This is a genomic window from [Clostridium] ammoniilyticum, from assembly GCF_025566905.1.
Taxonomy (GTDB): domain Bacteria; phylum Bacillota_I; class Bacilli_A; order Erysipelotrichales; family Coprobacillaceae; genus Faecalibacillus; species Faecalibacillus intestinalis.
This window is the reverse complement of record NZ_JAOQJR010000003.1, coordinates 173,235-230,905: the sequence shown is the minus strand read 5'-3', so window position 1 is coordinate 230,905 and position 57,671 is coordinate 173,235. Positions and strand designations below refer to the sequence as shown.

General features: G+C 28.9%; 57 protein-coding genes, 1 pseudogene and 1 other annotated feature (1 of these 59 only partly in view). Of the genes and pseudogenes, 51 read left to right on the top strand and 7 right to left on the bottom strand.

Features of this window, described 5'->3' with window-relative positions; genetic code table 11:
• From OCV55_RS04705 to dnaJ, 25 genes are all read left to right on the top strand, one after another.
• Positions 1-74, top strand: partial view of an SPOR domain-containing protein gene (locus OCV55_RS04705; RefSeq protein WP_147579954.1) — the final stretch only. It extends 310 nt beyond the left edge of the window; 74 of the gene's 384 nt are visible here — the last part of the coding sequence; its start codon lies beyond the left edge, outside the window; the stop codon is at positions 72-74.
• Positions 75-119: 45 nt separating this feature from the next.
• Entirely contained in the window at positions 120-626 is a 507-nt protein-coding gene (locus tag OCV55_RS04700; RefSeq protein WP_032091597.1) for a biotin transporter BioY, read from the top strand.
• Complete coding sequence (gene radC / locus OCV55_RS04695) at positions 627-1,310, top strand: RadC family protein (protein ID WP_119362975.1); 684 nt, start codon at positions 627-629, stop codon at positions 1,308-1,310.
• A 47-nt stretch (positions 1,311-1,357) separates the two neighbouring features.
• Positions 1,358-2,215: a rod shape-determining protein MreC gene (mreC, locus tag OCV55_RS04690; protein ID WP_032091595.1), complete on the top strand. Its 858-nt coding sequence runs from the start codon at positions 1,358-1,360 to the stop codon at positions 2,213-2,215.
• Positions 2,205-2,729: a hypothetical protein gene (locus tag OCV55_RS04685; protein WP_147579953.1), complete on the top strand. Its 525-nt coding sequence runs from the start codon at positions 2,205-2,207 to the stop codon at positions 2,727-2,729. Before mreC ends, OCV55_RS04685 begins: the two co-directional genes overlap by 11 nt.
• The gene (locus OCV55_RS04680) at positions 2,713-3,288 is read left to right on the top strand and encodes a hypothetical protein (protein ID WP_119362976.1); all 576 of its coding nucleotides are present in this window, start codon (positions 2,713-2,715) and stop codon (positions 3,286-3,288) included. Before OCV55_RS04685 ends, OCV55_RS04680 begins: the two co-directional genes overlap by 17 nt.
• A complete protein-coding gene (gene minD / locus OCV55_RS04675) occupies positions 3,281-4,060 on the top strand; it encodes a septum site-determining protein MinD (protein ID WP_022002228.1) in 780 nt (259 codons plus the stop codon). The genes OCV55_RS04680 and minD overlap by 8 nt, the downstream gene beginning before the upstream one ends.
• A 26-nt stretch (positions 4,061-4,086) precedes the next feature.
• Entirely contained in the window at positions 4,087-4,623 is a 537-nt protein-coding gene (locus tag OCV55_RS04670) for a peptidoglycan DD-metalloendopeptidase family protein (RefSeq protein ID WP_227392222.1), read from the top strand.
• A 1-nt stretch (position 4,624) separates the two neighbouring features.
• Positions 4,625-5,329 carry a site-2 protease family protein gene (locus tag OCV55_RS04665; RefSeq protein WP_147579951.1) on the top strand — a complete coding sequence of 235 codons (705 nt, stop codon included), beginning with the start codon at positions 4,625-4,627 and terminating at the stop codon, positions 5,327-5,329.
• A 41-nt stretch (positions 5,330-5,370) separates the two neighbouring features.
• Positions 5,371-5,441: a sequence feature (ribosomal protein L21 leader region), on the top strand.
• Between the two features lie 16 nt (positions 5,442-5,457).
• Positions 5,458-5,769, top strand: a complete 312-nt coding sequence (rplU, locus tag OCV55_RS04660; protein WP_032091590.1) for a 50S ribosomal protein L21 — start codon at positions 5,458-5,460, stop codon at positions 5,767-5,769.
• The gene (locus OCV55_RS04655) at positions 5,769-6,092 is read left to right on the top strand and encodes a ribosomal-processing cysteine protease Prp (RefSeq protein WP_032091589.1); all 324 of its coding nucleotides are present in this window, start codon (positions 5,769-5,771) and stop codon (positions 6,090-6,092) included. Before rplU ends, OCV55_RS04655 begins: the two co-directional genes overlap by 1 nt.
• A gap of 4 nt (positions 6,093-6,096) precedes the next feature.
• Entirely contained in the window at positions 6,097-6,381 is a 285-nt protein-coding gene (rpmA, locus tag OCV55_RS04650; RefSeq protein WP_022002223.1) for a 50S ribosomal protein L27, read from the top strand.
• Positions 6,382-6,425: 44 nt separating this feature from the next.
• On the top strand, positions 6,426-7,706 hold the full coding sequence (obgE, locus tag OCV55_RS04645; protein WP_032091588.1) for a GTPase ObgE: 1,281 nt from the start codon (positions 6,426-6,428) through the stop codon (positions 7,704-7,706).
• 129 nt (positions 7,707-7,835) lie between these two features.
• The gene (gene ruvA / locus OCV55_RS04640; protein ID WP_022002221.1) at positions 7,836-8,393 is read left to right on the top strand and encodes a Holliday junction branch migration protein RuvA; all 558 of its coding nucleotides are present in this window, start codon (positions 7,836-7,838) and stop codon (positions 8,391-8,393) included.
• Between the two features lie 10 nt (positions 8,394-8,403).
• Positions 8,404-9,393 (top strand): Holliday junction branch migration DNA helicase RuvB, encoded by a 990-nt coding sequence (gene ruvB / locus OCV55_RS04635; RefSeq protein ID WP_022002220.1) that lies wholly within the window; start codon positions 8,404-8,406, stop codon positions 9,391-9,393.
• Positions 9,386-9,844, top strand: a complete 459-nt coding sequence (locus tag OCV55_RS04630; RefSeq protein WP_147579950.1) for a ComEA family DNA-binding protein — start codon at positions 9,386-9,388, stop codon at positions 9,842-9,844. Before ruvB ends, OCV55_RS04630 begins: the two co-directional genes overlap by 8 nt.
• Positions 9,835-11,841 (top strand): ComEC/Rec2 family competence protein, encoded by a 2,007-nt coding sequence (locus OCV55_RS04625; protein ID WP_147579949.1) that lies wholly within the window; start codon positions 9,835-9,837, stop codon positions 11,839-11,841. Before OCV55_RS04630 ends, OCV55_RS04625 begins: the two co-directional genes overlap by 10 nt.
• A gap of 23 nt (positions 11,842-11,864) precedes the next feature.
• Positions 11,865-12,815 carry a DNA polymerase III subunit delta gene (gene holA / locus OCV55_RS04620; RefSeq protein ID WP_147579948.1) on the top strand — a complete coding sequence of 317 codons (951 nt, stop codon included), beginning with the start codon at positions 11,865-11,867 and terminating at the stop codon, positions 12,813-12,815.
• A gap of 8 nt (positions 12,816-12,823) precedes the next feature.
• Positions 12,824-14,035 (top strand): L-serine ammonia-lyase, iron-sulfur-dependent, subunit alpha, encoded by a 1,212-nt coding sequence (locus tag OCV55_RS04615; protein ID WP_032091584.1) that lies wholly within the window; start codon positions 12,824-12,826, stop codon positions 14,033-14,035.
• Positions 14,025-15,113, top strand: a complete 1,089-nt coding sequence (gene hemW / locus OCV55_RS04610) for a radical SAM family heme chaperone HemW (RefSeq protein WP_147579947.1) — start codon at positions 14,025-14,027, stop codon at positions 15,111-15,113. The genes OCV55_RS04615 and hemW overlap by 11 nt, the downstream gene beginning before the upstream one ends.
• A gap of 51 nt (positions 15,114-15,164) precedes the next feature.
• The gene (locus tag OCV55_RS04605) at positions 15,165-16,808 is read left to right on the top strand and encodes an AAA family ATPase (protein ID WP_032091582.1); all 1,644 of its coding nucleotides are present in this window, start codon (positions 15,165-15,167) and stop codon (positions 16,806-16,808) included.
• 139 nt (positions 16,809-16,947) lie between these two features.
• Positions 16,948-17,976: a heat-inducible transcriptional repressor HrcA gene (gene hrcA / locus OCV55_RS04600; RefSeq protein WP_032091581.1), complete on the top strand. Its 1,029-nt coding sequence runs from the start codon at positions 16,948-16,950 to the stop codon at positions 17,974-17,976.
• A 2-nt stretch (positions 17,977-17,978) separates the two neighbouring features.
• Positions 17,979-18,536: a nucleotide exchange factor GrpE gene (gene grpE, locus OCV55_RS04595; RefSeq protein WP_032091580.1), complete on the top strand. Its 558-nt coding sequence runs from the start codon at positions 17,979-17,981 to the stop codon at positions 18,534-18,536.
• Between the two features lie 18 nt (positions 18,537-18,554).
• Positions 18,555-20,372: a molecular chaperone DnaK gene (gene dnaK, locus OCV55_RS04590; protein WP_032091579.1), complete on the top strand. Its 1,818-nt coding sequence runs from the start codon at positions 18,555-18,557 to the stop codon at positions 20,370-20,372.
• A gap of 61 nt (positions 20,373-20,433) precedes the next feature.
• Complete coding sequence (gene dnaJ, locus OCV55_RS04585; protein ID WP_022002211.1) at positions 20,434-21,555, top strand: molecular chaperone DnaJ; 1,122 nt, start codon at positions 20,434-20,436, stop codon at positions 21,553-21,555.
• Positions 21,556-21,639: 84 nt separating this feature from the next.
• Here the strand turns inward: dnaJ and rpmB are convergent, their stop codons facing one another.
• Complete coding sequence (gene rpmB / locus OCV55_RS04580; protein ID WP_022002209.1) at positions 21,640-21,825, bottom strand: 50S ribosomal protein L28; 186 nt, start codon at positions 21,823-21,825, stop codon at positions 21,640-21,642.
• Positions 21,826-22,111: 286 nt separating this feature from the next.
• Between rpmB and OCV55_RS04575 the strand changes: the two genes are divergently transcribed.
• The 7 genes from OCV55_RS04575 (at position 22,112) to galE (ending at position 29,920) form a co-directional block, all read left to right on the top strand.
• Complete coding sequence (locus tag OCV55_RS04575) at positions 22,112-22,468, top strand: Asp23/Gls24 family envelope stress response protein (RefSeq protein ID WP_022002208.1); 357 nt, start codon at positions 22,112-22,114, stop codon at positions 22,466-22,468.
• Positions 22,469-22,480: 12 nt separating this feature from the next.
• Positions 22,481-24,142: a DAK2 domain-containing protein gene (locus OCV55_RS04570; protein ID WP_147579946.1), complete on the top strand. Its 1,662-nt coding sequence runs from the start codon at positions 22,481-22,483 to the stop codon at positions 24,140-24,142.
• A 1,130-nt stretch (positions 24,143-25,272) separates the two neighbouring features.
• Entirely contained in the window at positions 25,273-25,626 is a 354-nt protein-coding gene (locus OCV55_RS04565) for a type 1 periplasmic-binding domain-containing protein (protein ID WP_147579945.1), read from the top strand.
• On the top strand, positions 25,566-25,997 hold the full coding sequence (locus OCV55_RS04560; protein ID WP_147579944.1) for a substrate-binding domain-containing protein: 432 nt from the start codon (positions 25,566-25,568) through the stop codon (positions 25,995-25,997). The genes OCV55_RS04565 and OCV55_RS04560 overlap by 61 nt, the downstream gene beginning before the upstream one ends.
• A gap of 151 nt (positions 25,998-26,148) precedes the next feature.
• Entirely contained in the window at positions 26,149-27,636 is a 1,488-nt protein-coding gene (locus OCV55_RS04555; RefSeq protein WP_147579943.1) for a UDP-glucose--hexose-1-phosphate uridylyltransferase, read from the top strand.
• Complete coding sequence (locus tag OCV55_RS04550; protein WP_147579942.1) at positions 27,636-28,919, top strand: galactokinase; 1,284 nt, start codon at positions 27,636-27,638, stop codon at positions 28,917-28,919. Before OCV55_RS04555 ends, OCV55_RS04550 begins: the two co-directional genes overlap by 1 nt.
• The gene (galE, locus tag OCV55_RS04545) at positions 28,919-29,920 is read left to right on the top strand and encodes a UDP-glucose 4-epimerase GalE (protein WP_147579941.1); all 1,002 of its coding nucleotides are present in this window, start codon (positions 28,919-28,921) and stop codon (positions 29,918-29,920) included. The genes OCV55_RS04550 and galE overlap by 1 nt, the downstream gene beginning before the upstream one ends.
• A gap of 139 nt (positions 29,921-30,059) precedes the next feature.
• Here galE and OCV55_RS04540 read toward each other — a convergent pair whose 3' ends face one another.
• Positions 30,060-31,106 carry a hypothetical protein gene (locus OCV55_RS04540; protein ID WP_147579940.1) on the bottom strand — a complete coding sequence of 349 codons (1,047 nt, stop codon included), beginning with the start codon at positions 31,104-31,106 and terminating at the stop codon, positions 30,060-30,062.
• A 195-nt stretch (positions 31,107-31,301) separates the two neighbouring features.
• Here OCV55_RS04540 and OCV55_RS04535 point away from each other — a divergent pair, with 195 nt between their 5' ends.
• From OCV55_RS04535 to OCV55_RS04505, 7 genes are all read left to right on the top strand, one after another.
• Positions 31,302-31,457 (top strand): hypothetical protein, encoded by a 156-nt coding sequence (locus OCV55_RS04535; protein ID WP_175301565.1) that lies wholly within the window; start codon positions 31,302-31,304, stop codon positions 31,455-31,457.
• Positions 31,458-31,696: 239 nt separating this feature from the next.
• Complete coding sequence (locus OCV55_RS04530; RefSeq protein WP_147579939.1) at positions 31,697-32,428, top strand: hypothetical protein; 732 nt, start codon at positions 31,697-31,699, stop codon at positions 32,426-32,428.
• A gap of 577 nt (positions 32,429-33,005) precedes the next feature.
• Complete coding sequence (gene licT, locus OCV55_RS04525) at positions 33,006-33,848, top strand: BglG family transcription antiterminator LicT (RefSeq protein WP_147579938.1); 843 nt, start codon at positions 33,006-33,008, stop codon at positions 33,846-33,848.
• An 88-nt stretch (positions 33,849-33,936) separates the two neighbouring features.
• Positions 33,937-35,793: a beta-glucoside-specific PTS transporter subunit IIABC gene (locus OCV55_RS04520; RefSeq protein ID WP_147579937.1), complete on the top strand. Its 1,857-nt coding sequence runs from the start codon at positions 33,937-33,939 to the stop codon at positions 35,791-35,793.
• A gap of 11 nt (positions 35,794-35,804) precedes the next feature.
• The gene (locus OCV55_RS04515; protein WP_147579936.1) at positions 35,805-36,632 is read left to right on the top strand and encodes a PHP domain-containing protein; all 828 of its coding nucleotides are present in this window, start codon (positions 35,805-35,807) and stop codon (positions 36,630-36,632) included.
• Positions 36,629-37,381, top strand: a complete 753-nt coding sequence (locus OCV55_RS04510; protein WP_147579935.1) for a tyrosine-protein phosphatase — start codon at positions 36,629-36,631, stop codon at positions 37,379-37,381. Before OCV55_RS04515 ends, OCV55_RS04510 begins: the two co-directional genes overlap by 4 nt.
• Before the next feature lie 15 nt (positions 37,382-37,396).
• Positions 37,397-38,059: an MgtC/SapB family protein gene (locus OCV55_RS04505; RefSeq protein WP_147579934.1), complete on the top strand. Its 663-nt coding sequence runs from the start codon at positions 37,397-37,399 to the stop codon at positions 38,057-38,059.
• Between the two features lie 53 nt (positions 38,060-38,112).
• Here the strand turns inward: OCV55_RS04505 and OCV55_RS04500 are convergent, their stop codons facing one another.
• Entirely contained in the window at positions 38,113-38,925 is an 813-nt protein-coding gene (locus OCV55_RS04500) for a PocR ligand-binding domain-containing protein (RefSeq protein WP_147579933.1), read from the bottom strand.
• Between the two features lie 112 nt (positions 38,926-39,037).
• Between OCV55_RS04500 and OCV55_RS04495 the strand changes: the two genes are divergently transcribed.
• Positions 39,038-39,826 (top strand): CAT RNA binding domain-containing protein, encoded by a 789-nt coding sequence (locus OCV55_RS04495; RefSeq protein ID WP_147579932.1) that lies wholly within the window; start codon positions 39,038-39,040, stop codon positions 39,824-39,826.
• A gap of 221 nt (positions 39,827-40,047) precedes the next feature.
• Here the strand turns inward: OCV55_RS04495 and OCV55_RS14080 are convergent.
• Positions 40,048-40,271 (bottom strand): annotated as a pseudogene (locus tag OCV55_RS14080) (HU family DNA-binding protein); the annotation flags it as partial.
• A gap of 317 nt (positions 40,272-40,588) precedes the next feature.
• On the opposite strand from OCV55_RS14080, the gene OCV55_RS04485 reads away from it, so the two are divergent.
• The 9 genes from OCV55_RS04485 to OCV55_RS04445 all read left to right on the top strand — a co-directional run bounded on the left by OCV55_RS04485 (position 40,589) and on the right by OCV55_RS04445 (position 52,983).
• On the top strand, positions 40,589-43,165 hold the full coding sequence (locus tag OCV55_RS04485; RefSeq protein ID WP_147579931.1) for a PRD domain-containing protein: 2,577 nt from the start codon (positions 40,589-40,591) through the stop codon (positions 43,163-43,165).
• A 2-nt stretch (positions 43,166-43,167) separates the two neighbouring features.
• Positions 43,168-43,473: a PTS lactose/cellobiose transporter subunit IIA gene (locus OCV55_RS04480; protein WP_147579930.1), complete on the top strand. Its 306-nt coding sequence runs from the start codon at positions 43,168-43,170 to the stop codon at positions 43,471-43,473.
• Between the two features lie 14 nt (positions 43,474-43,487).
• Entirely contained in the window at positions 43,488-45,134 is a 1,647-nt protein-coding gene (locus OCV55_RS04475; RefSeq protein ID WP_147579929.1) for a lactose-specific PTS transporter subunit EIIC, read from the top strand.
• Between the two features lie 67 nt (positions 45,135-45,201).
• Entirely contained in the window at positions 45,202-46,602 is a 1,401-nt protein-coding gene (gene lacG / locus OCV55_RS04470; protein ID WP_147579928.1) for a 6-phospho-beta-galactosidase, read from the top strand.
• A gap of 2 nt (positions 46,603-46,604) precedes the next feature.
• On the top strand, positions 46,605-47,255 hold the full coding sequence (locus OCV55_RS04465) for an HAD family hydrolase (RefSeq protein WP_147579927.1): 651 nt from the start codon (positions 46,605-46,607) through the stop codon (positions 47,253-47,255).
• A 265-nt stretch (positions 47,256-47,520) separates the two neighbouring features.
• Positions 47,521-48,180 carry a hypothetical protein gene (locus tag OCV55_RS04460; RefSeq protein WP_147579926.1) on the top strand — a complete coding sequence of 220 codons (660 nt, stop codon included), beginning with the start codon at positions 47,521-47,523 and terminating at the stop codon, positions 48,178-48,180.
• Between the two features lie 266 nt (positions 48,181-48,446).
• Positions 48,447-49,292 (top strand): YdcF family protein, encoded by an 846-nt coding sequence (locus OCV55_RS04455; protein ID WP_147579925.1) that lies wholly within the window; start codon positions 48,447-48,449, stop codon positions 49,290-49,292.
• A 158-nt stretch (positions 49,293-49,450) separates the two neighbouring features.
• Positions 49,451-52,396, top strand: coding sequence for a glycoside hydrolase family 2 TIM barrel-domain containing protein (locus OCV55_RS04450; RefSeq protein WP_147579924.1), 2,946 nt, complete (start codon positions 49,451-49,453; stop codon positions 52,394-52,396).
• Positions 52,396-52,983 carry a histidine phosphatase family protein gene (locus OCV55_RS04445; RefSeq protein ID WP_147579923.1) on the top strand — a complete coding sequence of 196 codons (588 nt, stop codon included), beginning with the start codon at positions 52,396-52,398 and terminating at the stop codon, positions 52,981-52,983. Before OCV55_RS04450 ends, OCV55_RS04445 begins: the two co-directional genes overlap by 1 nt.
• Positions 52,984-53,020: 37 nt before the next feature.
• Here the strand turns inward: OCV55_RS04445 and OCV55_RS04440 are convergent, their stop codons facing one another.
• The 3 genes from OCV55_RS04440 to OCV55_RS04430 form a co-directional block, all read right to left on the bottom strand.
• Positions 53,021-53,800: a MurR/RpiR family transcriptional regulator gene (locus OCV55_RS04440; RefSeq protein ID WP_117793008.1), complete on the bottom strand. Its 780-nt coding sequence runs from the start codon at positions 53,798-53,800 to the stop codon at positions 53,021-53,023.
• Between the two features lie 48 nt (positions 53,801-53,848).
• Positions 53,849-54,436 (bottom strand): RDD family protein, encoded by a 588-nt coding sequence (locus OCV55_RS04435; protein WP_227360266.1) that lies wholly within the window; start codon positions 54,434-54,436, stop codon positions 53,849-53,851.
• 128 nt (positions 54,437-54,564) lie between these two features.
• On the bottom strand, positions 54,565-55,284 hold the full coding sequence (locus OCV55_RS04430; protein ID WP_032091554.1) for a 6-phosphogluconolactonase: 720 nt from the start codon (positions 55,282-55,284) through the stop codon (positions 54,565-54,567).
• A 237-nt stretch (positions 55,285-55,521) separates the two neighbouring features.
• Here OCV55_RS04430 and OCV55_RS04425 point away from each other — a divergent pair, with 237 nt between their 5' ends.
• Entirely contained in the window at positions 55,522-56,892 is a 1,371-nt protein-coding gene (locus OCV55_RS04425) for a PTS sugar transporter subunit IIC (RefSeq protein ID WP_147579922.1), read from the top strand.
• A 148-nt stretch (positions 56,893-57,040) separates the two neighbouring features.
• Positions 57,041-57,442, top strand: a complete 402-nt coding sequence (locus tag OCV55_RS04420; RefSeq protein ID WP_147579921.1) for a hypothetical protein — start codon at positions 57,041-57,043, stop codon at positions 57,440-57,442.
• Positions 57,443-57,671: the final 229 nt, after the last annotated feature.

Below are 57,671 nucleotides of genomic sequence, written 5' to 3'. Positions count from 1 at the left end.
TAGATGATCGTTATCAAGAGAATATTGAAAAAAAAGAATATAATGCAATTTATCAATTTTTAAAAACAAATTGACAAGGAAGTTACTCTTTGATAGTATGCTTTCAGGGGGTGAAAACTTTGAACTTCAAAACAAAAGAAATGTGTTATTGCGCACTTATGGCATGTATGATGGCTATATTTTCGCAAATTAAAATTGATTTACCAGGATATGTACCAATTACATTACAAACCTTTATGGTTTGTTTAATTGCATTGATTGCTCCTTGTAAGGTAGCAGTTAGTGCATGTGTTGTTTATTTGTTGATGGGAGCGGTTGGTTTACCTGTTTTTGCTGGATTTCAAGGTGGTATGGGATCGCTTTTAGGTTATAGTGGGGGATATATCTTTTCGTTTCCAATAATGGTCTATGTTATTTCAAAATTAAAAACAAGAGTTCCTATTGGTTTAGCATGTATTATTGGAAGTGTGATCTGCTATTTTATTGGAACACTGTGGTTTATGTTTGTGACGAAGATGAATTTAAGTGCTTCTTTAATGATGTGTGTTGTTCCTTTTATACCTGGAGATCTTATAAAAATAGTATTAGCCTATTGTTTAAGTAAAAAAATAAAAGTAAAGCTTTAAATGATGTTGAATTGTCCTCGCTTTGAAAGACCAAGAGAAAAAGCAATTTATAATGGGATTGAAACTTTATCGAATCAAGAATTAATTGCAGTAATTTTAAGAACAGGAAATAAAGAAATGTCTGTTTTAAATTTGGCTTCTTTATTATTAGAAGAAATAGGAGGGTTCCAAGCTTTAAAAGATGTAGACTATTATCAATTAACGAAAATCAAAGGTATTAAACAAGCAAAAGCAATTGAATTAATGGCAAGTATAGAACTTGCGAAAAGAATGCAAAAAGAAAATACAAAAAGATTTGTTATTAAAGAACCTCAAGATGGTTATGAATATATTAAACATAAATTGATGTTTGAAAAACAGGAAAAAGTCATTTTACTTTGTTTAAATAGCCGTTTAGAAATCATTCAAGAGAAATTATTATTTATAGGAAGTGGAGATGCTTCTATGTTAGAAACAAAAGAGGTATTTCAACATACACTTAGATGTGGTGCTAATCGAATTATTTTGATACATAATCATCCAAGTGGAAATCCTGCACCATCTGTAGAAGATGAACTAATAACGCAAAAGATTAAAGAAATGGCGGATTGTTTAGAAATAGAGTTCATAGATCATCTAATTGTTGGTAAGCATTGTTTTTATAGTTTTGCTTCAAAAAAAATCTATCAAAATAAAGAAGATTGATTTTTTTTAGTGAACTCTATATAATGAATGATACTAGAGGTGATTATATGAACAATCGTAGAAAAAAAAGAAATAAAAGAATTATTATTGGTTTTTTTGTCGTTGTTATTTTAGTATCAGTTATTGGTTTTTTTGTAGGGAGAAAACAATCCCGTTTAGAAAAGACATTAAGTAATTCTATTTCTATGATTGAATACTATATTATTAAAAAACCTATTTCTTTTGTAAATGATATCTTTAATGAATATAATGATTTAAAGGATGTTTATGATGAAAATAGAATTTTAAAAGAAAAGTTAGATTCTTATGTCAATATTGAATCTGAAAATGAAGTTTTACAATCAGAAATTAAAAAATTAAAGAAATTAACAGAAATGGATTATCTTCCAAATGATTATAAAACGAAGGCAGCTAGTGTACAAATACGTGATCAAACAAATTGGAATGATGAAATTACAATTGATGCTGGAAGTTTAAATAATGTTCAAGAAGGAATGGCAGTTTGTGATTCTAAAGGAATGATCGGTGTTGTTAGTCATGTAACGGAAATTAGTTCTACTGTTTCGTTACTTACAAGTGAAAATCCATCAAATCAAATTCCAGTAATGATTATTAATGGTGATCAAACGATTTATGGATTATTAAAAAATTATGATGTTAATAAGAAAGTTTTAAATATTACTTTACTTTCAGGAATTGATAAATTAGAAAAAAATGCGAAAGTTTATACTTCTGGTTTAGGTGGAGATGGAAAATGTCCTAAAGGAATTTATATTGGTAAAGCAAAAAAACTGGTAACTCAAAGTGATGGAACAACAATGACTTTAACTGTTAAAATGGCTGCGCAGTTTAAAGATTTATCTTATGTAAGTGTAGTAAAGAAGGTCAATGGTAATGAAGAATAAGCTTGTTAGATATTTAATTATCATGTTTATTTTCTTTGTTATCGACAGTATTTTACGTTTTTATTTACCATCTTCAATTTTGAAATTAAATTTGACAATTGTTCCTTATGTTGGTGTGATGATGTTTGATTTATTGACGAATACAATTGATGAAGATCATCGTTATATTTTTGCAGGAATTTGTGGAATTTATTTTAGTGTAATTTATGGAAATTCTATTTTTGTATATGTCTTATTGTTCTTTATGTATTCTTTTTTTGAAAAGCGTTATATGAAAAAAGCTGTTATGACTTATTTTGAGGCGATTGTCATCGTTGTTTTGACAATTTTTGTACAGGAGAGTGTGTTATATTCTTTAATGTGGATAACAAATACAACTCAATTAGTGATAACAACATTTCTAATTAAGAGACTACTACCAACATTACTATTCAATATTGTTATTTTTAATGGGGTGTATTTTATCCACGATAAATTAAATCTTGAAGGTGATATTGATGTATATTTTAGTTAAGAATCTTAATGGACGTTTGATTTTTATAATGGATAATGAAGTCGATTTTGAAGTTTTATTAAATGAATTAAAAGGTCTTTTGGTGCAATCTTTCTTTAAAAAGAAGGATTATTACCCAAAGGCCTTTTTTGATTTGAAGGGTCGAATTTTGGAAAATGATGAGATATTACAATTTTTTGGTGTTCTTGTAGAATGTAAAAGTCTCTTGTTTGGTGGTTTTATAGAAGAAAAAACGGAGGAGAAAAAAGAATTAAGAATGATCGATGCTTCTATACATGCGGGAGAAAAAATAGAAATTTATGAAGATACATTAATTACAGGTAAAATCAATCCAGGGGCCATTGTTCAAGTGTATGCTAAATTATATGTCATGCAAGGTGTTTTTGGGATTATAGAAGTCCAAAGTGAAGAAGCTTGTATTTCCAGTCAAAGATTTAAGAATGCAACAATTCGCTTTTTTGGAAAATCTATACACCATTTTACAACTTTCGAAATGTCACTTGTTTATTATAAAGATAACGATATCGTTGTAGAAAAGGGGGATTACATACATGTCTAGAATCATTACTGTGACATCTGGAAAAGGTGGTGTGGGTAAAAGTAGTATCAGTGTTAATTTAGCAATTGCTTTGGCACATCAAAACTTAAAAGTATGTTTGATTGATGGAGATTTTGGTTTAAAGAATTTAGATGTTATGATGGGATTGGAAAATAGAGTTGTTTATGATTTAAATGATGTGATTTCTGGTAAATGTGAAATTCATCAGGTGTTGGTCAAAGATAAAAGAGAACAAACGCTTTATTTATTACCAGCGTGTAAAACGTTGTCTTTTCAAAATTTAGATGCATCGATCATGGCGGCACTGATTGATTATTTAAAAAATGATTTTGATTTTATTATTGTAGATTCACCAGCAGGAATTGAACAAGGGTTTACTTATGCCTCATCAATTGCTGATGAAGCAATTATTGTTGTTAATCTTGATCTTGCAACATTAAGAGATAATGACCGAGTGATTGGCCTATTGCTTAAAAAGGGAATACAGGATTTAAAGTTGATTATTAATAAAGTGAATTTAGATGATATTGAAGATGGCAAATCATTAACGATCGATGATGCTTTAGATATTTTATCTTTACCACTTTTAGGAATTGTTTATGAAGATCATGAAATGATTGAAGCTAATAATAAAGGACGCCCTGTTTATTTGTTGAAGGGTCATCTTTTACATGATTGTTTTGATAATATCGCACATCGTTTGTTAGGACATAAAAGAGCTTTTGCTAAATGTAAAAGGAGAGGTTTATTAAGTCGTATCTTTTTGGGATGATTTCATATGATGTAATAGGTGATTATATGTCAGATTTGGATGATGTAAGAAAACGCATTGAAAAAAGGAAAAGACCACTTAATGATCATAATTTCAAAAAGCTTTATAATGGGATGGTACGTTTGATGGTTATGATGATTGTTGTTTTAGGTTCATTGATTGTTTTGAAAAATCCAGAACTTGAACAAAAAATATTTAATCAAAAATATTTACAACAATTGATTACCTTTGTTTCACAAAGTGTTTTAGATTTTTTACCAGAAGATGTTAAAGTAAGTCAAGAATTACAATATACCTTGATCAAGGATGACTATTATAAAGGAACAGGAAATCAGGTTCTTGCAATGAATAACGGTAAAGTGATTGATGTAAAAAAACAACAAGTGACTATTTTAGATGAAAATGGTACGGAAATTACTTTTTCTAAGTTAAAAGATATTCAAGTAAATAAATTTCAAAAAATAAAACAAGGGGATACAATTGCTTTGTATCAACAAAAGTTTAAAATGATATTTGAATATTTAGGAAAACAAATCACTTATCAAGAATATTTGGGGATGTAAAATGAAAATACATCCCCTTACTTATTTTTATTTACTTTTAGCCTTTATATCAGGTTCTTCTTATTATGTGGCTTTTTTATTTTTTTCTATTTTACATGAAATAGGTCATTATCTTGTGGCACTTTATTTTTCTTTTGAAATTGAAAAGATTATGATACTTCCTTTTGGGGCTTTTTTATCGTTAAAAGATTTAGGAAAACATTATGTTTATGAAGAAATAGGGATGCTTCTTTGTGGTCCATTTATTAATCTTATTTGTTTTATTTTTTTTATTTTTATAAAAGAACCATTGTTAGCTAAAATCAATATTTATATTTTAATATTCAACTTACTTCCAGTTTATCCTTTGGATGGTTCAAAACTTTTATTATTATTTTTATCTTATTTCATAGATTATCAAAAAGCCATGCAAATACAAATAAAAGTTTCACTATTGTTTATTTGTATTTTATGGATTATTACGAAACAAATAGGGAGAAAAATTATTTTAGGATATTTATTTTATCAAGTTATTTTATATCTTAAAAATTATCGTTTGATTTATATGGAAACATTGATGAGTGATCATCTTAGTAAAAAAAGAGTGAAAATAAATAAACATCTTGAATATTTTCGACCTTATCAAAATATCTATCATTTTCATCAACGATTTTATGATTTTGACACAATAAAAATTTATTTGATAAAATCTAAGAAATCGCATTGACTTTAATTGGAATATTCAGTATAATGCACTTGTTGTAGACCTCTAGACTACAACCGCACATAAAAGGTACTAAATGCGTTTGCTGCCTTGGTTGGCGAGTCTTAGAAAAAAATTATAGGAGGTGCGGTATGTACGCAATTATCGAAACAGGTGGAAAACAATTAAAAGTTGAAGCTGGTGATGCAATTTTCGTAGAAAAATTAGAAGTTGAAGCAGGAGAAAAAGTTACTTTTGATAAAGTATTATTAGTTGGAGATGAAACTGTAACTATTGGTGCTCCTTACGTTGAAGGTGCTACTGTAGAAGCTACTGTAGAAAAACAAGGTAAAGAAAGAAAAGTAACTATTTATAAATATAACGCTAAAAAACATTACCACAAAAAACAAGGTCATAGACAACCTTATACAAAATTAATTGTTGATTCAATCAACGTTAAATAATGATTAAAGTTCAAATAAAAAGAAATAATAAATATATTACTCAAATTAAAATAAAAGGACATGCCCAGTTTGGTGAATATGGCAAAGATCTTGTGTGTGCTGGCGTAAGTGCTGTAGCTACAGGTATTTGCAATACTCTTGCTAAAAAGGGATTTCTAGAAGAAAAAAAGTGTGCAATTATTTTAAAAAATGGTAATATAATGATAGATGTGTATGAAAATGATGAAATAATGCAAGTGATACTAGAGACTCTTGTGATTAGTTTGGAATCATTTACAGAAGACTATCATCAATATATCAAGATAACCTATGAGGAGGAATAACATCATGATGTTTAAATTAGATTTACAATTATTCGCTTCTAAAAAAGGGGTTGGATCAACTAAAAACGGTCGTGACTCAAAATCAAAAAGATTAGGAGCTAAATTATCAGACGGACAATTCGCTACTGCTGGTTCTATTATTTATAGACAAAGAGGTACTAAAATTCATCCAGGTACTAACGTAGGAAAAGGTGGAGATGACACTTTATTCGCTATGTGTGATGGAATTGTTAAATTCGAAAGAATGGGAAAAGATAGAAAAAAAGTATCAGTTTACCCAGCTGCATAATGAAATCCCTGAAAAGGGATTTTTTTTGAAAGAGAGGTGGAAGTATGCAATTTATCGATAAAGCTAAAATATATATTGAAGCTGGTAAAGGTGGAGATGGAACGGTGGCTTTTAGACGTGAAGCACATGTTCCAAAAGGTGGACCTGCCGGTGGAGACGGTGGAAAAGGTGGAAGCATTATTTTTGAAGCAACAACATCTTTATCAACGTTATTAGATTTAAAATATAAACGTGTTTATAAGGCACGTCCTGGTGGTAATGGGATGGCTAAAAAAATGCATGGTGCAGATGCAAGTGATTTAGTAATCAAGGTACCAGTGGGGACAGTTATTACGAATGAAGAAACTGGAAAAATTATGGCTGATTTAACAGAAGACAGACAACGTGTCGTTCTTGCTAAAGGTGGTCGTGGTGGAAGAGGAAATGCGCGTTTTGCAACTTCTCGAAATCCTGCACCACAAATTTGTGAAAGAGGAGAACCGGGAGAAAAATTTGATGTTTGCTGTGAGCTTAAATTATTAGCAGATGTTGGACTTGTAGGGTTCCCTTCAGTAGGTAAATCAACATTCTTATCTGTTGTTTCACGTGCAAGACCAGAAATTGCTGATTACCATTTTACGACTATTGTTCCTAATTTAGGAGTCGTTCAAGCAAAAGATGGTCGTAACTTTGTTATGGCTGACCTTCCAGGATTAATTGAAGGGGCAAGTCAAGGTAAAGGACTTGGTCATCAATTTTTAAGACATATTGAAAGATGTCGTGTTATTGTTCATATTATTGATATGGGTGGTATTGAAGGACGTGATCCTTATGAAGATTATTGTACAATTAATGAAGAACTTGGACAATATCAATATCGTTTATTAGAAAGACCACAAATTGTCGTAGCTAATAAAATGGATGAAGAAAATGCTGAAGAAAATTTAAAAGCTTTCAAAGAAAAAGTAGGAGAAGATGTTAAAGTATTCCCTATTTCAGCAATTATTCATGAAGGTGTTGATCAAGTATTATATGCTGTTGCAGATGCTTTAGAAACTGCGCCTAAGTTTGATATGGAAGAAGTAGAAGAAAATACAGTTGTTTATAATTATGAAGAAGAAGAGGCACCATTTGTTGTTCACAATTTAGGTAATGGTCAATGGACAATTACTGGTAAGAAGATTGAACGTCTTGTATCCATGACTTCTCTAGTAAGTGATGATGCAATTAAACGTTTATCTATTAAAATGCGTAATATGGGAATTGATGAAGCTCTTAGAAACGCAGGATGTCAAGATGGAGATGTTGTTTCTATTCTTGATTTTGAATTCGAATTCTATGATTAATGAATCAGGCTTTATGCCTGATTTTTTATTTTCAGTTAATAGATACTATGATATAATTGAGACAAATTTGACACAAATTTGAGACGAAATGATTTGTTTTTTATAATATAATAGTAATAGGAGAAATGTATGTATAGCTATATAAAAGGTTTGATTGTTGATATTCAAAGTGATCATATTGTTTTAGAAAATAATGGGATTGGTTATTTAATTTATGTGAGCAATCCTTATGCTTTTTCTAAAGGAAAAGAAGTGGTTGTTTATCTTTATCAACAAGTAAAAGAAGATGGTATTTTATTGTATGGATTTAATTTAAAAGAAGAAAAAGATTTATTTTTAAAATTGATTTCAGTTAAAGGAATTGGTTGTAAAAGTGCTTGTACAATGCTAGCAAGTGGGGATGTTGAAGGAATTTGTGAGGCTATTGAAAGTGGCAATATGACCTATTTAAAGAAAATACCAGGTATTGGACCTAAAGCAGCAGGACAAATTATTCTTGATTTACAAGGAAAAGTAACTGCTACAAAACAAACTGTCGTTAATCAAGAATTGGAAGAAGCTATGGAAGTATTAATTGCATTAGGTTATAAACAAAGTGAAGTAGATAAAGTTGTTAAGAAATTGACAGATGAAAATTTAGATACAAATGGTTATGTCAAAAAAGCATTAAGTTTAATTGTTAAATAGGAGGGAAAACATGAACGAGGTTTTAGATCCTGAAATTGTAGAAGATGATGAAAGTTCGCTTCGTCCAAGTGATTTTGATGAATATATTGGACAAACAAATCTTAAAGAAAATTTAAAAGTGTTTGTAGGGGCTGCAAAGCTTCGTGATGAGTCGTTAGATCACGTTTTACTTTATGGACCACCAGGTTTAGGAAAAACAACTATGTCAATGATCATTGCTCATGAAATGGGAACTCATATTAAAATTACAACAGGTCCAAGTATTGAAAAAACAGGGGATCTAGTAGCTATTTTAACAGCTCTTGAACCAGGTGATGTTTTATTTATTGATGAAATTCATCGTTTAAATAAAGTGGTAGAAGAAATTTTATATCCAGCGATGGAAGATTTTTGTGTTGATGTTGTTATCGGAAAAGAAGCATCTACAAGATCGGTAAGAATTGATTTACCACCTTTTACCCTTGTTGGGGCAACAACGAGAGCAGGTGATTTATCAGCACCATTAAGAGACCGTTTTGGTATTGTTTCAAAATTAGAATATTATAGTGAAGAAGAACTGACTCAAATTATTGATCGTACAAGTCGTGTGTATAATATTGTTATGGATGATGATGCTAAAAGGGAACTTGCAAGAAGAAGTCGTGGGACACCACGTATTGCAAATAGATTATTTAGAAGAGTTAGAGACTTTTCACAGTTTTATGGCGATGCAACAATTACAAGAGATAGAACAATTGAAGCATTAGAAAGATTAAAAGTAGACAATTTAGGATTAGATGATGTTGATCATAAGTATTTATTAGGAATCATTCATCGTTTTAAAGGAGGACCTGTAGGACTTGAAGCAATTGCTGCATCTATTGGGGAAGAACCACAAACTTTAGAAGATGTCAATGAGCCTTATTTATTACAAATTGGTTTGATTAAAAGAACGCCAAGAGGACGTATAGCAACAGCTGAGGCTTATCGTCATTTAAATATTGAACAAGATTATGAATAGTTTTGAAAAGATAGGACTTATTGTCCTATTTTTTATTTCTCTCATTTATAGTTATGTAAAGCCAACAGCTATTGTTGAAAATATTCAAACCAAACAAAATATTGTCATTTATGTAGAAGGAGAGTTTGAACAAAAACTCTCCTTTAAAACAAAACCAACAATTAATGATGTTTTAACAAAACTGCAAACAGATAACCATTATCAATTTAATGAAAATTATCAACTTACAAATGAAAGTAAACTTTATTTACCTCATGGTCAAAATCTGATTTCATTAAATCATGCTTCACTTGATGATTTAATGAAATTAAAAGGAATAGGAGAAAAAACAGCCATAAAGATCGATGAGTATCGACAAAAAACACCATTTCAAACAATTGAAGATTTAATGAATATTCAAGGAATTGGTGAAAAGACATATCTTCGATTAAGGGAGTATTTATGTTTATAAAAGGAAAAGGTTTTTATCTAGCACTTCCTTTATTGGTGGTTGTTTTAGCTAAAATGTTACATCCTATTTTATATGTATTTCTTATTTTTTATTTTATTTTTCTGTATTTAAAACATTTTAAAATACTATTGAGTGTAAGTTTACTATTATCATTTCTCTTATTTCTCTTTTTTTATTTACCACAACCTTTAAATCAAAATGAAATTTCAGGGAAGGTCGTAAGTAAAGATGATCAAAGTATTGTTGTCAAGAGGGGGTATCATAAAGTAAAGGTTTATGGAGAATTTAAAAATATCTCGTTGTTTGATGATATTTCTTTGATAGGAAAACCTTATAACTTCCATCAAATACAAAATGATTATGCGTTTAATTATCAATGTTATTTATATAGTTTAAATATTTTTGATACTTTACAACTTGAAAAAATAAAAAGTAATCAACATCAAGATCATCTATATCATTATTTAGAAAAAAGAATCAAGACATCTTCCAAAGTAAAAAGTCTGTTATCTTTATTTATTTTAGGAACAAAAGATGAACAAATGAAAGAATATTATCAAAAGTTAACGCAACTCTCGATTGTTCATTTATTTGCTCTTTCGGGTATGCATCTTACAATTTTACAGAAATGGTTGATGAATTTTTTAAAATTCTTTTTTTCAAAAAAAGGACAAAAATGTATATCTCTTATATTGATTGGGGTTTACATGTTTAGTATTCCTTATAATATTTCTTATTTAAGAGCGTATCTAATGCTTTTTTTACCAATGATTTTTGGTAAATGGTTAAATCAGTTGGATATTTTTTCTTTTTTAACAGTTGGTATGTTAATGTATAATCCTTATTTGATTTATAATTTATCTTTTATTTTTTCTTATTTGATTTATTTTTTTATTTTACTTTTACAAAACCAAAAAGCAGGGAAATATTATTTATTTTTAGGTTCAATTCCCATTATTATTTCTATTCAACATATTTTACCGGTGTTTTCTTTTCTAATAGGTATTCTTCTAATGCCTTATATAGAAATGATTTATAAAAGTATGCTTTATTATTTATTGCTTGGAAAATATATTTTACCTTTTTTATCTTTAGAATATGAATTGTTATTAAAAATGATTGCTTTTATTTATGATTTTTCTTTTACATTGCCTTTTAGTCAACCGACTTTATTTTTTATAGGTGTTTATTATTATCTTTATTTAAAAGGAATTTATAAATTGAATATCAATAGAAAAGTAACCCAAGAAGTATGTCTATTATTAAGTGTGTTACTTGCTTTTTATTTTTATCCTTATTACAACATGAAAGGACAAGTTGTGATGATTGATGTGGGCCAAGGGGATTGTTTTTTTATTCAACAGCCTTATGCCAGAGGAAATGTATTGATTGATACTGGGGGATTACAAAAGAGTGATCTTGCGACTTCTCGGTTGATTCCTTATTTACAAAGTCAGGGCGTTTTTTATTTGGATGCCGTTTTTATTTCACATGAAGACTATGATCATTGCGGAGCGTTAGCGTCTTTGAAAGAACATTTTAAAGTTAAAAAGGTTTTCTATGATTTTAAAAAAAAGAAAATTGGCGATTTAGTTTTTAAAAATTTAGCTTTAGATAAATATTATACAAATTCAAATGATCGCTCTTCTATTATTTACGTGACTATCAACCATTTAAATTATTTATTTACAGGTGATATTTCTAAAGAGGTAGAAAGTGATTTATATCAGACATATCATCATTTAGATGTCGACGTTTTAAAAGTGGCACATCATGGAAGTAGCAGTTCTTCAAGTGAAGATTTGTTTAAAATGATTGATCCTAAAGTAGCGCTTATTTCTGTAGGAAAGAATAATCGTTATAGACATCCATCTTATTTAACATTAAAAAGATTAGAAGCATATGGGGTGAAAATTTATCGCAGTGATCTTCAAGGAATGGTTAAGATTGTTTATTATGGAGGTAAGAATTATGTCATGACTTCAAGTGGTTTTTAGTTTATAATAGCTATGGTGATGATATGTTATATGTATTATATGGAACAGAGAGATTACTGATGGATCAACGTTTAGATAAGTTAAAAAAAGATCATCATTGTAATCAAGAACAGATGAATTATACAGTTTATGATGTTTCTAAAGAGGGAATGAAAGTTGTTTTAGAAGATGTAATGACACCTCCTTTTTTAAGTGATGAAAAAATGGTTGTTATTAAAAAAGCAGATTTTCTAACAACCAAAAAAATAAAAAAAGATAATCATGATATAGATTATTTTATGCAATGTTTACCTTATTTAGATAAAACAGTGCATCTTGTTATTTTTAATGATGAAAAGAATTTTGATGAAAGAAAAAAAGTTGTCAAGATGTTAAGAAAAGAAGCACAGTTTTATGAAATCAATCCTTTAAATTATTATAAAGTTTCTGATACAGCAAGACAGGCTGTTAAAAAAAGAAATTGTACTATTGATGATGATGCTTTAGAGTTACTTTTAAGTAGAAAAGGAACAAATTTAATGGATATTGCTAGTGAAGTAGAAAAGCTTTGTTTATATACACAGCATATTGATATTCATTGTGTTGAAGAACTTGTCAATCGTCCCTTGGATGAAAATGTTTTTGATTTAACAACAGCTATTTTAAGTAAAGATAAACAAAAGATGATGTCTATTTATAAAGATTTAATGACAATTAATGAAGAACCAGTTAAATTGATTGTTTTGGTAGCTAATTCTATGCGTTTGATTTATCAAGTAAAATTATTAGATAGAAAAGGGTATACTGATCAAGAAATTGCTAAAATGTTGGCAGTTAATCCTTTTCGTTTGAAATATGTAAGAAAAGAAGGCCAATTTTTTCAAATAGATGAACTACTTAGATGTTTAAATGAATTATCTTTATTGGATGTTAAAATTAAGACGGGACAAATAGATAAAAAATTAGGCTTAGAATTATTTATGTTAAGAATATAGGAGAAATTATGGAATCATTAAGAGAATTGTTTAAGATAGGATTTGGACCATCCTCTTCACATACAATGGGTCCTCAAAGAGCAGCTTCTAAAATAAAAGAACAGTATCCAAATGCTTCACGTTTCGAAGTTGAATTATATGGGTCGCTTGCCTTAACTGGAAAAGGTCATTTAACAGATTATATTATTAAACAAACATTGGGTAAGCAAACGATTGTTCGTTTTAAAAGTGATCGTTTACCTTATCATCCAAATGGCATGAAATTTTATGTGTACCAAGATGAAAAAATTCTTGATACAATTACTGCTTATTCTATAGGTGGAGGAACTGTTGAATATGAAGGAAGTAAGTTGCAACAAACAAAACAAATCTATCCTCATAAAAATCTTAAAGAAATTATTCAATATATTGAAGACAATGGTATTTCCTTCTATGATTATGTTTTAAATTATGAAGATGAACATTTTAAGGCCTACTTATTTGAAGTGTTAGATAGTATGTTTACCTGTGTACAAAATGGCTTACATCATGAAGGAGTGATTCCTGGAAGGTTACAACTAAAAAGAGTTGCTAAAAGTATGTATCAACAAGCAATCAATACGCGAAGAGAAAGTGATCGAGAAAGATTGCTTGTTTCAAGCTATGCTTATGCTGTTTCTGAGGAAAATGCCTGTGGTAATAAAATTGTTACTGCGCCAACATGTGGAGCAAGTGGAATTTTACCAGCTGTTTTATTTTATTGTTATAAACAATTAGAAATTCCCCGTAAAGAATTGATCAAAGCTTTAGCGGTTGCTGGTTTATTTGGAAATGTCATTAAACATAATGCGACAATTTCAGGGGCTGATGGCGGATGTCAAGCAGAAGTTGGCAGTGCTTGTGCAATGGCTGCAGCAGCCTATGGTTGGATTTTAGAACTTAATAATTCTTTAATTGAATATGCTGCAGAGATGGGGCTTGAACATAATTTAGGACTAACATGTGATCCGGTTGGTGGCTATGTTCAAATTCCTTGTATTGAAAGAAATGGTTTTGGTGCTTTACGTGCAATCGATGCAGCAAGTTATGCTAAACAATTAGGTTATTTAAGAAAGAACAAAGTTTCATTTGATTCAATTGTGAATGTTATGAAAGAAACTGGAAAAGATTTAAATAGTGCTTATAAGGAAACTTCTTTAGGTGGACTAGCAAAGGAATTTGGTTTAAAAGATGGAGACTAGAAGTTTATATGTACACATTCCTTTTTGTGAATCTATTTGTAGTTATTGTGATTTTTGCAAGGTCTATTATGATCAAGAACAAAGTGATCTCTATTTACAAAGATTAAATGAAGAATTATCACAAATAGAGCAACATCATTTAAAAACGATTTATATTGGAGGGGGAACCCCTAGTGCTTTAAATGATGAACAATTAGAAAAATTAATGTCAATGTTAAAACCCTATAGTTTAGAAGTGGAAGAATATTGTATGGAAGTTAATCCAGAGTCAATGGATTATTATAAGTTAAAGATTTTAAAAAAAGGTGGTATTAATCGTTTAAGTATTGGTGTACAAACGTTTCAAGATCATTTATTAAAAGAAATAGATCGTCATCATAATACAATCCAAGTAAAAAATATTATTAAATATGCTAAAGAAATAGGTTTTGATAATATCTCAATTGATTTGATGTATGGTTTACCAAAACAAACAAAAGAAGATATTCAAAAGGATATAGAAGTTTTAAAATCTTTAGATTTGCAACATGTTTCTTATTATTCTTTGATTTTAGAAGAAGGAACGATTTTAAAATATAAAAATTATCAGCCTTTAGATGAAGAAAGCGAATATCAATTAACATTATTCATTGATCAAGAATTAGAAAAAATAGGTTTTGAAAAATATGAAATTTCTAATTATGCTAAACAAGGATATCAATCGAAACATAATCTTATGTATTGGTACTATAATAATTATTATGGAATAGGATTAGGTGCTTGTAGCAAAATTGATAGACAAATTATAGAACATAGTCGATCACTTACTAAATATTTAAATGGTGATTTTAAAACAACAACAATTGATGAAACAAAAGAAGAAACAATGTTTAATCAAATAATGATGTCACTTCGTTTAAAAGAAGGGCTAGATTTAAATAAATTTAAAGAAAGATATCAAGAAGATGCCCGTATTCTATATAAAGAAGCGATTACTAGAAATATAGAAAAGGGTAGATTGATGATTGAAAATGATTATTTAAAAGCAACTCAAGAAGGTCAGTATGTTTTAAATGATATATTAATTGATTTTATGTAAAGTGGTATACGGATAATAAATGGTTTATAATAAAACAAAGAGGTGATGAACATGAAGGCAATACCAACAGGGGTATATGATTATCGAGAATTGAAACAAGAAAATTATTATTCTGTTGATAAAACATTAATGATTAAAGATTTTCTAGAAAGAAAAAGTAAAGTAACATTAGTGACTAGACCTAGAAGATTTGGTAAAACGATCAATATGTCAATGATGTCAGAATTCTTTGATATTACGAAAGATTCTAAAGAAATCTTTAAAGGTACGAAAATCATGGATACACCTTATGCAAGTGAGTTAAACCAATACCCAACGATCTTTATTTCTTTTGCAGACGCAAAAGAAAATAAAGAAACAATTGTTAAGTATATAAAAACACAATTACAAAATGAATATATACGATATCATTTTATATTTAATCAATTAAATGAATTAGAGCAAAATGATTATTTATATATTTTAGAGGGATTAAAGAATAAGAATAATGGTATTCTTAATGATGTGGATAATGCTATTGTATTTTTAATGCGTTGTTTAAAGAAATACTATGGAAAAGATGTTATGCTGTTTATTGATGAATATGATACACCTTTTATAGAAGCAAAAACTGGGAATTTTTATCAAGAACTCAAGGGAAGTCTAGCAACCTTACTTAGAAGTTCACTTAAGAATTCAGAAGATTTAAAATATGCCTTTATTACAGGAATACAAAGAGTAGCTAAAGAAAATATCTTCAGTGATTTAAATAATTTAGATGTCTATACTGTTTGTGACAGAGAATATAGCGAATACTTTGGTTTTGATAGTGATGAAACAAAAAAATTACTAGAATATTATGGATTAGAATTGAATAATGAAGTGAAAGAAATGTATGATGGCTATCATATAGGCAATCAGGATATTTATAATCCATGGTCAATTATGAATTACGCTAAAAGAAAGAAACTCATTTCTTATTGGGTCAATACCAGTGCCAACAGTATGATCAAGACAGCTTTAAAACAAGCAAACTATACATTTAAAAATCAATATGATAAACTCATTAAAGATGGTAAACTTGATACCTATGTTTCAATGCAGACAAGTTTCTTTGAAGAAGCAGATAACTCAACTTTATGGGGATTGTTTGTCAATGCAGGGTATCTTACAGTTACAAAAGAAATAGATCTTTTAAAAGGCAAATATCGTATAGAAATACCAAATAAAGAAGTGAAACAGGAATTTATAAAATTGACAGAATATCAGTTAGGATTAAGCAGTGGAACATTAGATACAGTAACTGAAAGTCTAGCCAAAGAAGATCAAGAAACATTTTTAGAAAGCTATCAAGAAATCTTAATGGTACCAAGTTATCATGATTTACAGAAAGAAAACAGTTATCATATGATGATGCTAGGAATGTGTTTATGTTTAAATAAAGATTATGAGATCATTTCTAATAGAGAAGTAGGAAAAGGAAGAGATGATCTCATCTTAAAAGCCAAAGATGAAAAGAAAACATCATTCGTCTTAGAATTCAAATATCTAAAAGAAGATAAAAAAGATCTTGAAAAAGCATTAGATGAATTATCTAATAAAGCTATTCAACAAATCAAGGATAATAAATATGATTATGGATTAAAAGGAAAAGTCATTTATATTGGACTTGCCCATCATGGTAAAGATGTAAGTATTAAATGGGTTGAAAGTTAAGGGCCTCTGTTAAGTAGACAGAGGTTCTTTATTTTACGATTTTTTTGATTTTTTAGCACCAAGTTATTGACAGTGCTAAAATAAAATGTATAATGTATTTAGCACAAGAGAAATAGGAGTGCTAAAGGTGGTGAACTTGATGTTAACAGCAAGACAAATGCTGATATTTAAATGTATAGTTGAAGAGTTTATTGAAAATGCTGAACCGGTTGGATCCAAGGCATTGATGGTAAAATATCAACTTCCTTATTCAAGTGCAACGATTCGTAATGAAATGAATTTTCTAGAAAATTATGGTTATCTAGAAAAAACACATATTTCTTCTGGAAGAGTACCTTCTAAAGAAGGCTATCGTTTCTATGTTCATAATTTAGGAAAAGTTGATTTGGATGAAGGAACAAAAAATCAAGTTGCTACAATTATTAATAAGCATCGTCGAAATTTAAATGAGATGGTGCATGAAAGTTGTAACATGTTGAGTGAATTAACTCATCTTACAAGTGTTGCATTAGGAAATGCTTCAGATGATATGTTGCAACGCATCTCTGTTGTTCCTTTGGATGATGGACGTGTAACAGCAATTATCATTACAAGTCAAGGTCATGTTGAAAATAAAGTTTTCCAATTTTCAAGTGATGTAGAAATGGAAGATTTATTAAGTTGTGTTAATGTGATGAATGAATTATTGATAGGAACACCTATCAGTGAAGTAGCATTTCGTTTAGAACGAGATGTTCGACCAATTCTTACAACGCAAGTGAAGCAACATGAAGAATTATTTAATGCGTTTTTGGAAGCATTCGTTAAATTTGCTTCAAATAGTGTTTATTTTTCAGGAAAAGAAAATATTCTCTATCAACCAGAATTTAATGATGTGGATAAATTAAGAAGACTTGTAAGTGCTTTTGAAAATTCAAAAGTGTGGAAAACTCTACCATTATCGAGTGAGGATGGTATTCAAATCAATATTGGAAATGAAACACCTCTAGGAAAAATGAATGATGTTTCAGTAATCTCTGCTTCATTTAAAACAGGGGAAACATCAAAAGGTTCTATTTCGGTAATTGGTCCAACAAGAATGCCTTATGAAAAAGTAGTGGCATTAGTAGAGTATATATCTGAAAATATTGAAAAGGCTTGTTTAGAAGATAAACAAGATGAGAAATAGAGGTGAACAAATTGGCTGAGGAAACTAAAGTTGAAAAAGAAGTAACTGAAGAAGTTGAAGAAAACAAAGAAGCTGAGGCTGAAGTTGTTGAAGAGGAAAAAGTTGATCAAGAAGATCAAATTAAAATTCTTCAAGGTGAAGTTGATAAATGGAAAAATGATTATTATAAAGTGTTTGCGGATATGGAAAACATTAAAAGACGTATGCAAAATGAACATGCAAATAACTTAAAGTTCATGATGCAAGGTTTTATTGAACAAATGTTACCAATCGTTGATAACTTTGAAAGATCATTAGCAATTGAAAATCCAAGTGAAGAAGTGGCAAACTTCTTAAAAGGATATGAAATGATTTATAAACAAATCATGACATTATTAGAAAACCAAGGAGTTAAAGTGATTGAAGCTGAAGGTAAAGAATTTGATCCTAACTTCCATCAAGCAGTAATGACTGTAAGTGATGAAAACTTTAAACCTGGTATGGTTGTTGAAGAGTTACAAAAAGGTTATATGTTAAAAGATCGCGTTATTCGTGCATCTTTAGTAAAAGTAAGTGAATAAAATAGGAGGATTTATATTATGGCAAAAATTATTGGTATTGACTTAGGAACTACAAACTCATGTGTAAGTGTGTTAGAAAACAATGAAGTAAAAGTAATTGCAAACCCAGAAGGAAATCGTACAACTCCTTCAGTTGTATCTTTCAAAAATGGTGAAATTATTGTTGGGGAAGCTGCAAAAAGACAAGCAGTAACAAACCCTGATACAGTAATGTCGGTTAAACGTTATATGGGTACTGATCATAAAGAAAACGTAAATGGTAAATCTTATACACCACAAGAAATTTCAGCAATGATCTTACAAAACTTAAAAGCAACTGCTGAAGCTTATTTAGGTGAAACAGTAACAAAAGCAGTTATCACTGTACCTGCATATTTCAATGATGCTCAAAGACAAGCAACAAAAGATGCTGGTAAAATCGCTGGTTTAGATGTTGAACGTATCATCAACGAACCAACTGCTGCAGCATTAGCATTCGGTCTTGATAAATTAGACCAAGAACAAAAAGTATTAGTTTATGACTTAGGTGGTGGTACTTTCGACGTATCTATCTTAGACTTAGCTGATGGTACATTTGAAGTATTAGCTACTGCTGGTAACAATAAATTAGGTGGGGATGATTTCGATAAGAAAATCATGGACTACATCGTAGATGAATTCAAAAAAGAAAACGGAATTGATTTATCTAACGATAAAATGGCAATGCAACGTATTAAAGAAGCTGCAGAAAAAGCTAAAAAAGACTTATCTGGTGTAATGCAAACTCAAATTTCATTACCATTCATCTCAGCTGGTGCTGCTGGACCATTACACTTAGAATTATCATTAACAAGAGCTAAATTTGATGAAATTACAAGAGACTTAGTTGTAGCTACTGAAGGACCAGTTAGACAAGCATTAAGTGATGCTGGAATGCAACCAAGTGAAATCGATCAAGTATTATTAGTTGGTGGATCTACTCGTATTCCTGCTGTTCAAGAATCTGTTAAACGTTTACTTGGAAAAGAACCTAACAAATCAGTAAACCCAGATGAAGTTGTATCTATGGGTGCTGCTATCCAAGGTGGAGTTATCGCTGGTGACGTTAAAGATGTCTTATTATTAGATGTTACACCACTTTCATTAGGTATCGAAACAATGGGTGGAGTTATGACAGTATTGATTGAAAGAAATACTACAATTCCAACTACTAAATCACAAGTATTCTCTACTGCTGCTGATAATCAACCAGCTGTTGATATCAACGTATTACAAGGTGAAAGATCAATGGCTAGAGATAATAAACAATTAGGTTTATTCAAATTAGATGGTATCGAACCAGCTCCAAGAGGAGTACCTCAAATCGAAGTTACTTTCTCAATTGACGTTAACGGTATCGTAAATGTTAAAGCTAAAGATTTAAAAACTCAAAAAGAACAATCAATCGTTATTCAAAACTCTACAGGATTATCTGATGAAGAAATCGATCGTATGGTAAAAGAAGCTGAAGCTAATAAAGCTGAAGATGAAAAGAAACGTAAAGATATCGAAACAAGAAATAAAGCTGAACAAATGATCAATGAAATTGATAAAGCTTTAGCTGAACAAGGTGATAAGATTGATGCTAATCAAAAACAACAAGCAGAACAATTAAAAACTGAATTAAAAACTGCTTTAGATAACAATGATATGGCTACTCTTGAAGCTAAAATGTCAGAATTAGAACAAATGGCTCAACAAATGGCATCATATGCTTATCAACAACAACAAGCAAACCCTAATGGTGGTGCTGGACAAACAACATCAAATAACAATGATGATAATGTTGTTGATGCTGATTTCGAAGAAAAGAACTAATTACTTAAAAAACCAAGGTTCTTCCTTGGTTTTTTAAAAGTATTATAGAAAGGATGATTTTATGGCAAGTAAAAGAGATTTTTATGAAGTCTTAGGGATTTCAAAAACAGCAAACGCTGATGAAATAAAACGTGCATACCGTAAAAAAGCAAAACAATATCATCCCGATATCTGTAAAGAACCTGATGCAGAAGAAAAATTTAAAGAAGTTCAAGAAGCTTACGAAGTTTTATCTGATGATAATAAAAGAGCGGCTTATGATCGTTATGGACATGCAGCCTTTGAACAAGGTGCAGGTGGTGCTGGAGCCGGTGGCTTTGGTGGATTTGGTTTTGAAGATGTCGATTTAGGAGATATTTTTGGATCATTCTTTGGTGGCGGGGGAAGTCGTCGTCAAAGACAAAATGGACCACGTCGTGGTGATGATCATTTAATGCGTCTAGAAATTGATTTCATGGATGCAATCAATGGTGTTAAAAAAGATATTAAAGTAACTTATGATGCAGAATGTCCTCATTGTCATGGTAGTGGTGCAAAAACACCAAACGATGTACAAACATGTTCGCATTGTAATGGTACAGGAACTGTTTCTAAACAACAACAATCTCCATTTGGTACATTTGTAACACAAACAACATGTCCACATTGTAATGGTACTGGTAAAGAAATTAAAGTTAAATGTCCTGACTGTCATGGTAAAGGATATATTACAAAAACAGTTACTGTTCAATTAGATATCCCTGCTGGTATCAATGATGGTCAACAATTACGTGTTGCTGGTAAAGGTGGAAGAGGATCTAATGGTGGATCTAATGGTGACTTATTTGTAGAAATCCGTGTAAGAAACAATACACACTTTATTCGTGAAGGACGTAATATTTATGTTACAATTCCTATTAGTTCAGTTGATGCAACTTTAGGATGTGAGGTAGATGTACCAACAGTACAAGGTGACGTGAAAGTTAAAATTCCTGCAGGAACACAATCTGGAACAACTTTAAGATTAAAAGGTAAAGGTGTTAAAGATTTAAGAGGAAATGGATACGGAGATCAAATGGTTAAGGTTGAAGTTAAAATTCCTACAAAACTTTCTAGTAAAGAAAAATCATTGTATGAACAATTACAAAAATTAAGTAAAAAAGAATCTATCTTTGAATCATTTAAGAAAGGATTTAAAAGATAAAATAAAAATGGTTTCATTTGATTGAAACCATTTTTTTGTTTATAGACAAAATAAAAAAACAGTACAAAGTACTGTTTTCATCTATTATCCAGCTTTTCTTAATGTTCTTAACTCTTTAGCAGAAATTCTAACTTTTGTAGGTTTACCATCTACTAAAATAGTAGCTTTTTGTAAGTTAACATTCCATTTTCTTCTACTTGAGTTTAACGCATGAGAACGAGTGTTTCCTGATAATGGACCTCTACCACTGATTTGGCATTTTCTTGACATGTTCTTTCCCTCCTTTAGTAGTTGTTCTACGTACTGTGTTATATTAACATTATTTATAGTATAATGCAAACATTTTTTTACAAAAAAGCTTTTTTTATCAATATTTGTGATTATAAATACTTTATATAATGATAAAAATGAGTTAATTTGTATTTTTTTTTAATAATATGTGATATGATGGCTTGTGGTTGGAAAGATACTAAAAGAGTGATTATAATTTGTAAATATTATATTTTTAAGGTATAATTATGTTTGAACATGAAATCATTTTAAGGAGGATAACTTGATGATTGAAAAAAATACAAATTTAGGATCAGTAAATATTTCTTTAGATGTAGTTTCTACTGTAGCTGGTGGAGCTGCTACTGAATGTTATGGTGTAGTAGGTATGGCTAGCCAAAAGAAATTAAAAGATGGATTTTATGAATTATTAAAGAAAGAAAATTATTCTAAAGGAATTATTGCGAGTGATGGAGAAACTGGTTTAATTTTAGATTTATATATCATTTTAGGATATGGAATTAAAATTAATGAAATTTTAGTTGAAGTTCAAAAGAAAGTGAAATACGTTGTTGAATCAACATTAGATGTCAAAGTTGAGGCAGTTAATGTTTATGTTCAAGGACTTCGTAATATCGATTAGTGGAGGAAAAATATGCAAATACTTACAGGAAAGCTATTTAAAGAGATGGTTTTATGTGGTGCGAATACTCTTCATAATAATCATCCTGAAATAGATGCTTTAAACGTATTCCCTGTACCTGATGGGGATACTGGAACAAACATGTCTATGACTTTTAATGCTGGAGCAGCAGAAATCAAAGATATGGATAGTGACAATATTTATGATATTGCTAAAAAATTATCTAAAGGTTTATTAATGGGAGCACGTGGTAACTCAGGTGTTATCTTATCACAAATCTTTAGAGGATTTGCAATGGGATTAGAAGGTCATGAAAGCGTTGATGCTGTTGCTTTTGCCAATGCTTGGAAAAGTGGGGCAGAAGTTGCTTATAAAGCTGTTATGAGACCTGTTGAAGGAACTATTTTAACTGTTATTAGAGAAGCAAGTGAAAAGATCGTTGAATATACTCAACCAGGTATGGAAATTGAAGATGTTTTCTCTTATTTTGTAAAAGAAGCAGAAAATTCATTAGAAAGAACACCTGAATTACTTCCAGTATTAAAAGAAGTAGGTGTTGTTGATAGTGGTGGAGCAGGTTTATTATTAGTTTTAACTGGATTTATGGCTGCTTTAACAGGAGACCGTGTTGATTTTGTTGATATTAAATCAGAAGGTCAAGTAAATGCAGGAACTGAATTAGAATCTGGTGAAGAAGGATATGGATACTGTACAGAATTTATTGTTCGTCTTGAACCTTCATTAATTGATAAATTCTCAGAAAACCAATTAAAGAAAGAATTAGAAAGAATTCCAGGAAACAGTATTGTCGTTGTACAAGATGAAGATATCGTTAAAGTACACGTACATACATTAAAACCAGGTGAAGCTTTAAACTTAGCACAAAGATTTGGTGAATTTGTGAAGTTAAAAATTGAAAATATGCAAGAACAAGCAAATAACTTACAAAATGCTGCAGCAAGTCAAGGAAGTATTGTAGGTGTTGATGATAGCAAACCTCAAAAACGCGAAGCTAAAGAAACAGCTATTATTTCTGTTTGTGCTGGGCAAGGTGTAGAAGATGCATTCTTAGAATTACATTGTGATTATGTTGTAAGTGGTGGACAAACAATGAATCCATCTACTGAAGATATGGTTGCAGCTGTTAAAGAAGTAAACGCTAAAAATGTTATTATCTTACCAAATAACTCTAATATTGTAATGACTGCTCAACAAACAGCTACAATCTTAGAAGGAGAAGTCAATGTTATTGTTATTCCAACAAAAACAATTCCTCAAGGATTATCAGCATGTGTTATGTATAATCCAGAAGTTTCATTAGAAGATAATATTGCTGAAATGGAAGATGCAGTATCTCATGTTAAAACTGGACAAGTAACATTTGCGATTAAAGATACAAACATCGATGGTGTTGAAATTAAAGCAAATGACTACATGGCTTTAGTCGAAAAAGATATCGTTGCATGTAAACCAAATAAATTAGATGCTTTAAAAGTATGTTTAGAAAAACTAGTAGATGAAGATTCTGAATTAATTACTTTACTTGTTGGTGAAGATGTTGTTGATGAAGAAGTAGAAGAAATCGAAAGCTACATTGAAGATAACTTTGATGCAGAAGTAGATATTATCGAAGGAAAACAACCTGTTTATTCATTTATTATTGGTGTCGAATAAGTGTGCAGAAAAAACGTTGATAAATTCAACGTTTTTTTGCTAATTGAACTTTTATTTAACGTTTACGTATAGTCTTTGTGAATGTTTGAATCTTTTGGACAATTTAATTGTATTTTCTAAAGTAATTGTATAGTATTAAGAGCAAAAAAGTGACTGCATTTTATAGTCACTTTTTCATTTTGTGCCAGGCATGGCACTAATCCAGTTAGAGATAAATCAACAACAGGTATTTACCGCCAAGTGTAATGAACCACAAGTTGTTGTCAGTGATGGCAAGGATGGAGGAAGTGGTGTAGTGATTCTTTTGAGCGTACGAACAGAAACTTGATATAAGGCTAAATGGTGGATAAGACTGCATACCAAGTCGAAGTCCAAAAGGTAAACGTAAAACCAAGACAGTAAATCAAGATGTTGTAAAAGTTAGAGGATTAGTGAATTACCCCGGGAGGTCTTGTGAACAACGAATTCCAGTAAACTTTAAAAACAGTAATGGTACCGTTGGTCGAAAAAAGGGTTGTCACAAGAAGTCAGCTTAGGTCGTAGTGGGTAGGACACACAGTACTGAAGGATCTAATGTTTATATGATGTTTACTCATCATAAGCAATGTTTGAACAGTTCGAAATCGAGAATGGTCTCATAATTGGAAATCGTAATTTCATGGAGATGAAGGTAGAGGGAATGGTTTCAAATATATTTACGAGTGAAGGGTGTAGTAAGTTTGAAGGGACTTCTTAATCAATCAATTTTAAAGAGTTGGAGCTCCAAAATGATTAAAAAGTCTCTTGAGGCTTATTTTTTTATCTTAAAGACCAAAATTGTATTTTGTAAAAAACAATTTCAAAACATGTCCGTATTTTGTTTCGTCAGTACAGAGATTGTGTAAGGAACTTTAAAAAGATGACACGAAATCAAAAAAGATGCAGTAAGGGGGCTATAAAAAGCCCTCTGAGCATTTCGCTTAGTGTAAGAATCTTTTTTTACTTCTTACACGAACCTTGAAAACGAAACAGCCTGCCCGTAGTGATACCAGAACTGAATAGGCATTCAGCGTGTTATACAGTGCTATACTTTTGAACAGGAAATTAGAGACACTTATTACTTATCTGTTTTACAGGGAGTTGAAAAGTATTTGAAAAAGAAAAAAAATATTTCTACAAAGGTTAGATATGATGATCTGGGTATAAAAGAATCATTAGAAAATGTTGATGGTATTATCTGTATAGGTAAATTTGAAAGAGAGCATCTAGATTACTTCAATGAAATATCTAACAATATTATTTTGCTGGATATGGATTTGTCACCAATAACGCAGACTTGTGTGTCGTTAGACTTTGATGATGCAATGTACAAGGTTGTTCAATATTTTCATTCAAAAGGTCATAATAAAATTGGCTTTATAGGAAGAAATGAATACAATGAAATATCTTTACAAGCTACAACCAGAAAAAAAGTTTTATTAAATATTGCGAATCTTTTGACATAGATTATGAAATTTTCCCAACTGAGCATGATATGACAGGAGATGCTGGATATTCTATTATCAACCATATTATTTCAGAGGGAAGAGTTCCATCTACAATCTTTTGTATTAATGATCCGATTGCAATGGGAGCAATGCAAGCACTTCTCGATGCAGGAATTAAAGTGCCGGAAGATGTATCAATTATTGGATTTAATGATGTTGAAGCATGTAATTTTACAAGACCTACATTATCAACCGTTTATGCACCGTCTTTTGAAATGGGAGAAATAGGTGCATCTGTTCTTCATCATATGATTACAGGAGATGATATACATTATCCTCGAAGAATTCAGTTACCATGTCAGTTGAAAATTAGAAACTCATGTAAGTAATAGGTACTAGAAAATTATTCTAGTATCTTTTTTTATTTCTAATTAGTAAATGTTTACTAAATTTAAGTAAAGTCATTTTAAATAATTTACTAAATTATATTGTAAAGTTTACTAAAAAGGTTTATTATATTCGTGAAAAGAGGAGAAGAAAATGAACCACGAAATCAACAGATTGTTAAACTATGGATTACAAAATGGAATGATTTATGAAGATGACATAGATTATTCAGCAAACTTATTAGTAGATTTACTTAAACTTGATACTTTTGAAAAAGAAGATATTGATGAAAAATTAGAAACAGCAAACGATATAATTGAAAATATTTTATCTTATGCTGTTAAAAAAGGACTTGTAGAAGATTCAGTAGTATTTAAAGATTTATTTGATACAAAATTAATGAACTGTATAATGCCACGTCCAAGTGAAGTTATTAATCAATTCAATAATCTAAAAGAAGTATCTAGCAAAGATGCTACAGATTACTTTTATGATTTATCGGTAGCTTCAAATTACATAAGAAAAAACAGAACCGATAAAAATATCAGATTTAAAAAATTCTATAAGTATGGCGATATAGAAATCACCATTAATCTATCGAAGCCAGAAAAAGACCCAAAAGCAATTGCTTTGGCAAAAAATCAAAAATCTAGCAATTATCCAAAATGTTTACTATGTAAAGAAAATGTAGGATTTGCTGGTAATGTAAATCATCCTGCTAGACAAAATCATAGAATTATTCCACTAAAATTAAATGGAGATAACTATTATTTTCAATATTCGCCATATGTTTATTACAATGAACATTGCATTATTTTTAATAAAGAACATAAACCAATGGTTGTAAATAAGGAAACTTTTGAACATCTGTTATCATTTGTTGAACAATTTCCACACTATTTATTAGGTTCAAATGCTGATTTACCAATTGTTGGTGGTTCGATTCTGTCACATGATCACTATCAAGGTGGAAATTATGAGTTTCCAATGGATGGTGCCAAAGTTTTTAAAACTATAACACATAGAGATATTCAAATCGATTTCTTACAATGGCCACTTTCAACTGTAAGACTAATCTCAAAGAACAAGGAACATATCATTCATTTATCTGAACATATTTTAAATAAATGGATTAATTACTCTAATGAAGATATTGATATTATTAGTCATACAGAAGGAACAAGACATAATACAATTACACCAATTGCCAGAAAAAAAGGTGATAATTATGAAATGAATTTAGTATTTAGAAATAATAGAACTACTGAAGAATATCCATTAGGTATTTTCCATCCACATCAAGAATTACATCATATTAAAAAGGAAAATATTGGTTTAATCGAAGTTATGGGATTGGCTGTTTTACCAGCAAGATTAAAAGATGAACTTACATTATTAGAAAAATGCTTAATTAATGAAGCTGACATCAATGATTATGAATCATTAGAAAAGCATAAAGATTGGTTTGAAGAAATCAAAAATCAAGAATGGACAAAAGACAATGTCAAAGATCAATTACAATATGAATTAACAAAGGTGTTTGTAAGAGTATTAGAAGATGCAGGTGTTTTCAAATTGGATGAAAAAAGTAAAAAATATTTTATAGAATTTATTGAAGAAGCAATTGAAGGAGAAGAATAATGAAAAGAGCAAGCCAAATTATTAATGATATCCAAAATAATAAAGCAGACAGTTTATTTTTAGATATCTATCAAGATGAGTCAATGATTGAATTTCAAAAGAAAAGATATGTAGATGCAATTGAACAATACATTAATCTATATAAAGATGAAGAAGTAGAAATCTTCAGCGTACCTGGAAGAAGTGAAGTATGTGGAAATCATACAGATCATCAACATGGTCAAGTTTTAGCAACAGCAATCAATTTAGACATTATTACAGTAGTATCAAAGGATGAAGAAAAAGTATTATTAAAAGATAAATACACTTCTAATCCAGTGTATATCAATGATTTAGATATGAAGGAAGAAGAAAAAGACACATCTGAAGGATTGATCAGAGGTATCTTATATAGATTTAAAGAATTAGGGTATAAAATTGGCGGATTTAAAGGATTCAGTACAAGTAATGTTTTAGCAGGTTCTGGTTTATCATCGTCAGCAGCATATGAAGGAATGATTGGTGTTATTCTTTCTGGATTATATAATGATATGAAAGTCGATTCAGTTGAAATTGCTAAAATCGGTCAATATGCTGAAAATGTATATTTTGGTAAGCCATGCGGTTTAATGGATCAATGTGCTTGTGCAGTTGGGGGTTTAATCCATATTGATTTTAAAGATAATTCTAATCCAGTTGTAGAAAAAATTGATAATGATTTTTCTCAGTATGGATATAGCTTATGTATTGTAGATGTTCATGCATCACATGCTGATTTAACACCTGATTATGCAGCTATTCCATCTGAAATGAAAGAAGTTGCAGCTTATTTTGGTAAAAAATTCTTAAGAGAGGTTTCAGAAGAAGGATTCATTAAAGAAATTTCTAATATCAGACATAGCATTGGTGATAGAGCAGTAGCAAGAGCCTTACATTATTTTGAAGAAGATAAAAGAGTTGAAAAAATTACAAAAGCATTAAAAGATAATGATTTTGAAACATTCAAAGCATGTATTAAATCTTCTGGAGACAGCTCTTTCAAATATTTACAAAACATTTATTCTAATAATGATATTAATAATCAAGCTGTCACAATTGCGTTAGGATTAAGTGAATTATTTTTAGAAGGTCATGGAGTATCAAGAGTTCATGGGGGTGGATTTGCTGGTACAATTCAAGCATTTGTTGAAAATAATTATGTTCAAGAATATAAAAAGAAAATTGAAGAAGCGTTTGGAAAACATTCATGTCATGTGTTAAAAATTAGAAAATATGGAGCAATGAAAGTAGAGGTAGGAGAATAATGAAAGTATTAGTAACAGGTGGTACAGGTTATATTGGAAGTCATATTTGTGTTGAATTAATTCAAGCTGGTCATGAAGTTATAGTGATCGATGATTTTTCAAATTCCAAACCAGAAGTATTAGGCTATATTAAAGATATTACTGGAAAAGAAGTAAAATTTTATGAATTCAATATTTTAGATGAAAGCAAAACTGAACAAGTATTTAAAGAAAATAAGATTGATTCTGTTATTCACTGTGCAGCTTTTAAAGCAGTAGGGGAATCAGTAAAAAAACCAATTGAGTATTATACAAATAATTTAACAACAACTTTAATTGTTGCTAAAATGATGAAAAAATACGGTGTCAATAATATTGTATTCTCATCAAGTGCAACAGTATATGGTGATCCTGAAGTTGTCCCACTTACAGAAGATTGTAAGTTAGGTGAAACAACTAATCCTTATGGAGCAACAAAGGCAATGATGGAAAGAATTTTAACAGATGTACAACATGCTTGTACTAGCATGTCAGTAACATTACTTAGATATTTTAATCCAATTGGAGCACATGAATCTGGATTACTTGGAGAAGATCCAAAAGGAATTCCTAATAATTTAATGCCATATATTATGAAAGTTGCAACAGGAGAATTACCATGCTTAGGTGTATTTGGTGATGATTATGATACACCTGATGGAACAGGCGTAAGAGATTATATTCATGTTGTAGATTTAGCTAAGGGGCATGTACTTGCTATTGAAAAATATTCAGAACCAGGAGTTCATATTTGTAATTTAGGTACTGGAGTTGGATACAGCGTATTGGATATAGTCAAGGCATTTGAAAGAGTAAATGGTGTAAAAATCAATTATGAAATCAAAGATAGACGTCCAGGAGATATTGCTACATGTTATGCTGATCCTTCAAGAGCAAAAAAAGAACTTGGTTGGGTTGCTACTAGAGGTATTGATGAAATGTGTAGAGATACATGGAATTTTGCAAAAAAACATATGAAATAAAAAATAGATTGTAATTAGCCACACTATTGTGGCTAATTACAATTTTTTTATAAAGATATGATGATTTGGTATGAATGAAATTGTGAAGACGCTTAGTAATTTCACATTTAATTATGTAAATATAAAATCATTTAATCTTTTATTTGTTGACTTTAATAGTATAATTTTGTTCTGATACTTCAAGACTGTCTAAATCGATATATTTATAGCCTTTGAGTATTTTTATGTAGTTTCCTTTTGAATTCTTTGAAATGTTACCTTTTTTGTCACATTTTTTATAGGCAAGTGCAATATTTTTTTGATTAATTGTTTTAAACAATAGATAACCATCTGCATCTTTATGAGATTGAAATTTTATAGGCGATTCTATCTTTGTATAAGTATTTTCAAAAGAAAGTGCGTTTTCTCCAAGTTCTCCAAAATTAAAAATAGAAAAAAAGGAGATAAAAGTTGTAACGACAATAATGGTGAACATACAAAAAAATGGACTATCAGGAGATACAAATATCTCTTTTAGTTTTTCTTTATCAGCCTGTTTTATAATGTTTACAGTATCAATACAGCCTATGCTTCCAAAGGGAAAGAAAGATAATACAAAGATATAAACATTTGTTATGATAGCAAAGTATTTGTCATTAAATAAAAGCATTATACAAATTCCATAAAGAATATATAGAACTAAAGTAAGACATAATCCATATTTTTTATCAATATTTTTGGCTATCCAGTTATTTTTAAAATATAGAGAAGCAAACAACAATAGAACAAAAAATAATATCAACATACTTATAAACATACAAAAGTTATATTTTATTTTTGTAATAAGTTTTATTAGGATGAAATATAAAACATAAAAATAAACTTGAAGACAACATGAAACCTTAAAATAATAAAGTCTTTTATTTTGCGTCATCTTTTCTTTTACTTGATTTTTTATAATAGAAATAAAAAACAATGATAAAAATGTAGGAATGATCAACTCTGAAATAAGAGAAATCAGAGGCAAAGAGACTATTATGCTGGTTAATTTTAGTGCTTTAGAATAGCCACTATAAATTTGCCATAACATAAATGATAAAAATGTAATTGTAAAAATAACCAATAACTTAGTAGAATATTTTTTTTGGGAAAATTTCTCCAAAAGATAAGTATTTAAATAACTAATTGCAGTACTTAATAATTCCATAAATAATAAATTCCTTTCCTTTTTTATAATTATATTTGTAATTAATAATATACTCATAAATAATTTAAATTTACAATAAAGAACAAAAAAGAAAAAATTTAATAAATATTTTTCTTGAATACCTTGCTCTATAATTAATTTGATAATAATGATATAATTTCATTAACTATCTAAGAAGATAGATGGAGGGTTATTATGAAGTATGTACTTATAGGAAATGGAATAAATATACAATTTGGTGGAACTGCATATTCAAACTACTTTATTTTGGAAAGAATAAAGTCAAAAGCTAAAATAGGAGGATATGCTAAATTATTTGATAATTCAATTACTGGAGAAGATATATTATAAATATTTTTAATGGATTCGTAAATATTGCTAATGGAATAAAAACTGGAAAATACGATAAATTAACAGATGATATTGAATTAAAGGATGCTTTTAATGACTTTAAGAAAAGATATAAAAATAAAATAAAATATTCATATAATATTATGTCAGAGGATTGGTTTTTACTTGTTGAAGCTTTCTTTTTATAAAATGATGGTTTATCTGATAACAAAGAACTATCAATTCAAGGATTTAAAATCATGATACTTGATAGTATTTATAATGAAGGAAAATTACAAGAAATATATAAAAGTATGTCAAAAAAAGTAAAAGATTACTTTGCTGACTATGATGAAATATTTACTTTGAATTATGATAATAATATAGAGCATTTAATGGGAAAAAACGTTTTTCATTTACATGGGGACTTTAGTGTTCTTGCTGATAGTGAAAATCCAAATACTGTAAATGGGTATATACGAAATAAAGAAGGAAAAACTGTAGTAATACCTGGATATGAACACTGTTATTGTAAGGCTTTATTAAATTACAGTGGTAAATTGAAATTAAAAAAAGCGGAAGAAAATCATCAGCTTATAGTAGAATATGATAAGAATTATAAAGATGAGTACTTACAAAATGATAATTATATAAACTGGTTAAATAGTTTAAAAGTAAGTGATGAAAACAGCTACAGAATAATTATGACTAAAATAAAACATCCTGAACTTAAAGCAGCATCAGAATATTATTTTGAAAATTTTAAAGATATCAAGGATGAATTACATATAAATGGTTTATCACCTAATAATGATGATCATATATTTAATTTAATAAGAAATAATAAAAATATTAAACGTGTAATTTATTATTACTATTCTCAACATGAAAAAGAATATATTGATAAGAATTTTCCACAAGATATTTTTATATCAAAATCTGTTGAAAGTTTATGGGAAAGTCTAGGTTATAAAAAAGAAAAAAAATTTTAATTATTTCTTTCCAAAGGAAATTGATGATTTTGTTGACATTGTTAATGAATTTTCTAAAAGAAAAATGACTAAAGAGGAAATAATATATGAAATAAATTCGATTTCTTTAAGTAAAATGAAAATGCTATATACACAGGTTAAGAGCATACTAGATACAAAAGAGCTTCAAGGCTCATCAAATAATCAAGAAGAATTTGAAAAAAAACATGAATATGTGAATTATATTGCATTACAAGAAGGAATAAATCCATCATCGATATATATAATTTATTTTATGTATTCAAGTATTTCAAAAAAGTAATATCAAGAATATTATTGTTTATATGTTCGATAGAACTATTTAATACCATAATTTTTATTATACTGTTTTATTCTTATAACTATATTATGAATATTAGGTTATAAAGTAAAAAAACAGGACGCATTAATCAGTATTGTAATTGACACAAAAAAATGGAAGTGCTATCATAATAGTGTAATAGATGGATTGTAATAGTATGTATATGACTACACAAAACCTGCTTACGGATGCTTTTTATTCTGTAATCAGGTTTTTATTATTTAAGGAGGAGTAACAATGTTGATAAAAAAGATTCTTAATAATAATGTTGTAATTACTATAAACGATGATCATGAAGAAATAATCGTTATGGGTAAAGGAATTGCTTATGGAAAAAGAAATGGCGATCTTATTGATATTAGTAAAGTCAATAAGACCTTTGAATTAAGCTTAAAAGATGAACAAAAAAAGATGCTAAACATGCTAAAAGACATTCCAATTGAATATATGGATACTTCTGATCAAATAATTCAAAAAGCAAAGAAAGAATTAAAAGTGGGAATTGATGACTCTCTTTATATTACTTTAACAGATCATATTCATACAAGTATAGAGAGATATAAAGAAGGGGTTATATTAAAAAATCAGCTATTAATGGAAATTAAAAGTTTCTATAGAAAAGAATTTGAATTGGGAATGTGGGCATTAACTTTAATAAAGGCTAAATATGGAATATCTATGGATGAAAATGAAGCTGGATTTATCGCTTTACATATTGTATGTAGTGAAACTGATAATGCAATAGAAAATGCCTATGAAATTACTGCTTTTATTAAAGAAATATTGGAGATAGTAAAGAATTATTTTCATATAGAATTTGATGAAGAATCTTTATCATATTATAGATTTGTTACACATTTAAAATATTTTGGTTTACGTTGTTTTAATCATATGAAACATAATCAAATCGATTCATTAAATAATGATATTTTAGAAATAATGAAAGAAAAATATGTTGATGCATATTTATGCGTCTTGGAAATAAAAAAATATGTAAAACAAAAGTACGATTACATTTTAGAAGATGAAGAAATATTATTTTTAACAATACATGTTGCAAAGATTATCTTAAAAAAATAAACAGAGATAATTTGCATATAGATGGATAGTAACATTCAGTTGGCTAAACCTCATAGTTTGAAAGAATTCAAAAAAGGAGGAATATATTATGAAATATGAAGAACTTTCAAATGAAATAATTGAGGCTGTTGGGGGAAAACAAAATATTGTTTCTTTACAACATTGTATGACAAGATTGAGATTTACCTTGAAAGATGAATCTCAAGCAGATGATGAAAAAGTAAGAAACATAAAAGGAGTTCTATCATTAATAAAAAAGGGAGGACAATATCAAATTGTAATTGGGACATATGTCCATGATGTTTATCTAGATATTTGTAAAATAGCGAATATTGAGGAAAAAGAAGAAAAAAAAGATAATGAAAATAAAGAAAAGAAGAATATCATAAATTCTTTAATTTCAACTATTATAGGAGTAATTGCTCCAATTATACCTATTCTAATCGGTACAGGATTAGGAAAATGCTTACTGATGATTGTATCTATGATGGGATGGGCTAATGCAGATACATCTATGACGTATTACATCTTCAATTTTGTTTTTGATGCAGGTTTTACTTTTTTACCTGTTTTCGTAGCAGTAGCTGCAGCAAAACATTTTAAATGTAATACATTTATGGCAGCACTATTAGGATGTGCACTTGTTCATCCTAATTGGAACAGTATTGTTTCTGCGGTGGATCCAAAATTTATTGGAAGTATTTTGGGAATATTCCCTGTTTATGGAATGTCATATACATCTTCACTAATTCCAGCAATATTAGTTGTTTGGGTAATGAGTAAAGTTGAGTATGGTCTAAACAAATATTTACCAAATATGATAAAAGATATTTTATCACCATTATTAACATTATTAATAATGGTGCCATTAACATTTGTAGTATTAGCACCAGCAATGGGTATTGTTTCAATTTATTTAGGCAATGCACTATTATGGATCTATAACACATTTGGAATGTTTGCTCTTGCAATTTTATGTATAGTATATCCATGGCTTGTAGTTACAGGAATGCATTCAACACTTGCTATCGCTGGAATTCAAATATTGTCGCAATCAGGATATGATCCATTTTCAAGAACTTTAACATTGACAGCAAATATGTCACAAGGTGCAGCTGCAATGGCGTGTGCTTTAAAAACAAAAAATAAAGAATTTAAACAAACTTGCTTATCTTCAGGACTTACGGCTTTTCTTGGTGGTATAACTGAACCATGTATTTATGGAGTTACATTAAAATTGAAAAAACCAATGTATGCAGTAATGATAGGATGTTTTTCTGGAGGATTGTATGCTGGTTTTGTTGGACTAAAAGCTTATGCGTTTATGACACCAAGTATTATCAATATTCCTATGTGGATTGGTGGAACAAGTAATTCAAATTTAATCAACGCAATTATTACAATTATTATTTCTGCTGTTGTTACTTTTATTGCAACATTAGTTATTGGATTTGATGATCCAGTTGAAGAAAGTAATGATATTAATCATAATTTGATGAATAATGTAAAAAGTCCAATAAGTGGAAAAATTTTAGACTTAAATTCTGTAAATGATGAAATGTTTTCTAAAGAAGTTTTAGGTAAGGGTGTTGCTCTTATTCCTAATGATAATAAGGTATATTCGCCAGTTGAAGGAATTATTTCTGCTACATTTGAAACAAAGCATGCTATTGGAATTACAACAGATAAAAATATGGAAATTTTAATTCATATTGGTATTGACACTGTTAAATTTGGGGGTAAACCATTTAAACAATTCGTTGAAAAAGGTCAAAGAGTAAAGCAAGGAGATTTGTTAATTGAATTTGATAAAGAATTGCTAAAACAAGGAGATGCGGATTTAACAACAATGGTTGTTATTACCAACTCAAATGATTATTTAGAAATTATTCCTACCAAAGAAAAAAGAGTTAAGATGAATGATGATTTATTAACAGTTATTTAAGGAGAAAACATATGGTTTATGCAGATTTACATGTTCACACTAATTATAGTGATGGAACTCATTCGATAGAAGAGGTTATTAGATTAGCAAAGAATAGAGGAATAAAAGTTGTGGCAATAACTGATCATGATACACTTTATCACTATGATAAAGTTAAAAAAATTTGTGAAAAGAATAATATAAAGACTATTCGAGGTGTGGAAATGAGCTGTTATGATTTTGATGTTTATAAGAAAGTTCATGTTGTAGGGTTATGGCTAAATGATAACCCTACACATGTAGAAGAATTATGTAATCATACTTTGAAATGTAGAGATGAATATCATCATCAGTTAATTGACGAACTAAATGATAAGGGATTGGATATAACATATGAAGAAGCAAAAAAATTTTCTCCATATAATATAGTGTTTAAAATGCATCTTTTTCAGGCAATTGTTAATAAATATCCAGAATATAACAATTTGGAAAAATATAGAGAATTATTTGCAGGAAAAGTATCTCAAGATGTTGATCTACAAATGGGATATATTGATGTAAAAAGCGGCATAGAAGCAATACATAAGGATGGTGGTATAGCTATCCTAGCTCATCCATGCGAGTATGATAATTATGATGAAATAAAAAAATATGTTTCATATGATCTTGATGGAATTGAAATTTCTCATCCAAGTATGAAAGAAGATGATTATCCATTAACTCAACATTTTGCTAAAAAATATAATTTATTGAAAAGTGGAGGAAGTGATTTTCATAATATAAAACTAACAAGTATAGGAGATTTTGGCTTAACAAAAGAACAATTTGATGATTTGGAAAAAGAGGCATTACAAAAATGAAGAACATAAATAACTTTAGAAATGTTAAAGGGTATATTAATAAAGATAACAAAAAATTAAAAGCTAATATGATTTTTAGAGGTGGTGCTTTAAATCGTTTGATTCCAGATGAGATAAATTATTTCGAAAAAAAACTAAATATACGATATGTACTGGATTTCAGAGATCAAAATGAAGCTGAAAAAGATCCAGATATTATAGGAAATCGAATTAATTATGAACGTATAAGTGCGTTACAACTTCAAGACGAGCGTTTTCAGGGATTTGATTTTGGTAAAGAACTTAGTAAGCATTTATCTTTAACGCAAATAGATTATTTATCACAATATCTTCTAGATGGATATAAAAATATGCCTTTTAATAATAAAGCATTTGATAAATTATTTAAATTACTTCTTAAAAATGATGGTAGTGTTTATTATCATTGTAGTGCTGGAAAAGACAGGACAGGTATTGCTACTTTTCTTGTTATGATGGCATTAGATATGAATGAAGAAGATGCAATAAATGAATATCTATTATCTAATAAGTATTTAAAAAATTTTATTGACCAATTTTATTTGGAACATAATGTATCAAAAGAATTTCAAAAGTTAGCAGATAAGTTACTCTATGTAAGAGAAGAAAATATTCTTTTAGCGATTAATGCTATAAAGTGTAAGTATCAAAGTTATGATGATTATTTTGAAAAAGAATACAATCTAACAAAAGAAAAGAGAAAACTACTGAAAGCAATCTATTGTGAGTAAAAACAAAAAATAGTAATGGGAAAAAGTGTATTAATTTATCACGTTGAGTGGTTTGTTAGAATTTTGATTGCTGCAATATGTGGTTGTTGCATTGGTTATGAAAGAAGTAGCAGAAATAAAGGTGCAGGTATAAGAACTCATGCTATTTTAGCGTTAGGTTCAGCTTTGATGGTACTGATCTCAAAATATGGTTTTTGTGATTTTAAAAATATAGACGGATCTCGTCTTGCTGCTCAAATTGTAAGTGGTGTAGGTTTCTTAGGCGCTGGTGTTATTTTTGTAAGACATGGAACTGTTTCGGGACTGACTACGGCAGCAGGAATGTGGGCTACTTCAGGAGTAGGAATGTGTATTGGATGTGGATTGTATGATTTAGGAATAATTTCTACTTTTCTTATTGTTGGTTTGCAAACACTTTTTCATAGGGGATTTTTCTTAAGAATGACACAAAATACCATAAAAGTTCGTTTAGAGGTGTTATATAGAAAGAATCTCATATATGATATAGAAAATTTATTTAGTAATAATAATTTGAATATTATTGATATTAAATATGAAAAAAGAAGCGAAATAGTAATTATGGAGATAGAAATTAAGTTTCCTTCAAAAAATGAAAAATATAATCTAACAAATGAAATTCTTGAAAAAGATTATGTTGTAAAATTAAGTTATTTTTAGAAGGGAAAATTTTATACTTTTCAATATTAAAAAGATACTTTTGCAGTATCTTTTTATGTTCTCTCATTTTTAAATTCTAAAGGGGATTTATTATATTTTTTTCTAAAAACCTTACAAAAATAATTTGGATCCTCAAATCCACATTTATATGATATTTCCTTTACACTTATTTTTTCATTAATCAATAATTCGGATGCTATTTCTAATCTATAATCTAACAAAAACTTATGAATGGTTGTATTGTATTTTGATTTAAAATGATTTAGCAAAGTTGATCTACTGCAAAAAAAGTATGCACATAATTGTTCGATGGTAATTTCTTTATTATAATTAGAAATAATATATTTTTTTATTTCTTGAGCTAGATTATCATGTTTTGCTTGTACTCGGTTTGTAAGCGAAATGTATTTTGCATATATATCACAAATATTAGCAAAAGAATAGACTTGATCTTCATTTAAGATTGCAATCTTGGTCACATATTTTTTTAACTTTTCTTGGTCATCAAAATATTCTTTTGATTTTTCAATGATCTCAGAATAATTTCTGTATGTACCAATGACTGCTTGTCCCATCATTAAATATCCTGTAAGAACTCCGTAGGAATATAGAGGCATAATAGCTTCATTTAAACCAAAATGACATTTGTATATATATAATTCTCCTGATTCTTTTACGTGTTCCATAGCCTTATAATCACAATCCAAACAATGTTGGTATGATTTTTTATTTTTTCCTATTTCGTTACAAAATTTTGATTTTTTGTGTGGATAAGAAGCTAATAAATTTTGATTTAAATCAAAAATAGACATATTTAATCCTGAAAGAAGGTATAAGTCTTTTAGCATTTTTTCTAGTTCAATCATAATTTCTCCTTTAAATAATTTATATCATACTAATTTACCCTTAATTATACTTTATTCTCTTTTGAAATGAAATAGATATTAATATAATTTAAAAGAAAAGGGGAAAGATAATTTGAAAATAAATAAGATATTAAATAATAATTATGTAACATCCTATAATGATGATACAGGAGAAATAGTAGTTATGGGTCCAGGTGTTGGATTTAGAAAAAAAGCAGGAAATACAATAGACAATAATAAAATAGAAAAAATCTTTTATTTGCCAATTGGACGAGAAATGGATATCAATCAGTCTATTCATTACAAATTGGCACGAAATATTGTAAAGATGGCATCGGTAAAGTGGAATACTCAGTTCTATAATGAAGTCATTGGAATGATAGCCAGCTATCTTTCTTTTGTTTTAAATGCACGAGAAAACAATAAAAAATTATTTCAAAACAAAGCAATGAATACTAGAATTGAGAATGATTTTGAAAGTGAAATCATGCAATACATATACGAAAAAATAAATATTAAACTTACTAAAACAGAAATTAAATACATATTACTTTGTTTGAAAAATTACTCATTCATTGAGGAAAAAGAAGATGATCAAGTGGGCACTCTTGTTAATGAAATAATGTATATTGTAGAGAAAACATATAATATAAAGTTAGAAGAGAATTCAGAAAAATATATAATTTTTAAAAACAATATTATTAGTTTATCAAGAGAAATTGTAAAGTTGATCAATCAAGGTATTAAAGTTCATCAGGAATCAAAATTTACAAACGATTCCAAATCTAATATGTGTACTAATATCGTAAATAAATATATACGAGAAAAATATCAATATAATTTATCAATTGAAGAAATGAAATTTTTAAATGATAATATAGAAAATATGAGTATTAATTAAAAAAATAACATATCAAGACAAAATGTTGTAAAGTTTCTAGCATAGATAAGAAATTTATGCTAAACATCATTAATTTAAACATAGATTATGACTTTAAGTAGGCAAGTTCAAATAAATTATATTTTTCATGTGTGATTTATATGGTCTTTATTTTTCCAAATTTATAAATTTAAAACATAATTTTATATTAGTGACTCTAATAATTATTTTTGATTAATACTTTACTTTAATAAAGACCTGGCTTTTAATGTTGGTGATTTACTGTTTTTGATAGTATTTGTTTCTCCAGTTGCAGGATTTCTACCTTGTCTTTCGCTACGATTTCTTACTTCAAAAATACCAAATTCTTTTTTAACTTATTAGAAATTACTTTTATAAAACTTGTGGTTACTTTTTCAATTTCTGCATCTGGAAGAGATACTTTCCATGAAATAGCTTCAATTAATTCTTTTTTATTCGTTTTGAATAAAAAAGAATTATATTAAATTATGATAAAATAAAAAAATATAAATTCCATATTAGAAGATTTCAAAAAAGATTGATAGTGTTTAATTTGTTTATAATTTAAAAAAAAAGCTTATACACTAATGCAAAAAATATTAAAAAGTCAAAAGAGTGTTTAATTGGTTTATTTATTATGACTTTTAAATATGTAATTCTTAATTATTACTAGTCATATTGTATAAATAACGAAAATTTAGTTAGTTTGAGAAGTGATTTTTTATTTTGTATGATGAATATGGATAGAAAAGGGAGATACAAATGAAAACAAACAAAGAAAAAGTATTTGATTTTATTGTTGAATATTCTAAAAGATTTAAAACAATAAATGATGAAACTCCTAAGTTAGATACACAATTTCTATCTGAAAAATTGGAAATGCGTAGGAGTAATCTTTCAAGTATATTGAATCAGTTGGTTGATGAAAGAAAAATTGAAAAAACAAAAGGGCGTCCTGTGCTTTATTATCTGTCAACAGATCAAGAAGTACAAATTGAAAATCAAGTTTTTGATTCATTGATTGGACAAGATTTAAGTTTAAAAGATACGATTCAGTTTACAAAATCTGCTATTGCATACCCTATGAGAATACCAAGAATTCTTTTTACAGGGCAAAAGGGTATAGGGGTGAGAACATTAGCGGAAAAGATTTACGAATATGTGTGCCTTCAAAGAATTTTAAAGAAAGATTCAAATTTCAAAATTGTTGATTGTTTAGATTACAATGAGAAACAAATAAGTGAAAAGTTAATAGGTAAAGAAAATATTTTTTTAGAAAATAATCATGGATTGATTTTAATAAAGAATGTAAATGTAGTGTCTAAAGATTTGATTTCAAATGTTATTAGAATGTTAAAAAATAATTCCGATTTTGATTTTATACTTATTATTCATCTTAATGAAGACCTCGATAAATTGGATTACTTACGAGATTACTTTAATTTTATGGTCCATATCCCTTCCTTGGATAACAGAAATCTCTCGGAAAGATTCCAGTTTATTGAAAAATTCTTTCAAAATGAATCAAATAATTTGAATAGATCAATTGAAATTAATGATGGTTTAATGCAATGTTTATTACTTTATCCTTGTAAGGATAATCTTATTGAACTTAGAAACAACATTCAATTTGGTGTTGCAAATGCACTTTCTAAGTCAAAAAAGAATACGAACATAGTTATTGAATTAGGTGATTTACCACCTAATGTCAGAAAAGGACTTTTATATATTAAAAAGCATATAAATGATTTAACTAATGTTTTAGAGAAGGATACAACATATGTATTCAATCATAATCGAACATTGAGAAAAAAGATTAAAAGTGAAAATTTAGATATCTATGCACAGTTAGAACAAAAATACAAAGCTCTTGGAAAAATGGCAAATGAAAAAGAAAAAGATGCTTATCTAATTGCTAATATTGAAGAACAGATTGATGACTACTTAAAACAAATTACACATGATATAGATAAAGATAAAATCAAAAAAATTTGCTCTACAAAGTTAATTAATTCTGTAGAAAAATTCTTAAACAGTGCAAGTGTTCGATTTAATCAGGTTTATTCAAATAAAATATATTATGCAATATGTCTTCATTTGAATAATGCAATAGTTAGAAACAGTTCAAAACAAAGAATTTCTAATGAAAATATTATGGAAATCATTGATAAGTATGATGAACAGTATGTGTTTTCTAGAAAGTTTTTAAAATCAATAGAAAAAGAATTCAATGTAACTCTATCTATGGACGAAAGTGCTTTTATAACTTTGGTTTTAACTCTTCAAGAAAATGAAAAACTAAAAAAGAGAAATGTTGTTACATTAATTGTAATGCATGGAAGTAAAACAGCACAGTCAATAGTAGAAGTTGTCAAACTTCTGATGCCGGTAAAAAATATCGAAGCTTTTGACTTATCATTAGAAGATGATCCAAAAGAATCTTATGAGCAATTAAAAAATAAGATTATTGAAATAAATCAAGGAAGAGGAATATTAGCTCTATATGATATGGGTTCTATTCAAGTCATGTTGGATTCAATCATGGAAGAAACAAAGATAAATATTAGATCAATTGAAGTTCCTATTCCATTATTAGCGATGTCTGCTTGTAAACAAGCTGAAGAAGGAAAGAATGTTGATGATATTTATGATCATTTGGTTAGTGAATATTCCGATAAATCATATTCAAGAATGAGCAATAAGGATGTTATTATTGCATTATCGTCAGCTAATGAAAATAACAGTGAAAGTATTAAAAGATATTTACAGACTTTAGAGGATTACAGAGATTATCAAATATTATCATTTAATATTTCTGATAAGCACAGTTTAATCAATAGAATCAATGAAATCAAACTTAAAGGTAAGGTTATCGGGATTGTAGGAACTTATAATCCTGATATCTTCAATATAAAATTTGTAGATTATCAACATTTACCTAAAGTTTATACAATACATGAATTATTTGCAGAAAGCGATGATGATTTTGATATCATTGAATACTTAACAGAACAGTTTGAGATATTCAATTATGATGACCTTCAAAACTCATTATTACCATTTGTAAAGAAACTAGAAGAAATATTTGAAGAACCATTTACAGAAGATACAAGATTAGGAATGCTTATTCATATGGGATGCTTAATTGACAGATTGACAAAAAAGCAAGCATCTGCGGTCAATTTTAATTTGGATAGTATAAGAACAAAGTATCATGATGAATTTACAATGGTTTCTGAAGCCTCTAAGAAACTTGAATCAACGTTTAATGTTACATTTAGTGACAGTGATAAAGCAACAATTATAGAAATTATTATTAATAACAAAAGGAGAAATTAATTATGACAAAAGAAGAAGCCTCAATGATTGGGTTTGAAATTGTAGCGTACTCAGGAGACGCAAGAAGTAAATTATTATTAGCTGTAGAAAAAGCTAAACAAAAAGAATTCGGTGAATGTGATAAATTGATTGCAGAAGCGAATGAATGTTTAAATGATGCTCATAAATCACAAACAGAATTATTACAAATGGAAGCTAGAGGAGAACACATTGATATTGGATTTATTACTGTTCATGCTCAAGATCATTTGATGACAACAATTTTATTAAAAGATATTATTAACAATTTATTAGATATTTATAGATAATGAGGTAAAAAAAGATGGATGCGTTGATTGGAAAAATCGAGAAAGCTAAGCCTTTCTTTGAAAAAGTTTCTAGAAATAAGTATTTAAAAGCAATCCGTGATGGATTCATGTCAGCTATGCCAGTAGTACTATTCTCAAGTATCTTCATGTTACTTGCTTATGTACCAAACATTTTTGGATTCTATTGGCCTAGTGATATCGAAGCAATGATTTTAAAACCATATAACTATTCAATGGGATTATTAGCAGTGCTTGTAGCTGGGACAACAGCAAAAAACTTATGTGACAGTTTAAATAGAGATATGCCAGTTAATAGACAAATCAATAATATTTCAACTCTTATGGCAGGTATTGTAGGTTTCTTAGTTGTAGGTGTTGATTCTATTAAAGGCGGATTCTCAAGTGGATACATGGGATCTAAAGGGTTATTAACAGCCTTCTTAGTAGCATTCTTTGTATGTAATGTGTACAAATTCTGTGTTAAAAGAAATATTACAATTCATATGCCAGAAGAAGTACCACCAAATATTTCACAAACATTTGCAGATGTTATTCCTTTCGGAGTTTCAATCTTATTATTAGCTTTATTTGATATAGCATTTAGACATTTTGTAGGTATGTGTTTCGCTGAATCAGTTATTGAATTCTTCAAACCTTTATTTACTGCAGCAGACGGATATTTAGGATTAGCTATTATTTATGGAGCTATGTCATTATTCTGGTTCGTAGGTATTCAAGGGCCATCAATTGTTGAACCAGCAGTTTCAGCAATTTATTATGTAAACATTGCTAACAACTTAGAATTATTCCAAGCTGGAAAACATGCAGCTAACATTTTAACACCTGGTTGTCAACAATTCGTAGCTACATTAGGTGGTACAGGAGCAACTCTTGTTGTAACATTAATGTTTGCTTTCATGGCAAAATCTAAAGAATTAAGAGCAGTAGGTAAAGCAAGTTCGATTCCTGTATTATTCGGAGTTAATGAACCAATCTTATTTGGTGCACCATTGATCTTAAATCCAATTTTCTTTATTCCATTTATTGTTGCACCAATCTTAAATGTATGGATGTTCAAAGCATTTGTAGATATTTTAGGAATGAACAGTTTCATGTATATTCTTCCTTGGACAACACCAGCACCACTTGGTATTGTATTAGGATGTGGAATTACATTGTTATCAATACTATTTGCAGTATTAGTTTTGGTTGTAGATTTCGTAGTTTATTATCCATTCTTCAAAGTTTATGATAAACAAAAATGTGAAGAAGAAGATGAAAAAAGTGGATATGTTAAAGAAGAAGATGAAGATGTTGAAGTTTCATCTGATGTAGTTAATGAAAAGCGTGTATTAGTGTTATGTGCTGGTGGGGGTACTAGTGGATTATTGGCTAATGCATTAGCTAAAGGTGCTGATGAACAAGGCATTTCAATTATTACTGCCGCAGGTTCTTACGGTGCACACTATGATATGTTAAAAGACTATGATTTAGTAGTTCTAGCTCCTCAAGTAGCAAACTACTATGAAGATTTAAAGAAAGATACAGATCGTATTGGAATTAAATGTGTTGCTTGTGAAGGTAAAAAATATATTGAATTAACTCGTAATCCTCAAAAAGCATTACAATTTGTATTCTCAATTTTAGATGGAGAAGAATAGAATTTAATAATAACCATTAGGTCTAATCCTAATGGTTATTCAATATCGTTAAGTTAAGGAGAAAATTATGAAATTTAGTAAAGATTTTGTATTTGGTGGAGCAACAGCTGCTTATCAATGTGAAGGTAGTACTAGAGAATATGGAAAAGGAAAAGTAGCATGGGATGATTATTTAGCTAAACAAGGTAGATTCTCAGCTGATCCTGCTAGTGATTTCTACCATAAATATCCTGTGGATTTAAAATTATGCAATGATTTTGGAATTGAAGGTATAAGAATTTCTATTGCATGGTCAAGAATTTTTCCTGACGGAAAAGGAAGAATCAATCAAGAAGGTGTAGACTTCTATCATAGAGTATTCCAAGAATGTCATAAAAATGGTGTAGAACCTTATGTAACTTTACATCACTTTGATACTCCTGATGCTTTACATAGTCAAGGGGACTTCTTATCAAGAGAAACAATTGATGCTTTTGAAGAGTATGCAAAATTCTGTTTTGAAGAATATAAAGATGAAGTAACTTATTGGTTTACATTCAATGAAGTATGGCCAATTGCCACAAATCAATATATTGAAGGAACATTCCCACCATGTATTACTTATGATATTACAAAAGCAGTTAAATCAATGCATGGTATGATGGTAGCACATGCTAAAGCAGTTTGTGCTTATAAAGAAAAAGGTTACAAAGGCAAAATTGGAATCATTCATTCATTAGAAACTAAATATCCTTTAAATGAAAATGATCCAAAAGATGTATATGCAGCAAAAAAAGAGGACGTGTTAGCTAATCAATTCTTATTGGATGCAACTTTCTTAGGATACTATACAGATGAAACAATTAAAATTATCAATGAATTAGTTCATATTAACAATGGAAAATTTGAATATGATCCAACAGATATTGAAATTATGAAAAAAGCAGCAAAAGATAATGATTATTTAGGAATGAATCATTATCAAAGTCACTTTATTAAAGCTTATGAAGGTGAAAATGAAATTCATCACAATGGTACTGGAGAAAAAGGTACTAAAAAATTCAAATTAAAAGGTGTAGGAGAAAGAGTGTTTAAAGAAGGTATCCCTACAACTGACTGGGATTGGTTAATTTATCCTGAAGGTATGTATGATATGATTATGAGAATTAAAAATCAATATCCAAACTATAAAGCAATCTATATTACTGAAAATGGTATGGGATATAAAGATCATTTTGATAATGGTAATATCGATGATTCTCCAAGAATTGATTACATTAAACAACATTTACAATGGTTATTAAAATCAATTGAAGATGGTGCAAATGTAAAAGGATATTTTGTTTGGTCATTAATGGATGTATTCTCATGGTCAAATGGTTATAATAAGAGATATGGATTATTCTATGTTGATTACGATACACAAGAAAGATATCCTAAAAAATCAGCATATTGGTATAAAAAAGTAATTGAAACAAGAGAGGTATAATTATGGATTATAGAGGAGTCATCTTTGATTTTAATGGTACATTATTTTTTGATAATGATAAACATGTTAAAGCGTGGGGTGCTATTTCACAATTATTAAGAAATAAAGGTATAACAGATGAAGAACTCCATGAACACTTTAATGGAGTACCTAATAAACAAATCATTCAGTATATGTTAGGTGATAAATGCACAGAGGATGATATTGTTAAATATTCTTCATTAAAAGAAGAATACTATAGAAAATTTTGTAAAGAAGATACTGAAAATTTTCATTTGGTTAAAGGATCAGAAGAATACTTTGATTTGCTAACAGAAAAAAAAGTACCATTTACAATTGCAAGTGCATCAATTAAAGAAAACATTGATTTCTTTGTAGAATCATTTAACTTAGATAAATGGATTGCACCATCTGATATTGTTTATGATGATGGTACTTACGAAAATAAGATAGCAATGTTTAAAAAAGCAGCAGATGTCATTAAGACTGATATTAAAGATTGCTTGATTATTGAAGATTCATTAAGTGGTATTCAAAACGCTTATAACTCAGGTTGCAATATGATTATTGTTATTGATTCAGCGAACAAGAAAGACGAATATGAAAAATTACCTGGTGTTATAAAGGTAATTGATGATTTTACTCAAATTTAATTTATATGTAGCATTTTATTTAATAAAAGAGTTTCCTAAAGTCTAAAATGTCATGATTAAAAAATGCTATTTATAAATATATAAAGTGTTTTATGTCATTTCTTTAAACCCAACCCTCTTAATAACCTAATGTGTTTATTATGTAAGATTAAAATACTTTAAAAAAATATGGTACTATGCCATATTTTTTTATTTAGAATAAGTGGCAAAATAAGCTATGATGTAAAAATGACGAAATAAATAATAATTTATACGAGGTATAGATATGTTTGATAGTTTTGATATAAAATATACGGATGGTTTAGAATTGGATGGAGCTTTTTCTGTTTCGCACATTAATTACGGATGTTCCCCTAAATTTCATGGAGAGGATGCAAATGATATAGCAAAAAGCTCTAGAAAAAATAGTATTACTTTTAAAGATAAAATAGATGATGTTTTAGACAGCATAAGAAAGTTTAATGGGACAGAAAAGAATTATAAAATTGCAGATCGAATCTATTTGTGGAAAAAATATTGGTTTGACTATATAGAAGCATTTGATAAATCAACGAAAGTAATGCCTGATTCTGTAGTTACGGTATACATAGGAAGACATGCAATTGAATTAGGCTTAAAATATTTAATCATGGTAAAGAAAGGAAGTGTTGTAAAAAGCCATGGTTTAAAAAAGTTGTATGATGAGTTCGATAGTGTATATAAAATTCAGGAGCAATATATGGAATGGGTGGATTTGTTTTGTGAACTATATTGTAAATACATTGAAGGAGATAATCCTGAGTATTTTAGATTTCCAGAATATAAAGGAAATACTAATTTTGCAGGGAATCAATTAGATATAAGATGGTTATGCTATAATCTTTCTTTGATTATATTGAAATTATTACATTTTTCTGGACTGGAAGACGAATACAATAATAATTAAATAATATTAGAATAAAATATAACATTAATATACTTTACACTTATTTAATGCTATAATTTATAGTATAAAAGGATTGTGACTTTTAGTAGGCAAAACCGATAATTAAATGGATCTTATTCCATATTAATTGTTGGTTTTTTTATTTCTTATTAATAGATGCTTAAGAAAGGAGGATAAAAGGGAACATCTATTTTTAATAAATTTTTGTTGTTAGAGTAGAATAGTAGTTTATAAAACATAAATATTTTAAGAAAGAAGGATAGATTATGAAAAAGATATATAAATTATTGATTTGTGTTTTAGTTTTAACTATGTTTACAGGTTGCTCTCAGGCTACTTCAAAAAGAAATGCAAAAGAAATTATTGAAGATATGATTTTATATTATGGGACTTATGAGTCAAAATCAAAAGATAAAGTAAATGATCTATTGGAAGAATTAGAAGATGTTGACTCTTCAAAAGCAAAGCAATGGGATGAAATTATGAAGTATTGGCAAACAAATCATGAAAAACTTGAGATTAATAATGATATATTGCCTGATGGATTAGATAATAGTAATAAATTATGCATTGTTGTTTTAGGATATCAACTTAATGATGATGGTACTATGCAAGATGAACTTATTGGACGTTTGAAAGTTGCATTAGATAGCGCAAACAAATATCCTAATGCATATGTTGCTTGTACTGGTGGAGGAACTGCAAAAAACAATTCTAATGTAACTGAAGCAGATCAAATGGCACAATGGCTTATTGATAATGGATTGAACAAAGATAGATTGATTATTGAAAATAAATCATCATCAACTGTTGAAAATGCTAAATTTACATATAACATTCTTAGAAAAAAATATATAGATATTGATAAAATTGCTATTGTAACAAGTGATTACCATATAGAAAGAGGTTCATTATTGTATAAAGCACAATTAGTTTTATCTGCTGCTAAAAATAATGACAAATCTATACAAATAGTTTCAAATGCTGCTTATCAAGCACATAAGGATAGTGAACCATTTTTATGGCAAGCTGGCGGTTTATGTGAAATATTAGGTGATGTTAAACTTGCTAATAAGATTTATGATGAAAAATATACAAAGCCAAAACTTTAAAAGATATGTTAGTTTTTATAAAGTCAATATAGGATTATTATCTTTTATATTTATTTAATGAAAAATAATTTATAATCATACTTTTTTACCCTATATTGTACTTTGTTCCATTTCTATTTTTAAGGGTTAATTTATAATATAGTCAGGAGGAAAGAAAAATGGAAATGAAAAATGAATGGGTCAAAGATCCAAAGATTTTTAATGTCAATCGTTTAAGCGCAACAGCATCGATTCATAGATATGCAAGTATTAAAGAATTAAAAGAAAAACAAAGCAGTTTCAATTATTCATTAAATGGGAGCTGGAAGTTTCATTATGCAACAGGATTTAATCAATTAATACCGGAGTTTTCTAATAAAGATTATTGTGTAGATCACTGGGATGAAATCAAAGTACCTGGACATATTCAATTACAAGGTTATGGAAAACCAATGTATGTCAATCAAATCTATCCTTGGTCAGGAACAGAACAAATTATTCCTGGAGAAATTCCTGATAAAAATCCAATTGGAAGTTATGTCACTTATTTTGACAGTTCAGTAATCAAAGATAATGTTGATACTTATATTACTTTCCATGGTGTTGAATCAGCCATGGCTCTATGGGTCAATGGAACATTTGTTGGTTACAGTGAAGACACATTTACACCTTCAAGTTTTAATATTACAGATTTGATTGTTAATGGAGAAAATAAGATTGCTGTTAACGTTTATCGTTTCAGCAGTGGAAGTTGGTTAGAAGATCAAGATTTCTGGCGTTTTTCAGGTATTTTTAGAGATGTTGAACTTCAAATGGTACCACACGTTCATTTAAAAGATATCAAGATTTTGACACATTTAAATGAAAATTATGATCATGCAACTGTTGAAGTAACGCCAATGATTGAAAATAATCATCATCGTTTTAAAGCAGTCTATACTTTAAAGTATAAAGATGAAGTTATTGGACAAAAAGAAAGCAAAGATTGTTGCAGTCCAATCAATTTTGAATTCGATGATCTTCATTTATGGTCAGCAGAAAAACCACATCTTTATCAATTATATGTTGAAATCATGGATGAAAAGGGTTTGGTTGAATGTAGTCAACATAATGTTGGTGTCAGAGAATTTAAACTTATTGATGGTATCATGTGTATCAATGGTAAAAGAATTGTTTTTCATGGTGTCAACCGACATGAATTTTCAGCTGAGACAGGGAGAACGGTTTCTTATGAAGATACTAAAAAAGATATCTTGAATATGAAAGCCAATAATATCAATGCTTTACGTACATGTCATTATCCAAATCAAACATTTGTTTATGATTTATGCGATGAATATGGTCTTTATGTCATTGATGAAGTCAATCTTGAAACACATGGAACTTGGAGTGAACTTTTTGATAAAACACATATCATACCAGATGATAAATCTGAATGGCTAGATATTATTTTAGATCGTGCCAATTCCATGTATGAAAGAGATAAAAACCATCCTTCGATTATTATTTGGTCATTAGGAAATGAATCTTATGGTGGTAAAAATCTTTATGAAATGTCTAAGTTTATGAAACAAAAAGATACTTCTCGTTTGATTCATTATGAAGGGCTTTCACATGATCGTCGTTACAATGAAACAAGTGATATTGAAAGTCAAATGTATACTTTTGCAGTTGATGTTGAAAAATACTTAAAGGAACATCAAGATAAACCGTTTATTTTATGTGAATACGCCCATTCTATGGGAAACAGTAATGGAGCATTATTCAAATATATTGATTTAGAAAAGAAATATTCCTTGTATCAAGGTGGATTCATCTGGGATTACATCGATCAAGCATTATACCATGATGGAAAATTATGTTATGGTGGGGACTTTGGTGAAAGGCCAAGTGATTATGATTTCTGTGGAAACGGTATTGTTTTTGCAGACCGTACAAATACTCCAAAGATGCAAGAAGTCAAATACTGTTATCAATATGTAGATTTTAGAATAGATGAAGATGTTATTCATATCAGCAATAATTATTTATTTACTGATTTAAATGAATATCAATTACAAATGGATATGTTATGCAATGGTAATGTTGTTCAAAGTAAAACAATGACAGTAGATTGTAAACCATTATCATCAGTTGTTGTTGAAAATCCATTTAAAATAAATGATCAAGACCAAGAATGTGCAGTAACAGTCTATTTGAAAAAGAATCATGAAATATACGCTCAACAACAATATATCTATGAAGTAAAAAATAAAACACATAACATTCATACAACAAAACACGTAGATATCGTTGAAGACTACTTGAATGTAGGCGTTGTAGGAAAAGATTTCAATGTGATTTTCTCAAAACAAAAAGGTTTGGTTTCTTATAGATATCATCAACAAGAATATATTAGAGTACCTGTCAGACCAAATTTCTTTAGAGCAGCTACAAATAATGATGTTGAAAACAAATATGGTTATCGCTATGGTAAATGGTTAACTGCCAGTCTATATGCAAAATGTGAGTTTGTTGGTATTTCAAAAGGAGACTGTTCTTGCAAGATTGAATATGCTTATGATTTGCCAAATTTACAAGATGAAAAAGTTCATTTAGTTTATGAAGTCTATGGTGATGGTAAAATCATTGTAGATATGTCTTATCAACCGGTTGTTTCTGAAATTGAAATGCCTGTATTTGGACTTATCTTCCAATTATATAAAGATATGGAAGAAGTAAATTATTATGGATTTGGTCCAGAAGAAAACTATATTGATCGAAACAAAGGGGCACTTCTTGGAAAATATACTTATCAAGTAACAGACAATTTAACACCTTATTTATATCCACAAGAATGTGGTAACAGAACGCATGTAAGAGAATTATCAGTTGCAGGTGAAAATACAAAATTAAAAATCAAAGGTGAAGATTTTGAATTTTCAGCTTTACACTATACACCTTATGAATTAGAAAATGCACGTCACAAAGATGAACTTCCAAATGTTTATCAAACGGTTTTATGTATCAATGAAAAACAAATGGGTATTGCTGGTGATGATACATGGGGTGCTAAGACACATGATGAATTCTTATTAGATAAAGAAAAACATCATTTACGTTTTAGTTTTAAAGGTAAGTTATAATGAGATTTATATTTGTAAGACATGGAAAGACACATTTTAATGAAATCAATCTGACACAGGGTTGGTGTGATTCTCCTTTATCAAAAGTAGGAATCAAACAAGTTGAAAATATTTCAAAACAGCTAGAACAATACCAAATAGATAAAGCCTACACATCTCCATTGGGTAGGGCAGTACAAACGGCAAATATTATTCTAAGTAAAAAAGAAGTCGAACCGATTTATGAAGAACGTTTTAAAGAAGTTAATTTTGGAATACTTGAAGGAATATCCACAGAACTTGTAAGAAAACTCAATATTGAATCACCAAACTGGTTAGAAGATTTGGATATGGATTACAGACCTTATGAAGGAGAAGATATTCATGATGTTATTTTAAAACATCATAAAGCCGTTCAAGAAATCATAGAGGATTGTAATGAAAAGGATACCGTTTTAATTGTAGGGCACGGCTGTTCGTTATATGGATTTATCAAATCATTATTACCTCAACAATCTTTTAAATTTCCTAATAATGCTTCAGCAATGATTGTTGGTTATTCAAATGGAAATTTCAAACTCGAACAAATTTTAGACCCTATTATATAAAAATAAACAGGTTTGCGATGGTAAACCTGTTTATTATTTATAAAGTTTCAGAATATTTGATACAGATTAGATCAGAAATAAGCTGTAATGGATAGGGATGACTTGCATAGCCACCTTTACTGTTATAACGGATATAGAAATCGATAAATGGATATTCTATTGACTGATCAGAAGTAATCATGCATATCTTTGGTTTCTTTTTGTTACTTTTGAATGGCTTGGCTCTTGGAAAAATACGATCAAAATAGGTTCCCGATTCTGAAAAAATAATAATAAGATTATTTTCATCAGCGTCAGTAATATAGTCTGCCTGATCTTTGATATTAAAACAAGAAAAGATAAGTTTACCACTTGTTTGCAGATCGAACTGTAAATTGCAGGCAACACTTTCAGATTGCATATAGCCAAAAGCGGCTATTTTTTGATAAGAACTGATTTCTTGAACAAGTGTATTGATTTGTTTTTCAATATCATTTTCTAAGAAGTAATTTAAATTGGAAATAACATTTTTTACATATGATTGAAACATTGATGAGGATTCATATTTTTCATAGTCAAACTTTCTTTTTAAGCGAGCAGACTCAACAGAAAACTTTGCGATTTGATTTTTCAATGCATTGAAATCTTTAAGTCCAATATCACGACAAAAGCGCGAAATACTAGAATTTGACACATAGCAAGCCTGAGCTAGATCTGTGAGAGAATATTCTTCTAAATCGCGCATATTTTCTATCATATATTTAGCTATTTTATAGTTATTTGAACCTTTTGGTTCATCATTAAGTGTTGATAAAAGTATAATTATTAAGTTAAACATGGAGAATCTCCTCTTTATGTATATTTTAGATAATTATACCATAGTTAATTATTGTTTAACAACAATAGTTTTAGCTACTTTATCATGAAAAGATTGTGTATTTGCTTGGAAATAAGCATAGATAATTGAACCGATAGTTAAAGCATAGGCAATATATTTTAAAGGATCAACAATCATTGTAAGTTTAAATAATGGAAGCAGCTTTCTTATATAGGTTGGAATGATAATCATTCCACCTTCAAGTAAGGATGCTCCAAGAAGTTCTCTTAACATCATATCTTTTAAATTGATTGATTCATTATTTTCTTTAATGATTTTGATCTTACATATTTTTTTACCAAGTGTTTGTCCTTTAAAAAGATATGTTGGAATAAATACATAGTAAATAATACCAATCAAAACACCATAAAGACCTAAAGCAAGACCTATAGAAAAATCATAGTGTGTTAAATCAAACATATAAGGCTTTAAGTAGTCATTTCCTCTTAAATAGAAGGTAATAGGGATAGCAGCCAGCATGTTAGTAAGATACCAATCGATGATCATAGCTACAAATCTTCTAACACGTGTTTCGATAATATCCATATTATTTCTGTTTTTATTGCTTTTGTTATTTTTTGTTTTATTTTTTCTCATAAGTAGTCCTCCAGGATAGAAAAATTATAACAAATGAATGCTTTATTTACTTTTGCTTTTCCAAAAGGTAGAAATTATTTCCAAATATTGGAAATAAAAAAAGAAAGCCGAAGCTTTCTATAAAGATTTTATAATCTTTTATAATCATCCATATTTAATAAAGATGCAGCATCTTTATCACAGATAACAGTGAAGTTAGGATGTAATTTTAAAACAGTTGCTGGTAGTTCATCTGAAATTGGTGAATCTAACACTTGTTTTAAAATTTGAGCTTTTTCTTTACCAGTAACAATCATTACAAGGTGTTTTACTCTCATTAGACTTTTTGGACCCATTGATAAAGTGATTGGTAGATGATCTCTTGCTGGATATGTTGGATTAGCTGCATTTTTTGTTTTACGATCCATTGGATAAGTATAACTATCCATAGGTGTACATCTTGGACAGTTGCTGCAGAAATGTCCATCCCAACCTAGTCCAATCAACATAACATCAATACCACCAGCATCTCTGATTTCTTGATCATAAGTTTCCCAATTTTCCATTGTTGTTGTATGGATTCTTTCATCAGGAATATTTGCATCTTTAAAGAATAGTTCTTGCATTTCTTCCCAGTTTGGGCCATGTGGTTTATCTTGATAAGGTGCTTCATCAAAAAGATAGTATTGAATGTCTTTGAATTTTTCTTGGTCTTTAACATAAGGAACCATCATCTTATAAAGATTGATAGGAGAGCGTCCAGCGGTTAAAGAGATGTTGACTCTTTTATCTTGCATCATTGCTCCAAGTAAAATGTGCATTGCACTTTCGCTCATTTTTTGTTCATTTTCTTCAATGATTAACTTCATAATATATCCTCCTGTTTTATAAGAAGATATAACTCACACACAATTTCATTATAAAAAATAAAAAGGGAGTGTCAACATAAAAAAACAAATGCAGATAAAAAAAATAAAACAATTTATTTCCATGATTTGGAAAAGATTTCAAGTAATTGGAAAGATGTTTTTTATTATGGAAATCAAAAGAATTTGAATGTGCTACAGCTATATAATTTCACTATAGCAAGAAGGGAGGGAACTTTCATGAATTTCATGGAAAAATTTAATGAACTTGCAAACCGTACACTTGTACCAATTGCTAACAAATTAGGGAATCAAAGACATTTGGCTGCTATTCGTGATGGAATGGTAGTAGCAATTCCGTTATCTATTTTAGGAGGGGTATGTTTAATTATTTCAACACCACCTTTTAAACCAGAAACACTTCCAAATTGGGGATTTATTACTGACATGTTAAATGGTTGGTATAACTGGGCGCAAGCCAACAAAGCAATGTTGCAATTGCCTTATAATATGACAATGGCATTAATGGGATTATTTATTGCATTTGCAATTGCTTATCATTTAGCAGATGAATACGAAATGCCAAAATTAAATTCAGCAATCGTATCAACAGCAGTATTTTTAATTGTATCTGCACCAACAACTTCAGCAGTAGCATCAAATCTTATTGTTGATGGGAAAAGTGCAACAGATTTATTAGCTTTAGCTGGTAATTACATACCAACGACCTATTTAGATGCCAAAGGTATCTTTACAGCAATCTTGGTTGCTATAGGTTGTGTGGAAATTATGCATTTTATGTTTAAAAAAGACATTCGTATCAAAATGCCTGAAGGTGTTCCACCAGCAATTAGTTCATCTTTTGATGCAATCTTACCATTATTTATTTGTGTAATCATTTTTTATGGTCTTTCTTTAGTTGTACAAAACTTTAGCGGACAACTTTTACCAAATATGATCATGACAGTTTTAGCACCTGCAATTTCAGGACTTGATTCATTAGTTGGTATTTGTTTAATTACCATGATTGCTCAAGTATTCTGGTTCTTTGGATTACATGGAGCAAGTATTACTCAACCAATCCGTTTACCATTTATGCAAATGTATTTAATTGCTAATATTTCAGCATTCTCTGCTGGACAACCAATCGTACATTTCTTTACTCAACCATTCTGGTCATATGTTATTACACTTGGTGGTGGAGGAGCAACAATGGGACTTTGTATCTTGTTGTTGAGATCTAAATCAGCAGAATTAAAGACATTAGGAAAATTATCAATTGGACCTGCAATCTTTAATATCAATGAACCGATTATCTTTGGTTTACCAATGGTTTTAAATCCATTAATGATGATTCCATTTATCTTTGTACCAGTAATCAATTCAATTATTGCTTATGGCTTAATGGCCTTCCATATTGTAGGAAAAGGAATTATTGAAACACCATGGACAACACCAGCGCCACTTGGAGCCGCACTTGGATGTATGGATTTCAAAGCAGCAATCATGGTTATTTGTTTAATTATTTTAGACATGGTTTTATACTATCCATTCTTTAAATTATTAGAAAAACAAAAATTAGAAGAAGAAAATTCAGTACAAACAAATTAAAAAAAGAAGATTAACTCACACATCAATCTTTTAAAAATTGAATAACTTAAGTATGCTCTAATGAGACCCCAAAATCATTAGAGCTTTTTTTATAAAACTTAAAGCTCGACAGTTGTTTCTCTCAGTTTATGAAGAAGGGAGGGATAATATGTCAACTAAAGTTAGGGTAAACCTGAGAGAAATGTATCCTAAATATTATAATCAAGATTGCTTTGTTGAAGTTGATCAGGATGTTTATGAGACAATGAATAAATATGATCATATTGATGCAGTATATAAAAGAAAAGTAGATTATCATAAGGGATATTTTTCGTTAGATCGAAGTCCATTTTTAGAATTAGAAAAAGAAGGCTTTGATGTTAACGAAAACATATTGTTGAAAGAATTGATACATCAAGAATTAATAAGTTTTATTGAGTTAACAATTAAAGATTTACCAGTCAAAGAAAAAGAACGTATTTTAAAAAAATATGTTCAATGTAAGACTCTAGAATCAATTGCTATTGAAGAAAACTGTAGTATACTTGCGGTTTACTATTCTATTAAATAGCACTTGAAAAAATTAAAGAAGTTCTAATTAAAAACGGTTATGACATTAATGATTAATTTAAATGTCGTAACTTAAAAATGTTTTATAAATCTCATTATTTTAAGGAGATTTAAGACTGTTGACAAATATGAAGTTGACAGTCTTTTTTAAATTATTTTATTAATAAAAACAAGCTTTTAACACTTCACATCATTTGTGCACATTGCACAAATACTAATGATTTATTTAG

What these genes read in the sequence shown, in the direction of transcription:
- radC (WP_119362975.1), top strand. Translation starts at nt 627, where the DNA reads ATGATGTTGAATTGTCCTCGCTTTGAAAGACCAAGAGAAAAAGCAATT.
- mreC (WP_032091595.1), top strand. Translation starts at nt 1,358, where the DNA reads ATGAACAATCGTAGAAAAAAAAGAAATAAAAGAATTATTATTGGTTTT.
- OCV55_RS04685 (WP_147579953.1), top strand. Translation starts at nt 2,205, where the DNA reads ATGAAGAATAAGCTTGTTAGATATTTAATTATCATGTTTATTTTCTTT.
- OCV55_RS04680 (WP_119362976.1), top strand. Translation starts at nt 2,713, where the DNA reads ATGTATATTTTAGTTAAGAATCTTAATGGACGTTTGATTTTTATAATG.
- minD (WP_022002228.1), top strand. Translation starts at nt 3,281, where the DNA reads ATGTCTAGAATCATTACTGTGACATCTGGAAAAGGTGGTGTGGGTAAA.
- OCV55_RS04670 (WP_227392222.1), top strand. Translation starts at nt 4,087, where the DNA reads ATGTCAGATTTGGATGATGTAAGAAAACGCATTGAAAAAAGGAAAAGA.
- OCV55_RS04665 (WP_147579951.1), top strand. Translation starts at nt 4,625, where the DNA reads ATGAAAATACATCCCCTTACTTATTTTTATTTACTTTTAGCCTTTATA.
- rplU (WP_032091590.1), top strand. Translation starts at nt 5,458, where the DNA reads ATGTACGCAATTATCGAAACAGGTGGAAAACAATTAAAAGTTGAAGCT.
- OCV55_RS04655 (WP_032091589.1), top strand. Translation starts at nt 5,769, where the DNA reads ATGATTAAAGTTCAAATAAAAAGAAATAATAAATATATTACTCAAATT.
- rpmA (WP_022002223.1), top strand. Translation starts at nt 6,097, where the DNA reads ATGATGTTTAAATTAGATTTACAATTATTCGCTTCTAAAAAAGGGGTT.
- obgE (WP_032091588.1), top strand. Translation starts at nt 6,426, where the DNA reads ATGCAATTTATCGATAAAGCTAAAATATATATTGAAGCTGGTAAAGGT.
- ruvA (WP_022002221.1), top strand. Translation starts at nt 7,836, where the DNA reads ATGTATAGCTATATAAAAGGTTTGATTGTTGATATTCAAAGTGATCAT.
- ruvB (WP_022002220.1), top strand. Translation starts at nt 8,404, where the DNA reads ATGAACGAGGTTTTAGATCCTGAAATTGTAGAAGATGATGAAAGTTCG.
- OCV55_RS04630 (WP_147579950.1), top strand. Translation starts at nt 9,386, where the DNA reads ATGAATAGTTTTGAAAAGATAGGACTTATTGTCCTATTTTTTATTTCT.
- OCV55_RS04625 (WP_147579949.1), top strand. Translation starts at nt 9,835, where the DNA reads ATGTTTATAAAAGGAAAAGGTTTTTATCTAGCACTTCCTTTATTGGTG.
- holA (WP_147579948.1), top strand. Translation starts at nt 11,865, where the DNA reads ATGTTATATGTATTATATGGAACAGAGAGATTACTGATGGATCAACGT.
- OCV55_RS04615 (WP_032091584.1), top strand. Translation starts at nt 12,824, where the DNA reads ATGGAATCATTAAGAGAATTGTTTAAGATAGGATTTGGACCATCCTCT.
- hemW (WP_147579947.1), top strand. Translation starts at nt 14,025, where the DNA reads ATGGAGACTAGAAGTTTATATGTACACATTCCTTTTTGTGAATCTATT.
- OCV55_RS04605 (WP_032091582.1), top strand. Translation starts at nt 15,165, where the DNA reads ATGAAGGCAATACCAACAGGGGTATATGATTATCGAGAATTGAAACAA.
- hrcA (WP_032091581.1), top strand. Translation starts at nt 16,948, where the DNA reads ATGTTAACAGCAAGACAAATGCTGATATTTAAATGTATAGTTGAAGAG.
- dnaK (WP_032091579.1), top strand. Translation starts at nt 18,555, where the DNA reads ATGGCAAAAATTATTGGTATTGACTTAGGAACTACAAACTCATGTGTA.
- dnaJ (WP_022002211.1), top strand. Translation starts at nt 20,434, where the DNA reads ATGGCAAGTAAAAGAGATTTTTATGAAGTCTTAGGGATTTCAAAAACA.
- rpmB (WP_022002209.1), bottom strand. Translation starts at nt 21,825, where the DNA reads ATGTCAAGAAAATGCCAAATCAGTGGTAGAGGTCCATTATCAGGAAAC.
- OCV55_RS04575 (WP_022002208.1), top strand. Translation starts at nt 22,112, where the DNA reads ATGATTGAAAAAAATACAAATTTAGGATCAGTAAATATTTCTTTAGAT.
- OCV55_RS04570 (WP_147579946.1), top strand. Translation starts at nt 22,481, where the DNA reads ATGCAAATACTTACAGGAAAGCTATTTAAAGAGATGGTTTTATGTGGT.
- OCV55_RS04555 (WP_147579943.1), top strand. Translation starts at nt 26,149, where the DNA reads ATGAACCACGAAATCAACAGATTGTTAAACTATGGATTACAAAATGGA.
- OCV55_RS04550 (WP_147579942.1), top strand. Translation starts at nt 27,636, where the DNA reads ATGAAAAGAGCAAGCCAAATTATTAATGATATCCAAAATAATAAAGCA.
- galE (WP_147579941.1), top strand. Translation starts at nt 28,919, where the DNA reads ATGAAAGTATTAGTAACAGGTGGTACAGGTTATATTGGAAGTCATATT.
- OCV55_RS04540 (WP_147579940.1), bottom strand. Translation starts at nt 31,106, where the DNA reads ATGGAATTATTAAGTACTGCAATTAGTTATTTAAATACTTATCTTTTG.
- OCV55_RS04535 (WP_175301565.1), top strand. Translation starts at nt 31,302, where the DNA reads ATGAAGTATGTACTTATAGGAAATGGAATAAATATACAATTTGGTGGA.
- OCV55_RS04530 (WP_147579939.1), top strand. Translation starts at nt 31,697, where the DNA reads ATGATACTTGATAGTATTTATAATGAAGGAAAATTACAAGAAATATAT.
- licT (WP_147579938.1), top strand. Translation starts at nt 33,006, where the DNA reads ATGTTGATAAAAAAGATTCTTAATAATAATGTTGTAATTACTATAAAC.
- OCV55_RS04520 (WP_147579937.1), top strand. Translation starts at nt 33,937, where the DNA reads ATGAAATATGAAGAACTTTCAAATGAAATAATTGAGGCTGTTGGGGGA.
- OCV55_RS04515 (WP_147579936.1), top strand. Translation starts at nt 35,805, where the DNA reads ATGGTTTATGCAGATTTACATGTTCACACTAATTATAGTGATGGAACT.
- OCV55_RS04510 (WP_147579935.1), top strand. Translation starts at nt 36,629, where the DNA reads ATGAAGAACATAAATAACTTTAGAAATGTTAAAGGGTATATTAATAAA.
- OCV55_RS04505 (WP_147579934.1), top strand. Translation starts at nt 37,397, where the DNA reads ATGGGAAAAAGTGTATTAATTTATCACGTTGAGTGGTTTGTTAGAATT.
- OCV55_RS04500 (WP_147579933.1), bottom strand. Translation starts at nt 38,925, where the DNA reads ATGATTGAACTAGAAAAAATGCTAAAAGACTTATACCTTCTTTCAGGA.
- OCV55_RS04485 (WP_147579931.1), top strand. Translation starts at nt 40,589, where the DNA reads ATGAAAACAAACAAAGAAAAAGTATTTGATTTTATTGTTGAATATTCT.
- OCV55_RS04480 (WP_147579930.1), top strand. Translation starts at nt 43,168, where the DNA reads ATGACAAAAGAAGAAGCCTCAATGATTGGGTTTGAAATTGTAGCGTAC.
- OCV55_RS04475 (WP_147579929.1), top strand. Translation starts at nt 43,488, where the DNA reads ATGGATGCGTTGATTGGAAAAATCGAGAAAGCTAAGCCTTTCTTTGAA.
- lacG (WP_147579928.1), top strand. Translation starts at nt 45,202, where the DNA reads ATGAAATTTAGTAAAGATTTTGTATTTGGTGGAGCAACAGCTGCTTAT.
- OCV55_RS04465 (WP_147579927.1), top strand. Translation starts at nt 46,605, where the DNA reads ATGGATTATAGAGGAGTCATCTTTGATTTTAATGGTACATTATTTTTT.
- OCV55_RS04460 (WP_147579926.1), top strand. Translation starts at nt 47,521, where the DNA reads ATGTTTGATAGTTTTGATATAAAATATACGGATGGTTTAGAATTGGAT.
- OCV55_RS04455 (WP_147579925.1), top strand. Translation starts at nt 48,447, where the DNA reads ATGAAAAAGATATATAAATTATTGATTTGTGTTTTAGTTTTAACTATG.
- OCV55_RS04450 (WP_147579924.1), top strand. Translation starts at nt 49,451, where the DNA reads ATGGAAATGAAAAATGAATGGGTCAAAGATCCAAAGATTTTTAATGTC.
- OCV55_RS04445 (WP_147579923.1), top strand. Translation starts at nt 52,396, where the DNA reads ATGAGATTTATATTTGTAAGACATGGAAAGACACATTTTAATGAAATC.
- OCV55_RS04440 (WP_117793008.1), bottom strand. Translation starts at nt 53,800, where the DNA reads ATGTTTAACTTAATAATTATACTTTTATCAACACTTAATGATGAACCA.
- OCV55_RS04435 (WP_227360266.1), bottom strand. Translation starts at nt 54,436, where the DNA reads ATGAGAAAAAATAAAACAAAAAATAACAAAAGCAATAAAAACAGAAAT.
- OCV55_RS04430 (WP_032091554.1), bottom strand. Translation starts at nt 55,284, where the DNA reads ATGAAGTTAATCATTGAAGAAAATGAACAAAAAATGAGCGAAAGTGCA.
- OCV55_RS04425 (WP_147579922.1), top strand. Translation starts at nt 55,522, where the DNA reads ATGAATTTCATGGAAAAATTTAATGAACTTGCAAACCGTACACTTGTA.
- OCV55_RS04420 (WP_147579921.1), top strand. Translation starts at nt 57,041, where the DNA reads ATGTCAACTAAAGTTAGGGTAAACCTGAGAGAAATGTATCCTAAATAT.